Here is a 55536-nt window from a genome sequence, read left to right on the forward strand (position 1 = left end):
CAGCGCACCCAACGCCACATTGGGTGCGCTGGGCGCACCCAACGCCACATTGGGGTGCTTCGGTCAGTGCTTGGTGACGGTTTCCCAGCCCTCGACGTCCTCGGGCTTGCGGGGCTCCGGGCCCACGTACTTCGCCGACGGGCGCACGAGGCGGCCGGTCTGCTTCTGCTCCAGGATGTGCGCCGCCCAGCCGGCGGTGCGCGCGGAGGAGAACATCGCGGGCATCATGTTCGGCGGCACCTGCGCGAAGTCCAGGATCACGGCGGCCCAGAACTCCACGTTGGTCTCGATCGGGTGGTCCGGGCGGCGCTCGCGCAGCTCGGTCAGCGCGGCCTGCTCCAGCGCCGCGGCGACCTCGTAGCGCTCGGAGCCCAGCTCCTGGCAGGTGCGGCGCAGCACCCGGGCACGCGGGTCCTCCGCGCGGTAGACCCGGTGGCCGAAGCCCATCAGGCGCTCCTTGCGGTCGAGGATGCCCTTGACCAGCCCGGCGGCGTCACCGGTCCGCTCGACCTCTTCGATCATCGGCAGCACGCGCGCCGGCGCGCCACCGTGCAGCGGGCCCGACATCGCGCCGATGGCGCCCGAGAGCGCGGCGGCAACGTCGGCACCCGTCGACGCGATCACACGCGCGGTGAAGGTCGACGCGTTCAGGCCGTGCTCGGCGGCGGAGACCCAGTAGGCGTCGAGCGCCTTCACGTGGGCCGGGTCCGGCTCGCCGCGCCAGCGCACCATGAAGCGTTCGGTGATGGTCGAGGCCTCGTCGACCTTCGACTCCGGCACGGCCGGCTGCGAAATGCCGCGCGCCGACTGCGCGATGTAGGACAGCGCCATCACCGAGGCGCGCGCGAGCTGGTCGCGGGCCTGCTCGTCGGTGATGTCGAGCAGCGGTTCGTAACCCCAGATCGGCGCGAGCATCGGCAGCGCCGCCTGCACGTCCACGCGTACGTCGCCCGTGTGCACCGGAAGCGGGAACGGCTCGGCGGGCGGGAGCCCGTTGCCGAAGCGGCCGTCGACGAGCAGGCCCCACACGTCCCCGAAGCTCACCTTGCCGGCGAGGTCCTCGATGTCGACACCGCGGTACCGCAGCGCGCCGCCGTCCCGGTCGGGTTCGGCGATTTCGGTGCGGAACGCCACCACGCCTTCGAGGCCGGGGCGGAAGCCGTCGTCGGCTTGGTCGGAGTTCGGCTGCTTGATGGTGGAGGTAGTCACTTCGCGAACCTTTCGATGCGCATTTCCCCGGCTTTTGTCTGACCACTCGCGCTGACGGGATACACGCAACCTCGGCGCGCCTCATCGCACGTTTGGACAAACCTTGCTCCTCCGCCGAGCCGTGGGCAATGAAAGATGTGGTGGTTTCGGTCACGATTCCGAGAACGATTCAGTCCAGGAAGGCGTGTCGCGGCAAGTTCTTCGGCAACGGGCTGTGACCGTGCCCGGGGACGCGCGGTGTACCGGAGGTAAATCCTGTGTTTCCGAACCCGGCGACGCGGCGGGCCCGGTGATACAACCTGTCGCATGCACCTGAGCCCGCAGGAACGCGACAAGCTGCTGGTCCACGTCGCCGCCGACGTCGCGCGCCGCCGTCTCGAGCGCGGCGTGCTGCTCAACTACCCCGAGGCCGTCGCGCTGATCACCGACCACGTGCTCGAAGGCGCGCGTGACGGGCTTTCCGTGAGCGAGCTCGCAGCGAGCGGCCGCAGCGTGCTCTCGCGTGCGCAGGTGCTCTCCGGAGTGCCTGAAATGGTCGACTCCGTGCAGGTGGAGGCCACTTTCCCGGACGGGACGAAACTCGTCACCGTGCACGACCCGATCGTCTAGGAGAACCGAGTGCGGCCAGGCGAGATCATCCCCGGCGACGAGCCCGTGGAGCTGAACCCCGGGCGGGAGCGGGTGCGGTTGCGCGTGCGCAACCTCGGCGACCGGCCCGTGCAGGTCGGTTCGCACTACCACTTCGCGGCGGCGAACCCGGGTCTGGAGTTCGACCGCGAGGCCGCGCGCGGGCGCCGGCTCGATGTGCCGGCGGGGACGTCGGTGCGGTTCGAGCCGGGTGTCGAGCGTGAAGTCGATCTTGTTCCGCTGCGAGGAAACCGGCGTGTGCCGGGGTTGCGCACCGAATACGCCGGAGAGTTCTGAGAATGCCGCAGATCGATCGTGAGCGTTATGCGGAATTGTTCGGCCCCACCACCGGTGATCGGATCCGGCTGGCCGACACGGACCTGCTCATCGAGGTGACCGAAGACCGGTCGATGGGCCCGTCGGGTTCCGGCGACGAGGTGCTCTTCGGCGGCGGCAAGGTCATCCGCGAGTCGATGGGCCAGGGTATGGCCACGCGTGCGGAAGGCGCCCCCGACCTGGTCATCACCGGTGTCGTGATCCTCGACCACTGGGGTGTGGTGAAGGCCGACGTCGGCGTGCGCGACGGGCGGATCGTCGGCATCGGCAAGGCCGGCAACCCCGACACGATGGACGGCGTCGACCCGGCGCTCGTGATCGGCCCGGCCACGGAAGTCCTGTCGGGCAACGGGAAGATCCTCACCGCGGGCGGCATCGACTGCCACGTGCACTTCGTCTGCCCCCAGCTCGTGGACACCGCGCTCGCCGCGGGCCTGACCACGCTCGTCGGCGGCGGCACCGGGCCGAACGAGGGCACCAAGGCCACCACCGTCACGCCCGGCGCGTGGAACCTCGGCCGCATGCTGTCCGCAATGGACGGTTACCCGGTCAACGTCCTGCTGCTGGGCAAGGGGAACACCGTGCGGCACGAGGCCCTGCGCGAGCAGCTGGCCGCCGGAGCCGGCGGGTTCAAGCTCCACGAGGACTGGGGCACCACGCCGGCCGCCATCGACGCATGCCTCACCGTGGCCGACGAGTCCGGCGTGCAGGTGGCCATCCACACCGACACGCTCAACGAGGCCGGCTTCCTCGAGTCCACTGTGGAGGCGATCCGCGGCCGCTCGATCAACGCGTACCACACCGAGGGCGCCGGCGGTGGCCACGCGCCGGACATCATCCAGGTCGTCGGGCTGCCGCACATCCTGCCGTCCTCGACCAATCCGACGCGTCCGCACACCGTCAACACGCTCGACGAGCACCTCGACATGCTGGTGGTCTGCCACCACCTCAATCCGTCGGTGCCCGAGGATCTGGCCTTCGCCGAGAGCCGGATCCGGCCGAGCACCATTGCCGCCGAGGACGTGCTGCACGACCTCGGCGCCATCTCGATGATGAGCTCCGACTCGCAGGCCATGGGCCGCATCGGCGAGGTGATCATCCGCACCTGGCAGACCGCGCACGTGATGAAACGCCGCCGCGGCGCCCTGCCCGGCGACGGCGCGGCCGACAACTTGCGCGCGCGTCGTTATGTCGCCAAGTACACGATCAACCCCGCCATCGCCCACGGCATGGACGCCGAGATCGGCTCGGTGGAGGTCGGCAAGCTCGCGGACCTCGTGCTGTGGGAACCGAAGTTCTTCGGCGTGCGACCGCACGTGGTGCTCAAGGGCGGCTTCCCCGCGTGGGCGGCGATGGGGGACGCGAACGCGTCGATCCCGACGCCGCAGCCGGTGCTGGCCCGGCCGATGTTCGGCGCCGCGCCGCGGGTGGCCGCCGCGTCGAGCCTGCACTTCGTGGCTCCGGAGGCCCTCGAATCGGGGCTGGCGGAGACGTTCGGTATCAACCGGCCGCTGGTCGCCGTCGCGAACACGCGGGCGCGGACCAAGGCGGACATGGTGCTGAACGACGCGACCCCGGACGTGCGCGTGGAGCCCGACAGCTTCGCGGTGCGCGTGGACGGTGAGCTCATCGAGCCGATGCCGGTGACGGAGCTGCCGATGGCCCAGCGGTACTTCTTGTTCTGATGGACCTCGCCGCGCTGATCCTCGCCGACTCCCGCTTCCCCGGGGGCGGCCACGTGCACTCCGGCGGCCTGGAAGAGGCCGTGAGCCGCCGGCTCGTGACGACCGAGGCCGACCTGCCCGGCTTCCTGCTCAGCCGCCTGCGCACGGCCGGCGCGCTGTCGGCCGCGTTCGCCGCGGCCTCGGCTCATGCCGCCGGCCGTCGCGTCCATAGTGGACACTGGCGGCGGCTCGACGAGGAACTCGACGCGCGCACGCCCTCGCCGGCCCAACGCGTGGCGTCGCGCGCCCAAGGCCGGGGCACCGCGCGGGCCGGGGCGGTCGCGTGGCCGTCGCCGGTGCTGACCGCGCTGCTGGCCGAGACGCCGCGGCCGCACCACCCGATCGTCTGCGGCGCGCTGGTGGGCATCGCCGGCGGCGAGCCGGCCGAGGCCGCGGCGGCCGTGGCCTACCTGGCTGTGAGCGGGCCCGCGAGCGCGGCCGTGCGGCTGCTGGGGCTCGACCCGTTCGCCGTCAACGCCGTGGTGGCCCGGCTCGGCGCCGAGGTGCGCGTCGTGGCCGGGGCCGCCGCCGACGTCGCCGGGCTGGACCCGGCGGACCTGCCCGCGCCGGGCTCACCGGCGCTGGACCTGTTCGCCGAGGCCCACGCCCGGCACCACGAGGAAGAGGTGCGTCTCTTTGCCAGCTGAACACGGCCATGAACACGGCCACGGCCACGGTCACTTTCACGCGATCAGCTTCGACCCCACGGAAACCGAACCCGACCACCACGAGCCGGCCCCGACGGCCGGGCGCGCCTACCGCATCGGCATCGGCGGTCCCGTCGGCAGTGGGAAGACGGCGCTCACCGCGGCCCTGTGCCGCGCGCTCGGCGGTGAGCTGAACCTCGCCGTGGTCACCAACGACATCTACACCACCGAAGACGCCGACTTCCTGCGCAAGGCCGGCGTGCTCGCGCCCGAGCGCATCGAGGCGGTGCAGACCGGCGCCTGCCCGCACACGGCGATCCGCGACGACATCACCGCCAACCTCGACGCCGTCGAGCAGCTCGAGGAGCGGTTCCCCGGTCTGGACCTGGTCATCATCGAAAGCGGCGGCGACAACCTCACCGCGGTGTTCAGCCGGGGCCTCGCCGACAGCCAGGTGTTCGTGGTCGACGTCGCGGGCGGCGACAAGGTGCCGCGCAAGGGCGGCCCCGGCGTGACGACGGCCGACCTGCTGGTGATCAACAAGATCGACATCGCCCACCTCGTCGGCGCGGACCTCGGCGTGATGACGTCCGACGCGCACCGCATGCGTGGCGAGCTGCCGGTCATCGCGCAGTCGCTCGTGGATACGCCGGACGCGCCTGATGTCGCGAAGTGGGTGCGGTCGGTGCTGCCGGTGCGCGCGGGGTGAAGGCCCACGCGCGGGTGGTCGCGTGCTTCGAGGACGGCCGGACGGTGCTGCGTGAGCTGCGCTCGATGGCGCCGCTGACGTTGTTCCCGCGCCGGCGCACCGGGGCCGAAGCCGTGGTGCACCTCGTCAGCTCCGCCACCGCGCCGCTGGGTGGCGACGAGCTGCTCCTCGACGTCCGCGTCGGGCCCGGTGCAGCGCTGCGGCTGTCCGGGGTGGCGGCGACGCTCGCGTTGCCGGGGCCCTCCGGTGGCGGCAGTTCGTCCACTGTGGACATCGAGGTGGCCGACGGCGGTTCGCTGGCCTACCTGCCCGAGCCGACGGTCGTCACCGCCCGCGCGGACCACGTGGCCGTGCTGCGTGCGAGGCTGGGGGAAAATTCCCGTTTCCACACCCGGGAAGTCCTGGTACTGGGTCGCGCGGGCGAACGGCCCGGCCGGCTCACCACGTCCACGCACGTGCTGCGCGGCGGAGTTCCCCTGCTGCGCCAGACACAGACGATCGGCGACCCCGCACTGGACGCCGGACTGGCCGTGCTGGCGGGCAAACGAGTGCTCGCGACGGACCTCGACGTGGGTTTTCCCGCGCGCCCCACGGCTTCGGGCGACTGGTGGGCGCGCACCTCGCCGGCCGCCGGGGTCACGCTCACCACGGCGCTGGCCGAAGACGCCGTGGTTGCCTTGGGGTTGTTGCCTTGAACCGCTGGGGCTGCTAAAACTTCGTGCCCAGCCAGCGCACGTCGACCGGGAACGCCGAAACGGTGTTCCAGCGAGGGGAAGCCCTGCCAGTCCACGTCGGTACCGAACGCGCGGCGAGGGCCGCGCGGTGTCGCGCACGCCGGACCGCGGATCGGCGCGTGCCGCCGTGACGCATCCGGGCAGAACAGCGTTCAAGCGCGAGGTGCAGGGACGATTCCCAGGCGTGGCAACGACTTAGCGTTCGGTGATCGCCTGTGATGGGGCCTGCGCGAGCCGGTGTTCCGCTGCTCGATACCGTGATCGCCGCGGGTTCGACGGTGTGAAAGGCCATCGGACCGTGCGCGTGGGCCATGTTTGGTGAGTGCTCGACGGAGTGGCCACCGCGATTACCGGAATCAATTTTCGAGCGCTCCCGCGTCCGTTTGATCGGTAATTGGGATTTTCACAAGATGGACGCCGGTGCCGCCCTGGGCGGCGCGCGGCGGGAAGGAGGGCCGGTGGCCCGTACCTACGGTGGCGTCCCGCCGGAGCAGAGACGCGCCGAGCGCCGGGAGCGGCTGCTGACGGCCGCACTGGAGCTGTTCACCTCGACGGGCTTCCGGCAGGCGAAGATCACCCAGTTGTGTACTCGTGCCGGGGTGTCCACCCGGAACTTCTACGAGGAGTTCGGCAGCAAGGAAGAGGTGCTGCGGACGCTGCACGACCGGATCAACTCGCTCGCGCTCACGCACGTCTCGGCCGCGCTGGAGGAGGTCAAGGACGCCGACGCGATGACGCGCATCGCGAAGCTGCTCGACGTCTTCGTCGCCACGGTGACCATCGACCCGCGCATGCCGCGGCTGAACTACGTCGAGGCCGTGGGCGTGAGCCCGGAGCTCGAGGAGCAGCACCAGGTGTGGGTGGACCGCTGGGCCACGTTCATCGAGACGGAGGCGCGCCGCGCGGCCGAAGCCGGCGTGGCGCCGGACCGCGACTACCGGCTCACCGCGATCGCGCTTGTCGGTGCCGCCACGGGCTTGCTGCGCGAATGGCAGGCGCACGAGCCGCCGTTGCCGGTGGAGGACGTCGGGGCCGAGCTGCGCGGCCTGATGCTGGCGGCGATCACCCGGTCCTGACGTCCTCGGTCACCGCGTGGTTCAGGCCGGCCTGGGAGTGGGCAGCGGCAGGTCGACCGGGCCCGCGGTGCGGCACAGGTCGTGGCAGGTGCTGTCGAGCGTGCAGCACAGCGAGCAGATCGCCCCGTCCTGCTTGGCGCAGTCGGCGATGTCGGGCAGCTCGTAGGCGTCGCCGCACACCGAGCACGTGTGCGTGGCGCGCAGGTCGGCCTCGACGCCGGGGCCGGACACGGTGTTGGGCCGCGCCAGGTAGTACTTCCCCTTCGTCGCCAAGGCCAGCGTCGGCACCAGCACCACGGCGATCACCAGCGCCAGCAGCGGGCTGAAGGCCGCGAGCACCGGACCGAACGCGCCGAAGTAGGCCACGATCGACGCGGCCGAGGCGACGAGCATCGAACCGAAGCCCACGGGGTTGACCTTGTGCAGGTACGCGCGCTTGAACTCGATGTAGCGCGGCGAGAGGCCCAGCGGTTTCGCGATCACCAGGTCCGCGCACACCGCGCCGATCCACGCGATGGCGACGTTCGAGTAGAAGCCCAGGATCTTGTTGAGGAACGCGAACGCGCCGAACTCCATGAGCGCCAGCGCGATCCCGCAGTTGACCAGCACGTACCAGGCGCGGCCGGGGTGCTTGTGCAGCACGCGCGAGAAGAAGTTGGCGAACGACAGCGAGCCCGAGTAGGCGTTGGTGGTGTTGATCTTGATCTGCGACACGACCACGAACAGCGCCGCGAACGTCAGCGCCACCGGCCCGAGCGCGGGTTTCACCGCCGCCAGGTACGGCGCGATCGGCTCGAGTGCGGCCGCCTTGCCCACCGCGCCGAGCGCGAGGAACGCGAGCAGCGCGCCGCCGATCTGCTTCGCCGCACCGAGGACGACCCAGCCGGGGCCGGCGGCGAGCACGGCGGCCCACCAGGAACGCTTGTTCTCCACCGTCTTCTCCGGCATGAACCGCAGGTAGTCGGCCTGCTCGCCAATCTGCCCGATCAACGACAGCGCCACGCCCATGCCGAAGCCGAACCCGACGGCCGAGAAACCGGCGCCCGCGCCTTCGGTGCCGCCGAAGGACGCGAAGTCGGCGAAGCGGCCCGGCTCGCGCACCAGCACCACCACGAACGGCAGCACCAGGCCCGCGATCCACAACGGCTGCGTCCACGTCTGCATCTTCGCGACCGCGCCCATGCCGTACAGGGCGAAGGGCAGCACGATCAGCGTCGCGAGCAGGTAGCCGATCGGCAACGGAATCCCGAGCGCGAGCTCGAACGCCTGGCCCATGATCGAGCCTTCGAGCGAGAAGAAGATGACGGTGAAGCTGGCGTAGACCAGCGACGTGAGCGTCGACCCGAAGTAGCCGAAGCCCGCTCCGCGGGTGAGCAGGTCCATGTCCACGCCGTACGTCGCGCAGGCACGCGCGATCGGGACGCCCGTCACGAAGATCACGACGGCCGCCGCGAGGATCGCCAGCACACCGGACGTGAAGCCGTAGGAGAGCACGATGCTGGCACCGATCGCGAAGTCGGCGAGGTAGGCGATGCCGCCGAGCGCGGTGGTGGCGACCACGAGCGGGGACCAGCGGCGGAACGAGTGGGCGGCGAACCGGAGCGAGTAGTCCTCGCGGTTCTCGTTGGCGGCGAGAGCGGCGTACGTCCGCTGCGGCTTCGTGGTGTCTTCGCCGGTTTCGGACAGGGTGTCGGTCAAGGGCCTGCCTCCAGACGGTGGGGAGGCCAGACGCTAGGCCGCGCCTTTATCGATCAGGGTCCGCGAGGTAACCCGGGGGTTACGGTTCGGGGTCCTGCGGTTACAGCTCGGTGAGCACCAGAGGGTGGCAGGAGTCACCGTTCGGTGGGTTTCGCCGCAGCTGGGGACCCAATACCGTCTCCGGATACCGATGAGTCGACACCCTCACCAGGGGGTACGGAGGTTGGGGCCCATGATGCCGGAGACCGACGAGGTGACCGAGGTAGCCGACGCGGTGGTCCGGCTGCCCGGGATGCGGGTGGCCTACGACGGCGCCCCGTTCGACGAGACGGCGCTCGCGGCCACCTGGACCGAGCAGCTGCAGAACTGGCTGGGCCAGGCGATCTCCGAAGGCGTCGCCGAACCCAACGCGATGGTCCTCGCCACGGCGGACCAAGAGGGTCACCCGTCGTCGCGCACGGTCCTGTGCAAGGGGCTGGACGAGCGGGGCGTGGTGTTCTACACGAACTACACCTCGGCGAAGAGCCACGACCTCACCGCCACGCGGTACGCGTCGGCGACGTTCCCCTGGTACGCCCTGCAGCGGCAGGTGACGGTGCGGGGTGAAGTGGAGAAGGTGGGCTCCGCGGAGACGGCTGCGTATTGGGCGCAGCGGCCGAGGGGTTCGCAGTTGGGGGCTTGGGCTTCGCCGCAGTCGCGGATCGTCGACGGGCGGCGGGCGTTGGAGAACGCGTTGCGGGGGATCGAGCGGCGGTTCGGGGACGTGGAGGAGATTCCGGCGCCGCCGCACTGGGGTGGGTGGCGGATCCGGCCTGATTTCGTGGAGTTCTGGCAGGGGCGGGAAGACCGGATGCATGACCGGTTGAGGTTCAAGCGGACGGATGATGGGTGGGTTGTGGAGCGGTTGGCTCCCTGATCCCTGGTCCGGTTGGGGGCGTGGCTGCTGAGTGCGTGTCCGCTGGTTGCTGTTTGCGGTTTGCTCGCGGTTTGAGCTTGGTGGGGGCGCACCCCGATCTTTGATTGTTTCTGTGAAGGGCGCGAGGATCGAGGTGCAGGGCCGGGTCTGGGTGCGCTGTGGGGTGCGTTGTCGGCCGGCCGTTGCGTGGTGGGAAAAAGACAAAACGGGTGGTTGGGGCGCGGCGGCGATCAAAATCACCCGCGGTGAGTTAGTTAGCGCGGCTAAGGTAGTGAGTCGTGAGTTCTGATCCGGGGTCGTCGCGCCCTCGTCGGGGGGCGCGTGGAGTCCTCGGGCGCATTGTGGTCGATACGCGGCCGTTGAAGATTCCGGCGTTTCGGCGGTTGTGGGTGTCGACGGCGGTGACCGCGGTGGGGTCGCAGCTGACGGCTGTGGCGGTGCCGAAGCAGGTGTTCGACCTGACGGGGTCGTCCGGGTACGTGGGGCTGACCGGGGCCGTCGCGTTGGTGCCGCTGCTGGTGTTCGGGTTGTGGGGCGGGGCGATCGCCGATGCGGTCGACCGGCGGAAGCTGCTGCTGGTCACGAACGTCGGGGTGGCGGCCTCCTCGGCGCTGCTGTGGCTGCAGGCCTTCGCGGACTTCCACTCCGTGACGCTGGTGCTGGTGTTGCTGGCGGCCAACCAGGCGTTCTTCGCGATCAACATGCCGACGCGTGGTGCGGTCGTCGCGCGGCTGGTGCCGCCGGAGCTGCTGCCGTCGGCCAATGCGCTGAACACGACGATGTCGACGTTCGGTGCGGTGTTCGGGCCGCTGTTCGGTGGGGCGCTGATTCCCGTGATCGGGCTGTCGACGCTGTATCTCGTCGACGTGTGCGCGTTGATGATCACGCTCATCGCCGTGTGGCGGTTGCCGTCGATTCCGCCGCTGAACGGGCCGTCGCGGCGGGCGGGGTTCGGCGATGTGGTCGACGGGTTCCGCTACCTGGCCACGCAGAAGGTGCTGCTGGCGTCGTTCGTCGCGGACATCATCGCGATGGTCGCGGGTATGCCGCGCGCGCTGATCCCGGAGATGGCCGAGCGCACCTTCGGCGACCCGCCGGGCGGTGGTCCCGCGCTGGGTCTGCTCTACGCGGCGCTCCCGGCCGGCGCGATGCTGATCGGCCTGTTCTCCGGCTGGCTGCACCGCGTTTCGCGCCAGGGTGTGGCCGTCGTGGTCTCGATCTGCCTGTGGGGCGCGGCCGTCGCGGCGTTCGGGCTCGCGCACTCACTGTGGCTCGCGGTGATCTTCATGGCGCTGGCCGGCGCCGCCGACATGGTCAGCTCCGTCTACCGCCAGGCCATCCTGCAGACCGCCACCACCGACGAGATGCGCGGCCGCCTCCAGGGCGTGTTCACGGTCGTCGTCGCGGGCGGTCCGCGGCTGGCCGACCTCACGCACGGCTGGGCCGGCGCCGCGTGGGGCACCGAGGCCGCCGCGACGGGCGGTGGGCTGCTGGTGATCGTGCTGGTGCTCGCGGCGATGCTGGTGCTGCCCGCGTTCTGGCGCTACCGCGCGCCCACGGGAAAGGCCGAGCCGGAGCCGGTCGCGGCGAAGGGTGTCGAACCGGTCGCGGGAGAATAGTCCAAACGGCCTAACATGCCGGGCATGCGTGTTTACCCGGTCGCCCTGTTGCTCACCGCCGCCGCGCTCACCGCCTGCTCCTCGGGTGAGCAGCAGGCCGCCCCGCCGAAACCGTCCTCCACGAAGCCCGCGCCGCCGGGGTCGACGTGCTCGCTGCTCTCGGCCAGCGAGGTCGGCAACGCCATCAAGATCCCCGGAGTCACGTCGAAGGTCGGCCCGAACCAGGAGAACGCCAGCAACGGCGGCAAGGCCACGAGCTGCGAATACCTCGTCGGCGACAAGCAGGCCGGCGCGCTGGCCGTGACCCGCTACGAGGGCCGCCAGGCCGATCCGGCCGAAATGGTCGCGGCCATCAAGAAGGCCAAGCCGGGCGCCGTCGACGTGCCGGGCTTCCCCAACGGCGCCGTGTACTACACCGACGAGCAGAAGACCGCGACGCTCGCCACGGCCAAGATCGTCAAGGGCGTGCCCGTGCTCGTCAACTACACCGGCCCGGTGAAGATGACGCAGCAGATGATGATTCCGCTGGTCAAAACGGCTGTCACCGCCGTCTGACTTTCGCGAGGCAGCCGGACAAGGCAGACTATTCGCCCATGACGGACGTTAGGGCGGACGGTCCGCAGGTGGGTGGACCGGGTCTCCGGCGCGTGATGGGGCCGAAGCTCCTGTTGTTCTTCGTGGTCGGCGACATCATCGGTACGGGGATCTACGCGCTGACCGGCCAGGTCGCCGGCCGCGTCGGCGGGGCGCTGTGGCTGCCGTTCCTGCTGGCGTTCGTGGTCGCGTTCATGACCGCGTTCAGCTACCTGGAGCTGGTCGGCAAGTACCCGCGGGCGGCGGGTGCCGCGCTGTACACGAACAAGGCGTTCGGGGTGCCGTTCCTGACGTTCATGGTCGCGTTCGCGGTGATGTGCTCGGGGATCACGTCGGCGTCGTCGGCCGCGGTCGCGTTCGGCGCGACGTACCTGGCGGCGTTCGTGAAGCTGCCGATGGTGCTGGTCGGCATCGTGTTCGTGATCGCGCTGGGACTGATCAACTTCCGCGGCGTGGGCGAATCGGTGAAGGCCAACGCGGTGCTCACCTGCATCGAACTGTCCGGCCTGCTGATCATCATCGGCGTCGGGGTGTGGGCCGTGATCAACGGCAACGGCGAACCGTCGCGGCTGGTCGAGATCAACACGGCCGACAAGACGTGGCTGGTGGCGATCACGTCGGCCACCTCGCTGGCGTTCTTCGCCATGGTCGGCTTCGAGGACTCCGTGAACATGGCCGAGGAATGCCACGACCCGGTGCGTATCTTCCCGAAGGCCATGCTCTGGGGCATGGTCGTCGCCGCGACGATCTACGTGCTGGTCTCCATCACGTCCTCCCTGCTCGTCCCGGCCGACGACCTGGCCGCGGCCAAGAGCAGCGCACTGCTCACCGTGCTCGACGTCGGCGCCCCCGGCTTCCCGCGCGAAGTCTTCTCGGCCATCGGCCTGTTCGCGGTCATCAACTCGGCGCTGATCAACATGCTCATGGCCAGCCGCCTGCTCTACGGCCTGGCCAACGAGCGCGTCCTGCCGTCGGTCTTCGGCCGCGTCCACCCCACGCGCCGCACGCCGTGGGTGTCGATCATCTTCACCAGCGCCATCGCGATCCTTCTGGTGTCCTTTGTGGACATCAGCGCACTCGGCGGCACCACGGCGCTGCTGCTGCTCGTGGTGTTCGCCATCGTCAACGTCGCCCTGCTCGTGCTGCGCAAGGACAAGGTGGCGCACAAACACTTCCGCGCACCCACCGCGATCCCCGTGCTGGCCGCGATCTTCTGCCTCTACCTCGTGAGCCCGCTGTCGGGCCGCCCGGCGAGCGACTACACCGTGGGCGCCGTCCTGCTGGGCGTGGGTGTGGTGCTGTGGTTCGTGAACTGGCTGGTCAAGCGGGGTTTGGACCGTCGGTCCGAGCGTGTGGGGTAGGCGGGTGGTGCCACCAGTGGGTGCAGTAACCATCGCAGTGTCGTCGACGGCGCTCGTCCGCGACGCTGAGGAGGCCGACCAGAAGGCGGAACGCACTGCGCTGCTGGTCGGGCGGGTGCAGCTCGGTGAGCTTGCGTAGCTGGACCGCCATCGGTTCGGGGCTCCGTCCGGTTGAGGCGACCACAACCGCGGTGTTGCCTGGCTTCAGCCCCACCTGAGTGGCGGCCTCCGCCACGTCGTCGGAGACCGCACGGGCTTGAACGCAGTATTCCTGCGGCCGGGTCAATGCGGCGCGGCGGCCATCCTGGTCGAGGGATTCGAACCAGGCCATGCCTTCGTCCAGCGTGCGCAAGCCCTGGGCGAGCTCGTTCAGCAATGCGGCGATCATGCCCGGGTCCGCCGGCTGAGGCGTTCGAAGTCGGTGAGGTCGTGGGCGGCGAAGATCTCCACGTCGGTCGTCTGCCGCAGTTCGCGTAGGCGGTGCTGGTTCGCGCGGCGCTGTTCGGGCAGTGTCTGCACGAAACGTTCGAACATCGCCAGGCCCGGGGGGATGGAGGCGGGTTCGTCGATCTCGGAGTGGAAGAAGTAGGCGTCGCCGGCGTTGAGGAGCCAGCCGGTGGCCGTGTGGACGGCGATGCCGGCGTGGCCGGCGGTGTGGCCGTGCAGGGGGATCAGGGCGACGTCGGGCAGGCCGTCGAGTTCGCGGACGGCGGAGAAGCCGAACCAGTTGTCGCCGGCGTCTTCGTATGGCGTCCACTGTGGACCGTGGGCGAACTGCACGCGCCGGTAACGCGGGTTGCCCGCGTGGTAGGCCGCCAGTTCGGCCGCGTAGACGTGCACGCGGGCCTGCGGGAAGTCGACGAGACCGCCGGCGTGGTCGAGGTCGAGGTGGGTCAGCACGATGTCGCGCACGTCCGCCGGGTCGAAGCCGAGGGCGCGGATCTGGGCCACGGCGGTTTCCTCGGTGCGCGACACGGGCTTCGACAGGGTGAGGAACCGGCGGCCCAGCCAGCGTTGCGGGTCGGCGACGGCGGGGGTGCCCATGCCGGTCTCGATCAGCGCCAGCCCGGTGTCGGTTTCGAGCAGCAGGCAGTGGCACACGAGCGTGGCGTGCCGGAACAGGCCGGGTCGGCCGTCGACGAGCCGGCCACCGATCGGGGTCATGGTGCCGCAGTTCAGGTGGTGCACGCGCATCAGGCGAACTCCCTCTCGACGGTGGTGTGCAGGTGGGCGGCGATGTCACGCAGGGGCGTGACGTCGCGGCGGGTCTTGGCGAACAGCAGCGCGCCCTCGATCGACGCGAGCACCACCGTCGCCAGGGAAGACGCGCGGTCCGCCGCCAGGCCGGAGCGGGTGAAGTACTCGGCCAGCCGTGAGTGCCAGCCGGCGTAACCGTCCTGGCAGGCCTCGCGGATCGGCTCGCTCTCGGCGGCGGCCTCCAGCGCGACTGTCGCAAGTGGACACCCACGGCGGAAGCCGGATTCGGTGAGCGAAGCGGCGAGGGCGTCGACCACCGCGTCGATCGCCGACGCCGGGTCCGGCGCGGCGGTGACCACGGCGGTCAGCACGTCGGCCACCCGTTCGCTCGACAGCCGCACGGCCTCGGCCGCCAGCTGTTCTTTGCCGCCGGGGAAGTGGAAGTACAGCGAGCCCTTCGGGGCGCCCCCCGCGGCGACGAGCTGCGTGAGGCCGGTGGCGTGGTAGCCCTGCGCCTGGAACAGCTCGGCGGCGGAGTCGAGCATGCGGCGGCGGGAGTCGGTGCGGCGGACCATGCGGCTCACCGTAGCCCAAACTAAGACGACCGGTCTAGTTAGTTTAACCGTGCGCAACAGAGCCTCGCCCGCCGGTAATGTCTGCGGCATGGCCAACCCCACCGGAGAGCAGTTCGAAATCACCCGCGGCAACGCGCGCGCCATCGTCACCGAGATCGGTGCCGGCCTGCGTGCGTTCGAGGTCGGCGGCGTGCCCTACGTCGAGGAGTTCGCGGCCGACGAGAAGCCGCCGAAGGGCCTTGGCCAGGTGCTGCTCCCGTGGCCGAACCGCACGAAGGGCGGCCGGTGGGAGTTCCAGGGCGAGGAGCAGCAGCTGGAGATCACGGAAGCCGCGCGCGGCAACGCGATCCACGGCCTCACCCGCCACAAGGAGTGGGAGCTGCTGGAACACGCGGAATCGTCGATCACGCTCGCGGTCGACGTCGAGGTGCAGCCCGGCTGGCCGGTGCCGTTGCGCGCCACCATCACCTACGACCTGCAGCCGCGCGAGCTCACGATCACGCACGAGATCCGCAACGAGGGTGAGCAGCCCATCGGAGTCGGCGTAGGCACGCACCCGTACTTCCGCATCGGCGACGTCCCGACGGACGAGCTCACGCTCACGCTGCCGGCTTCGCGCGTGCGCCCGTACGTCGGCGACCAGCAGATGCCGTACGCGGACGAGCAGGATGTCGAGGGCACGGAGTACGACTTCCGCGGCGGGCGGGTGCTCGCCGGCGTCGACCTCGACACGGCGTTCGGCTCGCTTTCCCTGGCCGACGACGGCACCCACCACCACGTGCTCTCCCACGAAGACCAGCGCCTGGTGGTCTGGACCGGCCCCGACTTCCGCTGGGTGCAGGTGTTCACGCCCGACGACCTGACCGGCCGCGGCCGCGCCGTCGCGCTCGAGCCGATGACCTGCCCGGCCGACGCGCTCAACACCGGCACCGACCTGATCGAGCTGGAGCCCGCGACGTCGTGGTCGGGCAGCTGGGGCATCCGCGTCCTGTGAGCGGGCCGCCCGAGCTGCTGACCGAGGCCGACGCCGGTGAGCTGCTCACGCTGCAGCGCGCCGCGTACCTCAGTGAGGCCCGCGCCCACGACAACTTCGCGCTCCCGCCGCTGGTGGAGCCGTTGGAGAGCGTGCGCGCGGCGCTCGCCGACCCGGCGCTGCCGGTGTGGGGCGTACGCGCCGGCTCGCGGCTGATCGCGACGGTGCGGGTGCGGGTGAACGGTGACGTCGGCGAGATCGGGCGGCTGGCCGTGGTCCCGGACCGGCAGGGCGAGGGGCTCGGCACGGCGTTGCTGCTCGCGGCGGAGGAGCTGGCCCCCTCGGAGGTGACGCGGTTCCGGCTGTTCACCGGCGAACGTTCCGCCGGGCCGCTGCGGCTGTACGCGAAGCTGGGCTACCGCGAGACCCACCGCAGCCCGGAGGCGGACTACCAGCTCATCCACCTGGAGAAACCCCGCGAGCGAGCACCCGCGGCAATTCGTTAGCGTGTCAAACTATGGCTTCTAAGGCGATTGTGGGGGGCTACGTCGTCCCCGTCGGTGCGGCTCCCATCGAAGACGGCACCGTGCTCATCGAAGACGGCCGGATCGTCCAGGTCGGCGCCGCCGCCGACGTGGACGTGCCGGAGGACGCCGAGCTCGTCGACGCGTCCGGCAGCTGGGTCCTGCCGGGCTTCATCGACGCGCACGCGCACCTCGGTGTCCACGAAGACGGTGAAGGCTGGGCCGGCAACGACACCAACGAGATGACCGACCCGAACGGCGCCCGCTTCCGCGCGGTCGACGGCATCGACCCGTACGAGCCGGGCTTCGACGACGCGCTCGCCGGCGGCGTCACGAGCGTGGTGATCAAGCCGGGGTCGGGCAACCCGATCGGCGGCCAGACCATCGGCGTGAAGACGTGGGGCCGCAGCATCCTGGACATGACGTTCGCCGAGCAGGTGAGCGTGAAGAGCGCCCTGGGCGAGAACCCGAAGCGCGTGTACGGCGACAAGAAGCAGACGCCGTCGACCCGCTTGGGCGTGGCCGCGATCCTGCGCGAGGCGTTCACGAAGGCCCGCAACTACCAGGCCAAACGCGAGCACGCCCTCACCGAAGGCAAGCCGCACGAGGTCGACCTGACGAACGAGACGCTGTCGAAGGTCCTCGACGGCGAGCTGTACTGGGACCAGCACGTGCACCGCGCCGACGACATGGTCACGGCCATCCGCCTGGCCGACGAGTTCGGCTACAAGCTCGTGATCAACCACGGCACCGAGGGCCACCTCATCGCCGACCTGCTCGCCGAGCGCGGCGTGCCCGTCATCCTGGGCCCCCTGTTCACCACGAAGTCCAAGGTCGAGCTGCGCAACCGCTCCCTGCGCTCGGCCGGCATCCTGGCGCGCGCGGGCGTGAAGATCGCCATCACCACCGACCACCCCGTGGTGCCGATCAACTTCCTCGTCTACCAGGCGGCCCTCGCCGTGAAGGACGGCCTGGACCCCGAGACGGCGCTGCGCTCGCTCACCGTGCACCCGGCCGAGATGCTCGGCCTGGACGACCGCATCGGCTCCCTGGCCCCCGGCCTGGACGCCGACGTCGTCCTCTGGTCCGGCGACCCGCTGGACGTCATGAACCGCGCCCTGCGCGTCTTCGTCCGGGGCCGCGAGGTCTACCACTACGACGAGTCCACGGGCGAAGGCGTCGCGGCGGACCGCCGGTACCGCGAAACCCGCTGACCTGCGCGTGGGTGCTGCCCGCTTCGGCCGGCAGTACCCACGAAGCGCGGCCTAGGAAGCCTTCAGCGCCCTCGCGATCACCACGCGCTGGATCTGGTTCGTCCCCTCGAAGATCTGGGGGACCTTCGCCTCCCGCATGTAGCGCTCGACCGGGAAGTCGCGCGTGTAGCCGGCGCCGCCGAGGACCTGGACGGCGTCGGTGGTCACCTTCATGGCGCCGTCGGTGGCGACGAGCTTCGCGATGGACGACTGGCGCTGGAAGTCGAGGCCGCGGTCGCGGCGGCGGGCGGCGTCGAGGTAGGTCGCGCGGGCGGATTCGACGCTGGCGGCCATGTCGGCGAGCAGGAACTCCAGGCCCTGGAACTCGATGATGGGCTTGCCGAACTGGGTGCGGCCCTTCGCGTAGGCGACGGCCTCGTCCAGGGCGGCCTGGGCCAGGCCCACGGCGCAGGCGGCGATGCCGAGGCGGCCCGAGCTCAGGGACGACAGGGCGATCTTCAGGCCCGACCCCTCGTCGCCGATCAAGCGCGACGACGAAACCCGGGCGTTGTCGAAGATCATCTGGGCCGTCGGGGAGCCGGTCAGGCCCATCTTGCGTTCGCGAGGCGCCGCCGACAGGCCAGGGGTGGCGCCGTCGACGAGCAGGCACGAGATGCCGTGGCCGCCGTCGTCGCTCGTGCGGACCATGGTGGTGTAGAAGTCGGCGGCGCCCGCGTGGGTGATCCAGGCCTTGGTGCCGTTGACCACGTAGTCGTCGCCGTCGCGGCGGGCCCGGGTCGACAAAGCGGCCGCGTCGGAGCCGGCCTGGGTCTCGGACAGGGCGTACGCGCCCAGCAGCGAGCCGCCGAGCATGTCCGGCAGCCACTGTTCGCGCTGCTCGTCGGTGCCGTAGTGGGCCAGCGCGTAGCAGGACATCGTGTGCACCGACAGCCCCACGCCGACGGTCATCCACGCGGCGGCGATCTCCTCCAGCGCCTGCAGGTACACCTCGTACGGCAGGTCGGCGCCACCCCAGCGCTCCGCGTACGGCAGCCCCAGCAGCCCGGACTTGCCCAGCAGGGTGAACGCGTCGCGCGGGAACTCCTCGGCCTCCTCGGCCGCCGAAGCGCGCGGTTTCAGCTCGTCGCGCGCGATCTCCCTGACCAGCGCGAGCAGGTCCTCGGCCTCGGGCGTGGGCAGCAAACGTTCCGCCGGCATGGCTCCTCCAGTGGCAGGAGTACTGAAAACAGTACTGGGGGCCGTTTGAGAGTACCGTATAGAGGTCGGAGCTGTCCCGCACGAATAGGGGATAGTGACTGGATCACGAAAGCTGGTGGCCCAGAAATGACCGAACCCGAAGCCCGTCGTCGCCCGACGGCGCGGCAGCAGGCGCTGCTCGCCGAGCTCGAGGCACTGTTCCTCGCGGAGGGTTTCGCCGGCTTCACGCTCGACGACCTGGCCGCCCGCCTGCGCTGCTCGAAGTCGACCCTCTACGCGCTCGCCCCCAGCAAGGAGCAGCTCGCCGTCAAGGTCGTCGCCCACTTCTTCCGGGGCGCCGCGAAGCGCATCGAGACCCGCATCGAGGGCATCGACGACGCGCGCAAGCTGATCGGGGAGTACCTCGCCGGCGTCTCGGAGCACCTGAACCGCGCGTCGCCCGCGTTCATGACCGACATCGCGCAGTTCGAGCCGGCCCGCGACACCTACCAGCTCAACAGCCGCGCCGCCGCCCGCCGCATCCGCGCGTTCATCGACAAGGGCGTGGCCGACGGCGTGTTCCGCGACGTGCACGCGCGCCTCGTCGCCGAGATGACGGGCCTGATCGTCGAGGGCATCCAGACCGGCGTGCTCGGGCGCCGCACCGACGTGTCCGACGCCGAGGCGTTCACCGCCCTCGGGGAGCTGCTCCTCGGTGGGTTGAACAAGGACTGAGGACAGGATTTGTCAAGAACAGGTCCTCTACACTCGCGCTCGTGATCGTGGTGGGTGGAGAGGCGCTGGTCGACCTCGTTCCGGGTGAACCGTTGGACTCCAATGTGGACGGTGGGCTGCGCGCCCTGCTGCCCCGGCTGGGTGGCGGGCCCTACAACGTCGCGCTGGCCGCTGCGCGGCTCGGGGTGCCTTCGTCGTTCCTGTCCCGCGTGTCCACCGACCGCTTCGGCGTCGCGCTCGTCGACCGGCTCGTCGACTCCGGCGTGGACACCTCGCTGCTGCAGCGCGGCGACGAGCCGACCACGCTCGCCGTGGTGGCACTGGACCAAACGGGTGCCGCTCGTTACACCTTCTACGTCGAGGGCACAGCCGACCGGCTCGTGCGCGACCCGGGCACGCTGCCCGACGACGCCACCGCCCTTTCGCTCGGCACGCTCGGCCTGGTGCTGGAGCCCGGCGCCAGCGCCTATGAAGCGATGCTGCGCCGCGAGGCCGCACGCGGCACGCTCACCGCGCTCGACCCGAACATCCGCGAGGCGCTCATCGCCGACCCGGCCGCCTACCGCGCACGGTTCGCGTCGTGGCTTCCCGATGTCCGGTTGCTGAAGATCTCCGACGACGATGCGGCGTGGCTCACGGAAGGCGCCGATCCGGTGGCGGCCGCGAAGACCTGGGTCGAGTCCGGTGTGGACGCGGTTGTCCTGACCCGCGGCGCCGAAGGCCTGTCCGTGATCACCGCCGCAGGTGAGCTGGCCCACGTGCCTTCGCGGCGGGTACCGGTGGTCGACACGATCGGGGCAGGCGACACCGTTCAGGGTGCGTTGCTGGCGTGGTTGCACACCCGCGAGGTCCGTGACCTGGCCGCACTCGACGCCGACGCGTGGCGCGAGGCGCTCGGCTACGCCGCGAAAGCGGCCTCGATCACCGTCTCGCGCAGCGGCGCGGAGCCGCCGACGGCGCGGGAAATGGCTTCCACCGTGTGAACCTGGTCCCAAAGGGGCTATTGAGGGCAACGCAGCGGCTGCGCGCACACCCTTATTTCGACTAGCGTAGGGGGGAATTCATACCCCAGCGGGGCGGTGTGCAGCGAGGCGCGTGTTTCCTCGCGTGAACACGTGGCTACCTGTGGAACGTACAGGCGCCGCCGGCCCGTGCCAACGTGAGAGGGACCTGCATGTCCGACGCGACGAATGCGGGGCAGTCCGGCGGCGAAACCGCGACGCTGCGCCTGCCGAGTGGCGAGCACGAATTCAAGGTCGTCCAGCCGGTGGAGGGCGCACCCGGGATCGAGCTGGGGAAGCTGCTCGCGCAGACGGGGTACATCACTTACGACCCCGGGTTCGTGAACACCGGTGCCGCGTCGTCGGCCATCACCTACATCGACGGTGATGCGGGCATCCTGCGCTACCGCGGATACCCGATCGAGCAGCTCGCCGAGAAGTCCAGCTTCATCGAGGTGTCCTACCTGCTCATCTACGGTGAGCTGCCCACCGAGGCCCAGCTCGCCGACTTCACCGAGAAGATCCAGCGGCACACGCTGCTGCACGAAGACCTGAAGGCCTTCTTCTCGGGCTTCCCGCGCGACGCGCACCCGATGCCCGTGCTGTCGAGCGCGGTCTCGGCGCTGTCGACCTTCTACCAGGACTCGCTGAACCCGTTCGACGAGCCCAACGTGGAGCTGTCCACCATCCGCCTGCTCGCGAAGGTGCCGACCCTGGCTGCCTACGCGTACAAGAAGTCCGTGGGCCAGCCGCTGCTGTACCCGGACAACTCGCTGGGCCTGGTGGAGAACTTCCTGCGGATGACCTTCGGCTTCCCCGCGGAGCCGTACGAGGTGGACCCGGCCGTCGCCAAGGCGCTCGACCTGCTGTTCATCCTGCACGCCGACCACGAGCAGAACTGCTCGACGTCGACGGTGCGTCTGGTCGGCTCGTCGGAGGCGAACCTGTTCGCCAGCATCTCGGCGGGCATCAACGCCCTGTTCGGCCCGCTCCACGGCGGTGCCAACGCGGCCGTTCTCGACATGCTCGAGGGCATTCGCGACGAGGGCGGCGACGTCGCCTCGTTCGTGAACCGCGTGAAGAACAAGGAAAAGGGTGTCAAGCTCATGGGCTTCGGGCACCGGGTCTACAAGAACTACGACCCGCGCGCGAAGATCATCAAGAACACCGCCGACGAGATCCTCGGCAAGATCGCGGGCGGCGACCAGCTGCTCGACATCGCCAAGAAGCTCGAGGAGACGGCGCTTTCCGACGACTACTTCGTCGAGCGCAAGCTGTACCCGAACGTGGACTTCTACACCGGCCTGATCTACCGGGCGCTCGGGTTCCCGACGAAGTTCTTCACCGTGCTGTTCGCGCTCGGCCGGCTCCCCGGCTGGATCGCGCACTGGCGCGAGATGATCAACGACCCGCAGACCAAGATCGGGCGCCCGCGCCAGATCTACACCGGTCACGCGTCGCGCGACTACAAGTCGATCTCGGAGCGCTGAGTTCCCGCTCTGAATTGTTCTGAACGCCCCGCCGTGCAGCCGCACGGCGGGGCGTTTAGCGTTGGTGGGTATGACGAGCGTGCTGTGGTTCCGGCGAGACCTGCGGCTCGGCGACCACGCGGCGCTGCTGGCGGCCGCGGAGGCCGGCGAGCCGGTGCTGGCGTTGTACGTGCTCGACGAGAAGCTGCTGAAGCCTTCGGGCGCGCCGCGGCGGGCGTTTCTGTTGGGGTGTCTGGAATCGCTGGACGCCGCACTGGACGGCCGGCTGATGGTGGTCCACGGCGATCCGGTGACCGAAGTCGTGCGGGTGGCGCGGTCGGTGGACGCGTCGGCGGTGCACGTGAGCGCCGACTTCGGGCCGTATGGCCGCCGTCGTGATGACGCCGTGGCGAAAGCCTTGGCAGAGCACGACATTTCGTGGGTCGTCACCGGGTCGCCGTACGCGGTGGCGCCGGGGCGGGTGACCAAACCGGACGGCGATCCGTACCGGGTGTTCACGCCGTTCCACCGCGCGTGGACGCGACACGGCTGGCGGCGGCCGGCGGACACGGGTGCGTCCCTTGTGGACTGGATTTCGCCTTCCGGGTCGCGGAAGCTCCCCGCGCTTCCGGACCTCGGCGACATGGCGTTGCCTGCGCCGGGTGAAACGGCGGCACTCTCGGCTTGGCACGATTTCCTGGACTCGGGTGTGCGGTCCTACGCCACCGACCGCGACCGTCCCGACCGGGCCGGCACCACGCGAATGTCGCCGTACCTGCGCTGGGGTGCCATCCACCCGCGCACGATGCTCGCCGACTTGTCGGGTGACTCCAGCGACGGCGCCCAGGCGTTGCGCTCGGAGCTGTGCTGGCGCGAGTTCCACGCGGACGTTCTGTGGCACCGGCCGGAAACCGCCCGGGAGAACTACGACTCGCGTTTCGACCGCATGGACCACGACTCCGATTCGGCCGCGTTCGATGCGTGGTGCGCCGGCCGCACCGGCTACCCGATCGTCGACGCCGGCATGCGTCAGCTCCTCGCGGAAGGCTGGATGCACAACCGCGTCCGGATGGTCGTGGCGAGTTTCCTCGTGAAGGACCTGCACCTGCCGTGGTGGTGGGGCGCCCGGCATTTCATGCGGCACCTCGTGGACGGTGACCTCGCCTCCAACCAGCTGAACTGGCAGTGGGTCGCGGGCTCGGGTACCGATGCCGCGCCCTACTTCCGTGTCTTCAACCCGACCACGCAGGGGGAGAAGTTCGATCCGGACGGCGACTACGTGCGCCGTTATGTGCCGGAACTCCGTGACGTGGCGGGGAAAGCGGTGCACAAGCTCAAGGAGCGGCCGTCGGGTTATCCGGCGCCGTTGGTGGATCACGCGCACGAACGCCAGGTCGCGTTGCAACGATACGGAGCGATCACCGGGTCCTGAGTGGACGGCCCGAACCCCCGGGGCCGGGCCGTCCGTGGCCTCAGAGACCGCCGATGGCGAGCGCGAGCTTCTGCACGATCTCGGGCTGGCCGTCGAAGTCCTTGTCCGTGGTGTTGATCGAGTAGACCGCACGGCGCTGCAGGTCGCGGGTGGCCCAGATGCCGTTGGTGTAGCCGTAGCGGCTGCCGGTCTTGCCCCACACGGTGACGCCGTTGACGGTCGAGGTCATCAGGCCCTGGCTGTAGATCGCGGGGTCGTCGGTGCCGAAGGTGCTCACGTTCGGCACCGTGAACATGCGCTGCAGCACCGGTTTCGGCACGAGCCGGCCCTGGAAGAGGGCGACCAGGAACTTGTCGAGGTCGGCGGTGGTGGAGATCATCTCGCCCGCGGCCCACGGGATCGACTGGTTCATGCGGGTCAGGTCCACGAGCTGCCCGTTCACGACCTGGTAGCCGTGGGCGTACGGCGCGGGCAGGTTCGGGTCGTTGCCGGGCACGGACGTGTCGCGCAGGCCGAGCGGGCGCAGGACGCGGTCGCGCACCTCGTCGCCGTACGACCGGTGGGTGAGCTTCTCGATCAGCAGCCCGGCGACGAGGTAGTTGGTGTTCGTGTACTGCTGGCTCGTGCCGGGTGCGAACACCAGGTCGTGCTGGAACGCCGTGGCCAGCACCTGCTGCGGGGTGAAAACGGTGTAGCGGTGGTCGACGATCCACTGTGGATCCTCGGGCAGGTCGACGCCGGGCAGGCCGCTGGTGTGGTTGAGCAGCTGCGCGACGGTGATCCGCGGGTAGTTCGCGGGCAGCAGGCCCGGCAGGTAGCGCTGCACCGGCGCGTCGAGGTCGAGGCGGTGCTCGGCCGCGAGCTGGAGCACGACGACGGCGGTGAACGTCTTGGTGATGCTGCCGATGCGGAAGTGCGCGTTCGCCGGGACGGGTGCCCCGGTGGTCAGGTCGGCTGTCCCGGACACGCCGCTCCACGCACCGGCCGAGCCGCGGACCTGCACGAGCGCGCCGGTGGCCTGGGCGTTGGGCAGGCCCGCGATGGCGCCCGCCAGCGAGGCCGGGTTCATCGGCGGCAGCGTGTTCTTCGAGGGCACAGCGGAGCCCGAGTACGACGTGGGCTCGGCGAGCGCGGCGGGGGTCACGGCGGCGGTGAGCAGGAGGGCGGCGCTCGCGGCCGCGGCGATGCGGATCAGCGGGTTTCTCTTCATGACAGCGAGTCTTTCGACTTGCGAACGACCTGCCATCGGGGAGAAACCCGGGCTCGGCTACCTAAGGGTCAGCCCCGCAGAGCTTGGAGAAGCTTCACCCGGCTGCCGACTCGCAGCACGCCGTTGCGGTAGATCCGCGCCCCGACCCACGTCACGAGCGCGATCAGTGCCGCGGTCAGCACCAGCGACAGCACGATCTCCCACGGCGCGGCCGAACCCGTGGCGATGCGCGCCGGCATCAGCACCGGTGACAGCAGCGGGATGAGCGAGAGGATCTTGGTCGCCGCGCCGTCGGGCGACTGCGTGAGGAGGTTGATGCCCGCGACGAATCCGATGACCAGCGCGATGTTCACCGGCGCCACCACCGACTGCGTGTCCTCCTGGCGCGAGACGAGCGAGCCGGCCGCGCCGTAGATCATGGCGTAGAGCAGGAAACCGAGCAGGTACCAGACGACACCCCACACCACGGCGCCGACGGCGATGCCCGAGATCGACCCCAGCACGCCGGTGCCCAGCGCGGCGAGGAGCCCGACCACGGCGAGGATCCCGAGCTGCGCCAGCCCGACGAGCCCGAGCCCGATCACCTTGCCCAGCAACAGGTGCCACGGCCGCACAGCGGACAGCAGGATCTCCACGACCCGGCTCGACTTCTCCTCGACGACGCCCTGCGCCACGAGCATTCCGTAGGTGATGATGCTCAGGTACAGCAACACCGCCACGACGACGCCGACCACGAGCTTCTGCCCGGCCCGCGGATCGCGGTTCTCCAGCGGCAGCACGTCGACGTGGGCCGCGGACACGGCCTGGTGCACCGCGACCGGGTCGAGGTGCGCGGCCGAGAGCTGCGCGTCGAGCACTTGCTGCTGCACGATCCCGTCGAGCGTGTGCTGCAAAGTCGGGTCCACAGTGGACTTCACGGTGACTCGAAGCCGCGAGGCGCTGCCGGACACGAGCGCGTCGACGTCACCGCTGCGCACCTGCGCGAGTCCGTCCGCTTCGGACGCGACAGTGACCACCTCGATCGTCTCCCCACCGGCCTTGCCGGCGAGCTGCAGCTGCTGGGCAATCCCTTGCGCTTGACCCGTGAGCGCGACCTTCGTCGTGGTGCCGGACCCGATGAGAAACGCCTGCAGCGCCACATATCCGACAAGCAGCAGCAACAACACCGCCGTGCTGACCACGAACGCGCGGGTGCGCAGCCGGGTGTTGACCTCGCGTTTCGCCACGAGCCGCACGGCCCGCGCGGCGCTGATGCGGCTCACGCCGGGCCCCGCTGGGCGACGGCGTCGCGGAACAGCTCCGTGAGCGAACGCCGCTGCCGGCTGAACTCCGTGACCGGCCCGGTGGCCAGCGCGGCGGCGAGCACGGCCTGGTCGTCGGCGCTCGAAGCCAGCTCCAGCACCGTCGTGGCGCCGGAAGACTCGACCACGCGCGCGCCGGGCACCGTCGACGCCCAGTCGGGCCGCGCGCCCGGCGCCGTGACGACGAGCCGGCTGCCGGCCCCGCGTGTGAGGTCCTCGACCGTGCCGACGGCGACCATGTGCCCGTCGCGGATGATGCCGACGCGGTCGCACAGGCGCTCGACCAGGTCGAGCTGGTGGCTGGAGAACACCACGGGCACGCCGGTGGCCGCCTTCTCGCGCAGCACCACGCTCATCACGTCGACGGCGATCGGGTCGAGGCCGGAGAACGGCTCGTCGAGCACCAGCACGTCGGGATCGTGCACGAGCGCGGCCGCGAGCTGCACGCGCTGCTGGTTGCCGAGGCTGAGCTTCTGCACCTCGTCCTTGCGGCGCTCGCCCAGCCCCAGCCGCGCGAGCCACAGCTCGGTGGCGCGGTGGGCGTCGTTGGTGCTCAGGCCGTGGAGCTCCGCGAGGAACACGAGCTGGTCGAGCACCTTCATCTTCGGGTACAACCCGCGCTCCTCGGGCATGTACCCGATGCGCGTGCGGGTTTCGTGGGTCACCGGCTCGCCCGCGAAGCGGACCTGGCCGGAGTCGGCGGCGAGCACACCGAGCGCGATGCGCATGGTGGTGGTCTTGCCGGCGCCGTTGCTGCCGACGAAGCCGAACAGCTCACCCGGCCGCACGTCGAACGTCACGCCGTCGAGGGCGACCTTGCGGCCGTAGCGCTTGGAGATCGCGTCGATCTCGAGTGCTCCTCCGGGCAAAACCGCCCCCTCTCCGAGCACCTGTGTGGACAGTGGTGAGTCCCGCGCCGCCAACTCTAGCGAACGGCGCGGGCCCTCTCCCGCTGTTCAGGACAGTCCGGCCAGGGCCTTCTCCACGAGCTCCGCCACGCGGGCGCGGGCGGCCTCGGCCTCGGCGGGCACGAGCGACAGGCGGGTGCGGCGTTCGAGCACGTCTTCGACGTCCAAGGCGCCTTCGTGACGGACGGCCCAGACGACCTCCGCCGCGGTGATCTGCGTGCCGTCGAAAAGCGGAGCGGCGAACGCCCGGTCGACCTCGCCCAGGGCGGCGACGCGGGGAGCTTCCGTGCCGTACTTGGCGACCAGGCGGGCCGGGGCGTCCACAAGGGACAGTCTTGCGCGCGGGGCCGCGCCGAGCAACGGCAGCCGCGCGGTGCGCGACGGACCGGCGTGCAGGCCCGAGTGCGCCAGTGCCGCGTCGACGGCGTCCTCGGCCATGCGGCGGTAGGTGGTGAGCTTGCCGCCGACCACGGTGAGCACGCCGTCGGTGCCGGTGACCACGGCGTGTTTGCGCGAGAGGTCGGCGCTGCTGCCTGCGGAACCGGCGACCAGGGGACGCAGGCCGGCGTAGGAGCCGATCACGTCGGCGCGGGTCAGCGGCCGGGCGAGCACCGAGGACGCCACGGACAGCAGGAAGTCCACATCGGACTCCGGAACCTCGGGCACCGGCGGGATCTCACCCTCGATGGGCTCGTCGGTGAGTCCCAAGTAGACGCGGGCGTCGACCTGCGGCAGCAGGAAGACGAACCGGTTGCTTTCCCCGGGCACGGCGACGTTCACCGACGTCCCGCCCACCGAGGCGGTGCCCGAGGCGAGGACCAGGTGCGAACCGCGCGACGGCCGCAGCCGCACGGCGTCGGTGAGCGTGCCCGCCCAGACGCCGGTCGCGTTGACGACCTGGCGTGCGTGGAGGTCGTACTCCGCCGAGCCTTCGCGCACGCGCACGCCGGTGCCCGAAAGCGACACGGCCTCCAGGTGCGTGAGGATCCGGGCGCCCAGCAGTGCGGCCGTGCGGGCGAGGTTCACGACCAGGCGCGCGTCGTCGACCAGGGCGCCGTCGTAGGCGAGCAGGGCACCGCGCAGGCCGGCGGGCGCGAGGCCCGGGGCCAGCGCGACGGCCTCGGCCACCGGGATCTGCCGGGGTCGCGGCAGCACCGACGACGGCGTGCGCGCGGCCCGCCGCAGCGCGTCACCCGCGCGCAGACCGGTGGCGATCACGGTCTGCTGCGCGCGGGAAGTGCTGGGGTACAAGGGGAACAGCTGCGGCATGGCGCGCGTGAGGTGCGGCGCGGTCCGCGTCATCAGGATCCCGCGCTCGACGGCGCTCTCGTGCGCGAGCCCGAACTCGCCCTTCGCGAGGTAGCGCAGGCCGCCGTGCACGAGCTTGCTCGACCAGCGGGAGGTGCCGAACGCCAGGTCGTGGGCCTCGATCAGCGCGACCGACAGCCCGCGAGCCGCCGCGTCGAGCGCGATGCCCGCGCCGGTGACGCCGCCGCCGACGACTATGACGTCGACTCGCTCACCGTTCGTGAGCCGGTCGAGCTCACGTTCGCGGCGGCGTGCGTTCAGTGAACCTGTACTCATGGCTTGAGCGCTGCGTCGACGAGGTACCGGAACTCGTCGAGCAACGCCTGCTCGTCGAGGTCCGCGGTGGCGGGCCGCAGGGAGAACGCGAAGGACTGCACGACCAGCAGGATCGAGCGCGCCTGCGCGGTGACCTCGGCCTTGCGCACGGAACCGTCGCGGTGCCCGGCCTCCAGCAGCGAGCGCAGCACCTGTTCGGCGAAGATCTGCGTGGCCCCGAGCCGCTCCACGATGTAGGGCAGCACGAGCTCCGGGTCGACGTCCAGCAGCGTGCGGAACAGCGGGTCGGCCGCCAAAGCGCTGACGCCGGCCGCCGCGATGAGCACGAGGCGCTCACGGGTGCTGGTCGCGTCGTCGCCCGCGTGGCTGGCGTGTTTGAGCAGGCCGCTGAACTCGCGCGTCATCAGCGCGGCGAGCACACTGCGCACGTCGGGGAACCGGCGGTACACGGTCATGCGGCTCACGCGCGCGGTGCGCGCGATCTCGGCGAGCGTGGTGCGCCGGACGCCGACCGCGAGCACGCACTCGCGCGCGGCGTCGAGCAGCACGTCGTCGGCAACGCGCGCCGAAGTCTGCCGGCTGCGGGCCCCCGCGAGGGCCGAGGGAGTCTCTCCCGGTGGGGAGTGACGTTTGACGTCCATATGTCACACTGTAGTCGTGAGTGATCTCATAAACCACCGCATCCGGCAGTCGTGGACCGGCGACGGCGCTGGCGCCGCCTCGCTGCCCGATCGGGCGGTCCGGTGGCTCGGCCAGCGTATCGGCCCGGTGGGTGCTGATCGAGGGCGAAAGCCGGATTCCGTCCCGAACCTGACCGGTTCGGTCCTTCCCGGCCAGGCCCGCGAGGACCTCGCGGCCGTGGTCGGTGCGGAGAACGTGCTGGTCGACGCCGGCTCGCGGCTCGAGCGCGCGGGTGGTCTGTCCTATCTGGACCTGCTGCACCGTCGACTTGGCGACTCGGTGCCCGCGCCCGACGCCGTGGTGCTGCCCGCTTCGCCCGAGCAGGTGCAGGCCGTGCTCGAGGTCTGTGTGCGCCACGACGTGGGGGTCGTGCCGTTCGGCGGGGGCACGTCGGTGGTCGGCGGCGTCGCGGCGCTGCGCGGCGACAAGGCGGCGGTGATCGCGCTCGACCTGGTGCGGCTCGACGCGCTGGTGTCGGTGGACGAGCAGTCGCACCTCGCCGTGCTGCAGGCCGGCGTGCGCGGGCCCGAGGCCGAGCGGCTGCTGGGTGAGCACGGGTTCACGCTGGGCCACGTGCCGCAGTCGTTCGAGCGCGCGACCATCGGCGGCTTCGCGGCGACGCGCTCGGCCGGGCAGGCGTCGGCGGGCTACGGCCGCTTCGAGGACATGGTCGCCGGCGTCCGCGTGGCGACGCCGCAGGGCGAGTGGCGGCTCGGGGTCGCGCCCGCGTCGGCGGCGGGGCCGGACCTGCGGCAGCTCGCAGTGGGCAGCGAGGGCGCACTCGGCGTGATCACCGAGGTTGCGCTGCGCGTGCGGCCGGTGCCCGACTCGCGCCGGTACGAGGGCTGGGTGGTCGACGGCTGGGAGCGTGGTTCCGAGGCCATGCGCGCCCTCGCCCAGAACCACGCGACCGCCGACGTCACGCGTCTGTCCGATGTGGACGAGACGGCGGTGTCGTTCGCGCTGAACGCCGGCCTGAAGACTTCCGCACTGCGGGCGTACCTGGCCGCTCGGGGTGTGAAGCACCCGTGTCTGCTGATCGTCGGCTGGGAACGCGATGTCCAGGCCCGCCGGCGCCGCACGGCACGGTTCCTGCGCCGCGCGGGCGCCGTGCGGATCGGCACGGCGCTCGGCGAGTCGTGGCGCCACGGCCGCTTCTCGGGCCCGCGCCAGCGTGACGCGTTGATGGACCTGGGGGTGTGCGTCGAGACCCTGGAGACCGCCGCGTACTGGTCCCGGCTCGACGACCTGCACGACGCCGTCCGCGCGGCCTTGGTCGCCTCGCTCGGCCGCGCCATCGTGATGTGCCACGTCTCGCACGTCTACGAGACCGGCGCCTCTCTCTACTTCACCGTCCTGACCTCCCGCGACGACACCGACCCGGTCGGCCAGTGGCAGCGCGCCAAGCATGCGGCCTCGGAGGCGATCGTCGGTCTCGGCACGATCACGCACCACCACGCCGTGGGCGTCGACCACGCGCCCTACCTGGAGCCGGAGATCGGCGCGCTGGGGCTGTCCGTGCTGTGCGCCGCGAAATCCGCGGTCGACCCGACGGGGATCCTGAACCCGGGAAAACTGCTCGGCTGAGCCGGCTCGACCGGCCATGGAGCTCGCGTGGCCGGCGTCGCCGTGAGCCCCCGCCTGGCGGACCCGGCACGGGACGAGCGGCTTTCCCGCGAGCCGACGGGGTTCCGCACCGTCCGGGCGATCCCGACCCGCGGCTCGGCTGGAGCACAACCCCCGTTTGCCGAGAGTGAAAACAATCCCGTGCACTTCGTCGCCGAGATGCGACACCCACGCATCGTGGTATGGCCACGTGTGCATGTTCCGTGATTAGCTGCCCCGGCAAAGCAATGGTGCAGGGAAGGATGAGCGCATGCCGTACGAGGTCCAGGGGATCGTGTCCCGCGCGAAGGGCGAGCCGGTGGCGCTCGAGACCGTGGTGGTGCCGGACCCGGGTCCGGGCGAGGCGGTCGTGTCGGTGCAGGCCTGCGGGGTCTGCCACACCGACCTGCACTACCGCGAGGGCGGGATCAACGACGACTTCCCGTTCCTGCTCGGCCACGAGGCCGCGGGCCGGGTCGACAAGGTCGGCGCCGGGGTCACGGACATCGCGCCCGGCGACTACGTGATCCTCAACTGGCGCGCCGTCTGCGGCACGTGCCGGGCGTGCAAGCGCGGCAAGCCGTGGTACTGCTTCTCCACGTTCAACGCCGAGCAGCCGATGACGCTCACCGACGGCACGAAGCTGTCGCCCGCGCTGGGCATCGGGGCGTTCCTCGAGAAGACGCTCGTCCACAGTGGACAGTGCACGAAGGTGGACGAACGGGCCGAACCCGCGGTGGCGGGCCTGCTCGGCTGCGGCGTGATGGCGGGCCTCGGCGCGGCCATCAACACCGGCGCGGTGACGCGCGGTGACTCCGTGGCCGTGATCGGCTGCGGCGGCGTGGGCGACGCGGCCATCGCGGGCGCTCAGCTGGCCGGCGCGACCACGATCATCGCCATCGACACCGACGACCGGAAGCTCGAATGGGCCAAGGGCTTCGGCGCCACGCACACCGTGAACAGCAAGGGCCTCAGCCAGGACGCGGTGGTGGCGGCCATGCAGGACGCCACGCACTCGTTCGGCCCCGACGTGGTCATCGACGCCGTCGGCCGGCCCGAGACGTGGAAGCAGGCGTTCTACGGCCGTGACCTCGCGGGCACCGTCGTGCTGGTCGGCGTGCCGACGCCGGACATGCGCCTCAACGACCTGCCCCTCATCGACTTCTTCGGCCGCGGCGGCTCGCTGAAGTCCTCCTGGTACGGCGACTGCCTGCCCTCGCGCGACTTCCCCATGCTCGTCGACCTGTACCTGCAGGGCCGGCTGCCGCTGGACAAGTTCGTGACCGAGCGCATCGGCGTCGGCGACGTGGAGCAGGCCTTCGAGCGCATGCACCACGGCGACGTCCTCCGCAGCGTGGTGGAGTTCTGAGGCTTTTCATCGACGCCGACTACCCGGCCGTCCCCTACCCCGGGGCACGGCCGGGTACGTCGTTCGTCCACGTCGACGGCGCCGGTTATCCCCTTTCGTCCGCGCCGGCCGGCTGGCGCGACCGCCTGCCCGTCTTGGCGTACGGCTCCAACGCGTGCCCGTCGAAGATCACCTGGCTGCGTGACGAGCTCGGCCTGACCGGTCCTGTCGTGGCCGTCCGTGTGCGGTGCACCGGGCTGGCCGCGGTGTGGGCCTCCGGGCTACGCAAGGTCGACGACCAGCGCCCCGCCACCCTCACCGCACTGCCGGGCGCCGAGCACCACTTCCTGTGGTTCGTCACGCCGGAGCAACGCGCGGTCCTCGACGTCTGCGAAGGCCGCGGCACCCGCTACCACCTCGCCCACCTGGACGGCTACTCCGTCGAGACCTCCGACGGCGCGCGCGTCGAGGGTGTCCACGCCTACGTCGGCGCGTCGGCCGTCCGCTACCCGCTCCTCGTCGACGGCCACCCGGTCCGCGTCGCCGACGTCCCCCAGGCCGAGGCCGCCCTGCTCCTCGGCGAGCCCGCGGGCGAGCACGGCCTGAAGTGCACGGTGGTGGAACCGGAGCAGATCTTCAGCTGAGCAGCTTGCGCCGTTCGATCCGCCCGGGTCCCGCCGTCGGTGTCTGCGCGGCTCAGGCCGGCGTCACGATGTAGACCACTCCGCCCGGCCCACCGGCCACGCTGCCGTCCGCCGTGTAGCGCTTCGTGCGCTGCCAGATCTTCTCGAACTGGTCGCGCTTGTACACGTTGCGCACGCGGGCGTCGGTGCTGGAGGCTGGGTCGTTGACGATCACGTCGCCGGCCTGGGTGAAGCCGACGACGACCATGATGTGGCCGGACGTGCCGTAGCCGGCGCCGTCGAGCTCGTCGGAGAGGAACGACTGCGAGGTGATCACGGGGATGCCGCGGGCGATGTAGTCCTCGAGCTCGTTGAGGTCGTGCAGGCGCGTGATGTGACCGCGCAGGCCGAGTGAAGCGGCGTACGCGGTGTTGAACGGCCAGTTGCCGGTGCCGTCGTAGGCGTAGTCGTAGGTGTTTCGCGCGGCGTAGACGACGGACGGGTCGAGGTAGTCCGACGGGATCCAGCTCATCTGCTGCGCGGTCGGCTTCTTGCCCCAGTACTCGGCGACCATTTCGGTGGACGTCGGGCTGCACCAGGCCTCGCCGCCGCCACCGTACTGCGGGAACTGTCCTTTGTGGATGTTTTGCGCGTACGCCGGCACCTTCAGCTCGATGCCCCGCGCGCGGCCCGGCTTGGTGGTCGCCACGTCGAAGCGGTCCGGGACGTTCGAGGTCACGGCGCCGAGCGTGGACACCGTCGGGGTCACCCGCGTGCCCGCTTCGCGGTAGAGGCTCACGCGCAGCTGGTACGAGCGCAGCGTGACCCCCGTCTTCGTGGCCAGCGTGTCGACGTCCACCGACGCGTTGTCGTCACTCTGGCCGTCGACGCTCGTGCGCTGGATGTCGGCGTCGCCGCTGGCCCAGCGGCCCATCACGTACCAGGTCGTCTCCACGCCCGCCGACGTGCGGCCCTTCGCCTCGACCTCCAGCCACGTCTTCGCCGGCGTCAGCGCGTTCCACGACGCGATGAGCTGCGTCGCGTCGAACCCCTGCCGGAACAGCGGCGACGTCCACGAGCCGTACTCGTAGGTCTTCGTCGTGCCCAGCCCCGGCTCGGAGTGCTCGACGGTGCCCGCGGGCCGCGTGATGCGCAGCCCGTCGCGCCCCAGCCCCAGCCCGTCGAGGCGGCCCGCGGCGAACGCCCCGCCGGACCACTCGTGGTAGTTGATCGCCTCGTCGTTCGCCGGACGCACCGGCGCCGCGTCGGCGACCTGCGTCGCTCCTGCCGTCACCATGGCGATGGACAATAGCGTGATCAAGCTCCGCACCCGCATGCCGTGCTCCGTCCCCGAGACCCCAGTCGTAGCGAGAGATTTTCGCCGGTCGAGGCGGGTTCGTAAAGAGCCGACCAGAGCAAGGCGGCGAAATCGGTGGTGGTCGCTGGGACGATGAGCGCGTGCTGAACCCGTTCACCGAGCTGTGGTCACCCGCGCCGGCCACCGCCGTCGACTGGCTGCGCGAGCTTTCCGGCGAAGACGGCCTGACCGGATTCATGCCGCCCTCGATGCCGGACGCCGCCTGGGTGCTCAACGCCCTCTACGAGCACGAGCGAGGCCCGGTGGACCTCACCTACCACGAACACCACCAGGCGCAGATCGCCGAAGGTGTCGTCGAACCGCACATGATCGGCGACTTCGACCTCGACGCCGTCTCGGTGACCATGGGCGGTGGGCTGGGCCGCTCGGAGCACCCGGGGCCCGGCCGGCGGCGGCTGCGCTGGGCGGAACTCGCCGAACGTGTCGGTGATCCGATCGTGCCGGACGGGCTGCTGCCCTGTTTCCGGTGCTTCCCCTCGGCCACGAAGGAGGGCAGCTGGCCCCTCGGCATCATTCCGCCCACCGAGGGTGCCCTGGATCGCGAGACCTGGACCCGGCTGATCGGCCTCCTCGTCGAACACAGTGGTCCCGACACCCCGTGCGTTGCCTTCTTCGGCCCGGCAACTCGGCGGTTCGAGGACTACGAAACCGTCCGGGTCCTCACCGGACGCCTCGGCGACGCCGCGGTCCTCTACGACGACCCCGAGACCTGTTTCAGCCCGTCCAATCTCTGGGCCGCGGACCACTCGTGGTGCTTTGCACCGACTACGATCTCTGGGGCACCAAGGTCGCCGGCTCGCCGGAGCTGATCGGGACACTCCTCAACGACACCGAACTCGAAGCCGTCCGGCTCCCGTGGGCGGCCTAGAGCACCGCCTGCGTCTGGGTCACCTTCGCGACCAGTTTCCCCTCGTCGTCGTGGATTTCGGTTTCCACGACGACCACGCGGCGGCCCGCGTGCAGTGGCCGGGATGACGCGACCGCGTGCCCCGCGCGGACCCCACGCAGAAAGTTGGTCTTCGACTCCAGTGTGGTGGTGCCCGAAGCGCCCGGTGGCAGGTTGAGGAACGCGCACACCGCGCCCGTCGAGTCGGCCAGGGACATGAGGACGCCGCCGTGCAGGGTGCCGCCGAGGGTGCACAGGGCGGCGTCCCACGCGAGGCGGGCGCGGACGAGGTCCGGGGCCTGCGAGAGTGCCTCGATGCCCAGCCGCTCGGCGAACGGCATGGTCTGGAACAGCTCGGTCATGCCGAACACCTAACCGCAGCCGGGCGCACAGCGTCGATTACCCGCGAGGTAATCAGCCGAGCGGGTTGGTGAGCAGCAGCTCTGTGTTGTGGTCGCCGTCCGAGCCGACGCGGCCCAGGTCCACGTGGATGTCGTTGTACGAAAGCTCGCGGTAGAGCGAAGCCAGGGCGGAAGGCGTGCGCGCGGAGTAGTCCACGGCGTAAGGCGCGGCAGCTTCGATGAGCGTGGTGAAGATCGACAGGGTGCCGTCGCCGTTGTCGGCCAGCTCGAGGATGCGCGCGTGCTGCGGGAAGTCGACGTGGGAGGCGGTGTTGATCTCCCAGAAGCTCTGCGCGGGCGTCTTGCCGACGTGCGGGGTGATCTTGTTGAGGTGCGTGTGGCCGTTGACCCACGCCACCACGTTAGGGAAGCGGTTGAGCAGCCCCACGAACGCGTCGCCGTTCAGGCGCGGCTCCAGCAGGTGGCGCGAGTCGGGCAGGAGGTTGCCCATGGTGTCGCTCGTGTGGTGGCTGAACAGCACGAACAGCTCGTCGGTCACCGACTGCTTGACCTTGCGGCCGAAGAAGTCGTAGTACGTCGAACAGTTGCGCTTGAGCGTCGACTCCACCCAGTTGAACTGGCCGAGCCCGATCGAGCCGTCGGCGAAACCGCCCAGCGTCGTGGTGTCGAGGCTGATGCCGGTGACGCCCGGGGCGATGCGGAACGTGTAGTAGACGTCGCGGCCGTCGGCGTTGTTCTCCGAGAAACCGTGGCCGACCGGGCCGGGGCCGGTGTTGCCGGACTCCAGGTGCGCGGTCACGAACTCCGCCGTGGTGAACGGCCGCCGGCGCGCGTCGGGTGTGACCTCGCGGATCGTGCCGGTGCCGCCGAACAGCTCGGTCAGCGGCACGCTCTTGCCGCCGTTGATGGCCGCCCCGAGCTTCTTCGCGGTGCTCTCGTCCTTGCCGATCACCTTGTACCGGCTCGTGTACCAGGCCTCGATGCCCGGGATGCCTTCCGGCAGGGTGCCGACCACGCTGTCGTCGTGGTTGCCGAACGTGCAGAACCACGGCACGTCCAGCCCGGGCGCGGTGAACGGCGCGATCCCCGCTTCGAGCAGGCCCGGCAGCTGTGGGAAGCCCTTCTTCGAGTAGTCGTCGTCGAGCGGGGTCGACGGGTTCCAGAACGCGTCGTTGCCCGACGCCTGCACCCCCTCGTACCGGCTGGGGTCACCGGAGTTCGGGGTGATCGCGCCGCCGTTGAGGCTGGTCAGGAACCAGTCGAGCTCCAGCAGTTCGTGGTTGTCGGTGTTGTCGCCGGTGGTCACGAGGAAGTCGAACGGCCGGCCGGTGAACGGTCCCTTCGCGACGCTGTTCACCCGCTGCACCAGCGCGCTCGTCGCGGCCGCGCCGAGGGCTTCCTGCGGCCGGTGCGCCGAGCTGACGTACGGGTGCAGGTACTCGAACCGCGCCGGCGACTCGGTGTCGGTGATGTGCAGGTCGGTGAACTGCACGAACGCGCCCAGCGCCGTCCGGCGGTCGTCGCGGCCGTCCTTCGGGGCGGCGAGTTCGCCGCGGACGACGAGCGGCCAGCCGGGGCCGCCGGTGAGGCGCGAGTACGTGGCCGTGCCGGGGGAGACGGCGGTGGCGACCTGCTCCAGGGTGGTGCCGGCGGTGCTGACGGTGCGCGAGGCCGTGCGCTTGAGCGCCCGGTCCAGCGCGTTGGCGGTCGGGGTGCACAGCAGCAACCCCACGCCTGCGGCACCTGCCGCGGTGAACGTCCGCCTGGTCAGCTGGGCCATCTTCGCTCCCCGGTGTCGGCTGCCCAGCACGCTGCCGGACGGCGGTGGAACTCCGGTGAACGCAATATGAATCTCGCTCACATTCACCGTGACAGTGCGGCTGACACTGTCACATCCACCGCGGTTCGGCTACCCGACGAAGGTGTGGCTTCAGCAGTAGAACGCGCACGACGTGCTCGTCGCCGCGATCGCCACGAAGAACAGCACCAGGAAGATCACCGCCGGGATCGCGGCGATGATCCCGCACACGAGCCCGGCGATCCCCATGCCCTGACCCGTGTAACCGGGCTTCTGCGCCTGCACCATGCCGGCCCACGACAGCCCGATCGCCGTGAACGCCGCCACGACGTCCCAGAACGGCACCCAGAATGTGATCAGCGCGAGGATCCCGATGATCATCCCCGCGATCGCCATGCCACTCGTCCGCAGCGGCACGTAGCCGGGGAACGGCCCGTACGGCATTTGCTGCGGTCCCGAGTACGGCCCTGAATACGGCGCGGGATACGGCCCCGAAACCGGCGCGGAGTACGGCACGGGCAGCGGCGCCGAGGGCTGCTGCTGGGGCTGCTGGGGCGTCGGGTAACCGTCGGCGCCGTAGAACTGGCCCTCTTGGTGGGGCTGCTGCTGGTACGGATCGGTCATCGGGCGCTCCAGGTTCCGGACGTCGGGTACAAAGAGCTTATGGGGGATGGGGTGGTCGTCGGGGGCGGAATCGGCGGATTGACCACCGCGATCGGGTTGTCCCGGATCGGGTGGCCCGACCCGGTGCTCGGCCGCGCGGCTCAGCCCTTCAGCCCCGACTCCGTGACCCCGCGCACGAGGTAACGCTGCAGGAACGCGAACAGCAGCACGATCGGCAGGATCGACACCGCCGCGGCGAGGAAGAGCAGGTTCAGCTGCGGGTTCTGCGACGTCAGCAGCCCGGAGAGCGCCACCTGGACCGTCCAGGAGTCCGGCGACTGCGCGATGATCAGCGGCCACAGGAACGCGTTCCAGCTGCCGATCACCGAGATCACGGCGATCGCGGCGAAGAAGCCGCGCGAGTTCGGCACCACGATGCGCCGGAACACACCCCAGCGCGTGAGCCCGTCGACGCGGCCGGCTTCCTCCAGCTCACGCGGGAAGTCCAGGAAGTACTGGCGGAACAGGAACACGCTGAACGCGCTGAACAACCCCGGGATCACCAGGCCCCGCAGGTCCGAGAGCCAGCCCAGCGTGGACACCACGACGAAGCTCGGCACGAACGTGACCGACGTCGGGATCATCAGCGTCGCGAGCACCGCGTAGAACACGGTTTTCGAGTGCCGGTAAGGGATCCGCGCGAACCCGTAGCCGGCGAGCGAGCAGATCACCAGCAGCCCCACCGTCTGCAGCGTCGCCACGACCGCCGAGTTCAGCAGGCTCCGCGCGAACGGCACGTCCTCCAGCGAGAACAACCGCGAGAAGTTCTCCCAGTGCACCTGCCGGGGCCACAGCGTCCAGTTCGGCGCGGTGATCTCCGCGCGTGAGGCGAGCCCGTTGCGCAGCAGCAGGTAGAACGGCAGCAGGAACAGCACCGCCGCCACGATCAGCGCGGTCCAGCGCAGCACGGCCCGCACCACAGCGCCGTTCACGAGAGGGCACCGCGATCGAAGCGGAACAGCCGACCCTGCAGCAACGTCACGAGCGCGATGAGCAACGCCAGCAGCACCGCGCCCGCGCTGCCGCGGCCCAGGTCCTGGCCGCCCGAACCCAGCGACGTGTAGTAGAGGTACACCAGCGGCGGCCGCGCGAACGGCGGATAACCGCGGGAGTCGCCCATGATGTTGTAGAACTCGTCGAACGCCTGGTACGCGTTGATCAGGTTCAGCAGCAGCACGGCCACGGACGTCGCTCGCAGCTGCGGCAGCGTGATGTGGCGGAACACCTGCCAGCCCGGCTTCGCGCCGTCGAGCCAGGCCGCTTCGTAGAGCTGGCCTGGAATCCGTTGCAGCGCGGCGAGGAACAGGATCAGGTAGAAGCCCAGCTGCAGCCACAGCCGAGCGGTCACCAGCACGATCCAGTACAGCGGCGGGTCGACCGTGCCCGTCCACGCCACCGGGTCGGCGCCGAACAGGCCGAGCACGGTGTTCGCGAGCCCGTAGCGCACGCCGGAGAACAGCGACGTCTTCCAGATCAGCGAAGCCACCACGTACGAGCACGCGAACGGCAGGAAGAACACCGACCGGAAGAACGCGCGCGCGAACCTCAGCTGGTGCACGCCCACGGCGAGCGCGAGCGACAGCACGAACGTGAGCGGCACGATCACGACCGCGAACACACTGAACGTGCCGAGGCTGGCCAGGAACGGCCCGTCGGTGAGCATGTGCGCGTAGTTGTCCAGCCCCACGAACACACTCGGCGTCACGGTGTTGCGCGCGTCGAAGAAGGACAGGTACACGCTCCAGCCGATCGGCAGGTACGCGAAAACGGCCAGCCCGATCAGGAACGGGCCGACGAATCCCCAGAACGCCAGCGTGTCCCGGGTCCTCCGGGACAGCTTCATCCGAACAAGCGCTTCAGCTCGGACTGCGCGACCGTCACCGCCGCCTTGGTCTGCGCCACCGGGTCGGCGCCCTCCTTGGCGATCTTCGCGACGGCGTCGGACAACGCCGTGTTCGCCTGCTGGGTCCACACGGGACCGCCGACGAGGTGGCTGTTCTCCTTCACGAACCGCGCGACGTCGGCGGCCGGGCCCGAGCGCAGCGTGTCGGCCTTGTCGATGAGGCTCTGGCGCGCGGGCACGTGGAAGCCGAAACGCGTGGCGAACTCCAGCTGGTCGGCCGTCTGGTCGATCCAGAGCCACTTCACGAACGCCTTGGCCTCGGCCACGTGCTTGCTCTTCGCGTTGACCATCGCGCCGTACGCGCCCACCGGCACCGAAGGTGCGCCGCTGTTGTCCAGCTTGGGGAAGGGCAGCACGGCGAAGTCGTCGTTGAACGCGTCGCGGATCTTCGGCATGTTCCACAGCCCGGTCCACTGCATCGCGCACAGCCCGTCGATGAAGGCGCCCGGGTCGGACCAGTCGGTGGGCGCGCCGAGCAGCAGGGAGCTGTTGGCGTTCAGCGTGCGCAGCTTGCCCAACGCGGTGGCCGCGCGCGGGTCGTCGAAGCCGACCTCGCGGCCGCCGGGCTTGAGGTAGTCGAGCCCGGACGACCACAGCAGCGGGCCGGTGAGCGTGGCGACGCCGCCGTCGTTGCCCGCGAACAGGCCCTTCACGCCGTCGCGCGAGAGCTTGCCGGCGGCGTCCACCAGCTCGTCGACGGTCTGCGGCGGCTGCACGCCCGCGGCCTGCAGCAGGCTCGGGCGGTAGAAGAGCACCTGGGTGTCGGTGGCCTGCGGGATGCCGTAGACCTTGCCCTCCACGGTCTGCGCGGCCAGCACGGCGGGGCTGAAGTCGTTCTTCACCGGGCCGATGAGGTCGTCGAGCGCCACGACCTGGTTCTGGCGCACCCAGTCGATCTTCACCTGGGCCTCGAACACGTCGGGCACGGCGCTGTTCTGCAGCGCGGTCACGATCTTCGAGTCGTAGTCGCCCGGGTTCCACTGCACCTTCACGGTCGCGCCCGGGTACGACGCCGCGTAGCCGCGCACGGCGTCCTGCACGCCGTCTTCGCCGTACGCGTGGTACCACTGCTGCAGCGTCACCTTCGCGGGTGCTTGCGAGGGCGGTGGTCCGGCCGACATCGCCGTGGACGGCGGCGGGTCGCCCGGGCGCCCGGTGTTCGAACCGCACGCGGCCGCGACCGCGCCCACTGCCGCCGTTCCCGCCAGGGCGAGGAACGACCTCCTGCTGCGTGACTGCATCCCCGTACTTCCTCCGACGTGCTCCGACGCCTGTCTTGAGAGCGTCAGACTCCCTCAAGACAGGCGCCGGATGATCCGCGACTCGCCGGAGAATTACCCGTTAGAGCTGTGAGATGTCGAGCTTTCCCTCTGAGTAGGACGCGCGGATCCGCTTCTTGTCGAACTTGCCGACGCTGGTCTTGGGCACTTCGTCCACGAAGGTCCAGTTCTCGGGCAGCTGCCACTTCGCGACCTTGTCGGTCAGGTAGTCGCGCAGCTCCTCCGCCGTCACCTTCTGGCCTTCCTTCACCACGACGGCCACCAGCGGGCGCTCGTCCCACTTCTCGTCGGGGATGCCGACCACGGCCGCCTCGGCGACGGCCGGGTGCCCCATGACCTGGTTCTCCAGGTCGACCGACGAGATCCACTCGCCGCCGGACTTGATCACGTCCTTGGCGCGGTCGGTGAGGGTGAGGTAGCCGTCGGGGCTGATCTTGCCGACGTCACCCGTGCGCAGCCAGCCGTCGTGGAACTTCTCCGGGTCGATGGCGTCGCCGCCGTAGTAGGCACCGGCGATCCACGGGCCCTGCACCTCGAGCTCGCCCACGGCCTCGTTGTCCCACGGCAGCTCTTCGCCGTCGTCGCCGATGAGCCGCGCGGCCACCGACGCCGGGAACCGGCCCTGCGTGTAGCGGTAGGCCCAGCGCTCCTCGCCGGTCGCGCTGCCCGGCGGACGCGCGACGCTGCCCAGCGGCGACGTCTCGGTCATGCCCCACGCGTGCAGGATCGGCACGTCGTAGCGCTCCTCGAACGCGTGCATCAGCGAAGGCGGCGCCGCCGACCCGCCGACCACGACCTCGCGCACGTGGGAGATGTCCTGCGGGTTCGCGTCGAGGTGGGCGAGCAGGCCCTGCCAGATCGTCGGCACAGCCGCCGCGAAGGTCGGCTTCTCGGCCGCCAGCATCGCCGAGATCGGCGCCGGCTGCAGGAAGCGGTCGGGCATGAGCAGCGACGCGCCGACCATCATCGCCGCGTACGGCAGGCCCCACGACATCGCGTGGAACATCGGCACGATCGCCAGCGCGGTGTCCTCCTGGGCCAGCCGCATGCTGTCGGTCATGCAGACCTGCATCGAGTGCAGCCAGATCGAGCGGTGCGAGTAAACGACGCCCTTCGGGTCGCCCGTCGTGCCGGACGTGTAGCACATCGCGGCGGCCGAGCGCTCGTCGATCTCGGGCCAGTCGAACTCGCTCGGCTGGGCGGCCAGCAGCTCGTCGTAGGAGTGCACGGTGATGCCGTCGGGCGCCTCCAGCGTCGAGGCGTCGCCGTTGGCCACGATCACGTGCTTGACCGTGGTGAAGTGCGGCAGCTGCTTGGCCAGCAGCGGCACGAGGGTGCCGTCGACGATCACCACGTGGTCCTCGGCGTGGTTCGCGACGAAGGTGAGCTGCTCGGGGAACAGGCGGATGTTCAGGGTGTGCAGCACCGCGCCCATGGCCGGCACGGCGAGGTAGGCGGCCAGGTGCTCCGCGTTGTTCCACATGAACGTGCCGACGCGCTGGTCGCCCGTCACGCCGAGGCCGCGCAGCGCGTTGGCCAGGCGGGCGGCGTGCTGCCCGAGCTCGGCATAGGTCTCCCGGCGGGCTTCTGAACCGGTCCAGGTGATGACTTCGCTCCGCGCGTGGACCTTGGTGCCGTGGCGCAGCAGCTTCGCCAGCGAAAGCTGCCCGTCCTGCATCGTGCTCAACATGGGTGAACTCCCGTGGTGCTCGTTCGCCGGTGAACTGGGGTGCCGCCGACTCTAACGGCGGACCGGGCGCCGGGGCATGGTCAACTCGGGCAACCGTTCGGTCACGGCCGTCCCCGTATCGGGTGGCGGCCTCCCGTGGTCATGATCAACTGTCTACCGGCATTTTCCTTGCAGGGCAACAAAAAATGGCGTCGTAACCGTGTTGAAATAGAGCCTCATTCGGGTGAGGGAATGGTGTCGAAAACGAGGGACGTCTGACGTTTCCGCAGGCTGCGAGGGGTCCCTTCGTGACTTGTCCACCGGGTGGTCGGAGGGTGATAAGTGCGTGTCGGTTGCGCGCTCTTCGAGGGTGTGGCGTTTACTGGGGCCGTGGTAAGAGACGGCTGGCCAGCGCTTGCGCTTGCAAGCATCGGAAAAAAGCCGTCGGCCGCGCAAGCGGAGACCTGAGAGGAAAGGACACTACGTTGGCTCTGCCCACGTTGACTCCGGAGCAGCGCGCCGAGGCCCTCGCCAAGGCGGCAGAGGCTCGTAAGGCGCGTTCGGAGCTGCTCGCGTCGATCAAGTCCGGCACCACGAGCATCGAGAAGGTGCTCAAGCAGGCCAAGGAGAACAAGACCATCGGGAAGACGAAGGTCACCCAGCTGCTCAAGGCCGTCCCCGGCCTGGGCGCGGTCAAGGTCGCCGCGCTGCTCGAGCAGGCGGGGATCGACCCCGACCGCCGGGCCGCGGGCCTCGGCGAGCGCCAGCGCGAAGCTCTGATCGACGCGCTGAAGTAGCACTCCGGGACGACCGCGGGGAAAGTGCGCCGAAGGTGTTCTTCTGGCAACACTTTCCCCGCGGAGCTCCCGGATCCTGGGACGCTGGAGCGGTGACGACCAGTACCGCACCGGCGACCCCGGTCGAGACAACCGTCCGCTACCAGCGCGGCGACTTCCTGTTCGCGACGGCCCGGCGAGCACTCCTCGCCCAGGGTTCGGTCGCCGCCGTGACCGACACGGATCCACGGCGGCTGGCCAGGACCGTGGTCGAAGAGCTGACCAGCTCGGGTGTGCCGCTCGCGGTCGGGGTGCTGCCCTTCGACACCGGCCCGGGCACGACCACGCCGGGTCACCTCGTCCTGCCACGCACGGTCCACCGGGCACAGGCCGAGGGCGAAGGCAGTGCTGTCGCCGCGTCCGAAGACCTGCCCGCCCCGGCGGTCACCCGTGAGGTGCCGTCCGAGGAGGGCCACAAGGCCAACGTGCGGGCCGCCGTGGCGGCCCTGCGCGACCGTGGCCTGCGCAAAGCCGTGCTCGCCCGCGCGCTGGAGCTCGAGTTCGCCGCGCCGGTGCCGGTGCCGGTCGAGAAGATCGTGCGCAACCTGGCCCGCGGCAACCCGCGCCACTTCACCTACGCCGCCGAGCTGCCCGGCGGGCGCACGCTCGTGGGCGCCACGCCCGAGCTGCTGCTCTCCCGCGCCGGCGACTCCGTGTACACGACCCCGCACGCCGGGTCCATGCCGCGCTCGGCGGACCCCGTCGCGGACCGCGCCAACGGCGAGGCCCTCCTGGCGTCCGACAAGGACCAGGAAGAGCACGCCGTGGTGATCGACTACGTCGTGGAGGCGCTGCGGCCGTTCTGCCGCAAGCTCGACGTGCCGCCGGCCCCGGAGCTCGTGTCGACACCCGCCATCTGGCACCTGCGCACGGCCATCACCGGCGAGCTCGTCGACCGCTCCGTCACCGCTCTCGACCTCGCCGCGGCCCTGCACCCCACGCCCGCCATCTGCGGCACCCCGACCGGCGCCGCGCGCGACCTGGTCCAGGAGCTGGAGCCCTTCGATCGCGGCTACTACGCCGGCACCGTCGGCTGGGTCGACGCGGCGGGCGACGGCGAGTGGGCCGTGGCGATCCGCTGCGCGGAGGTGGCGGACACGTCGATGCGCCTGTACGCGGGCGGCGGCATCGTGCCGGCCTCGGACCCGCAGGCGGAGTTCGACGAGACGATCGCGAAGTTCCGCACCCTGCTGGGCGCGATGGGCCTCGACTAACCGACCGCCCGCTGTCCCGCCTCGCGCCGCCTCGCGCCGCCTGGCGCGGGTGCGCGGGCCGTCAGGGGAGCCAGTGCTCCTCGGTGACCTCCAGCGTCTCCGTGGTGAGGGCCGCGACGGCCGCGCGGTGGCCCTCGGTCGCCTTGAGGTCCGCCAGGCGGGTGCGGGCGGGGTCCAGGGCCGGGTCGCCGGAGGAGACCAGCTCGGCCGGGGCGTCGTAGGGCGAGAACGTGATGCTCTGCAGCGGGATCTTCAGGCCCTTGCCGGTGGCCTTCATGACGGCCTCCTTGCGGGTCCAGTAGACGAAGAAGGCGGCGGATCGCTCCGTCTCCGCCAACCCGGCCACGGCCTGCTGCTCGGCCGGGCTCAACGCGTACTCGATGAGCGACTTGTCGGCCCGGCGCGAAGAGGTCTCGACGTCCAGGCCCACCGGCACGCCGTCGGTGGCCGCCACGCCGATGAGCTGGCCCGAGTGCGAGATGGACAGCGTCAGGTCCGAGCCAGGCACGCGGGGTCGGCCGTGGGGCTTGCCACAGTCCTCACAGGTGGCGTCGAAGACCACGGACTCCACGGGCACGCCCAGGCGTGCCGCGGTGAGCGTTTTCGCCAGCACGCGGCCGGTCAGGAAACGGCGCTTGTCCAGCTCCAGCCGGTAGGCCTCGAAGCGGCCGCGCTCGAGCTCGTCGAGCAGCCGCAGGAAGCGGTCTTCCGCTGCCAGCGGCTCCGACCACCGGACCACGATCTGCGTCACCTGGCACCCTCCTCGTCCACCCTCGATCTTCCCGGCGCCGAGGCGCGTTGTCACGGTAACCGGCCGGGTACTAGGGGGACCCCGAGACAACGCGGTACCCTCGGGTAAGCAAGCGCTTAGCCGGACGGCTTGGAAAGGGACGACCCGATGGATTTCACCCTGAGCACCGAAGAACGCGAAGTGCGCGACTGGGTGCGCACGTTCGTGCAGCGCGAGCTCGTGCCGCGTGAGCAGGAGGTGCTCCGCCGCGAGCGCGCCGGCCAGCCCGGGGTCACGGCCGAGGAGCTGACCGAGCTGCAGCTCAAGGCCAAGGAATCCGGCTTCTGGGGCGTGCTCACGCCGGAGGAGTACGGCGGCATGGGGCTGTCGGCCGTGATGGCCGCGCTGCTGGAGGCCGAGCTGGGCCGCACCTTCGTGCCGTTCCGCTTCGGCGGCGCCGCGGACAACATCCTGTTCCACGCCAACGAAGAGCAGAAGCAGACCTACCTGCTGCCGACGATCTCCGGCGAACGCAAGTCGTGCTTCGCCATCACCGAACCCGGCGCCGGCTCCGACGCGAAGGCCATCCGCACCACCGCGCGCAAGGACGGCTCCGACTGGATCATCAACGGCGAGAAGACCTTCATCACCGGCGGCAACGAAGCCGACTTCGTGATGGTCTTCGCCATCACCGACCCGGAGAAGGGCGCCAACGGCGGCGTCACCTGCTTCCTCGTCGACCGGGAGATGGGCTGGAAGTCCGAGTACATCGACACGATGGGCGAGTGGGGTCCGGCGGCACTGGTGTTCCAGGACGTGCGCGTGCCCGAAACGCAGATCCTCGGCGAAGAGGGCCGCGGCTTCGAGCTCGCGATGCAGTGGATCGGCCAGGGCCGCTACCTGCTGCCCGCCCGCGCGATCGGTTCGTGCGAGCGCCTGATCTCCATGGCCATCGAGCACGCCAACACGCGCGAGACGTTCGGGCAGAAGATCGCCGAACGCCAGGCGATCCAGTGGATGATCGCCGACTCCGGCGTGGAGCTCGAAGCGTTGCGCTGGCTCGTGCTGCACGCCGCGTGGCAGGTGGACCAGAAGATGGACTCGCGCCACGCGCAGTCGATGGCGAAGCTCTACGGCGGCCAGAAGGCCAACGAGATCGTCGACCGCGTGCTGCAGATCCACGGCGGCATGGGCTACACGCGAGAGCTGCCGGTGGAGCGCTGGTACCGCGAGCTGCGGCTGCTGCGCATCTACGAGGGCACCGACGAGATCCAGCGCCGGACCATCGCGCGCAACCTCCTCAAGGGCCACGTGAAGGTCGGCGGCGCGCTCGGCTGACGCGGTAAGAAACGATGGTGTAAGAAAACCGTGAAGGCCTCGTGGCGGGACGTGTGTCCGGCCACGAGGCCTTCAGTGGGTGAACGGTGTTCTCAGCGAATCACTTGCTGCTGTTGCGGAGGGCGATGGGGACGCCGGCCAGGTCCTCTTCGTTGCAGAGCACCTTCACGTCGTAGTAGGGAGAACCCTGGCGGTCGTCGTAGTCGAGGTGAATCGCCAGCACGTCGAGCGGTTCACCGAGCCACTCCTGAGCTTGACGCAGCCACACGGCACAGCGTTCGAGTGCGGTCGGCAGATCGTCGTCACGGAACTCGACCGGGCGATACGGCACATCCTGTACCTGGTCGCGGGGGTTTGTTGGAGCGGGCAGGCTAGGTGCGAGACCCGAGTCGTCCAGTTCCAGTTGGATCGTTTGCTCAGTCACCCTTCGAGCGTCCCCCACGTTCGCCCAATCAGCAAGGCGTAGGACGCTAAAACCCCGGCTGAACAGGCATGTCCCACACCTGGGCGACCACTTCCAGGCACTGTCGCAGATCGGGAACGGCTACGGCGACGGGGTGACCGAGGGCACCCAGCGCCAGCTCCGCGTAGTGCGTGGCCAGCTCTTCGAGCGGCAACGGCCCCAGCGGCGAGTACCAGCGCGCCACCCCGCTGCACATCTCCAGCAGTGCCAGGCGCGTCACAGCCGGGTGTGCGGTGTGGAACACGCCCGCGGCGACGCCGTCGGAGATCGCCTGCGCCCACAAGTCCTCGTATTCGTCCCGCAGAGCGACGACTCGCGTACGCGCGGCATCCGAAAGCGCGTCGACTTCGTTGTCCACCACGCGGGTTTCGGCGGGCCGCGCGGCGTGCGCGAGCACGTGCAGCGCGACGAGCGAACGCAGGCGCGCCACCGGATCGGCCGCACCGGCGGTGGCCTTGCCCGCCGCGTCGAGCAGCCGCCGCAACGCGGTGGTCATGATCTCGACGAGCAGGTCCTCCTTGGTGCCCATGTAGTGGTACAGGCTCGCTGACGACAGCTCGGCCTCGCTCGCGAGGTCGCGGATGCCCGTGCCGTGGAAACCCTTGGCGGCGAACAGTTTCACGGCCGCCGCGCGCACGCGTTCGCCGCTGCTCACAGCCACGCCCCCGTGGTCCGGTCCCACGAGCCGGCGCGCAGGTCCGCCACCTTCCGCAGCTCGCCCTTCGCGACGCGTTCGGACGGCGTGAGTGGCAGCTCGTCGGCGAAGGTCCAGAAGCGCGGCACCTTGAAGTACGCCAGCTTCCCGGCGCAGAACTCGGCGAGCTCTTCGGGCGTCACCTCGCCTTCGCGGACAACGTAGGCCTTCACCTCTTCGCCGCGCAGCTCGTCGGGCACCGCGAGCACGGCGGCCAGCCGTACGGCGGGGTGCAGCAGCAGTGCGCGTTCCACCTCGTCGGCCGAGACGTTCTCGCCGCTGCGCCGGATCATGTCCTTCGTGCGGCCCACGAAGAACACGCGGCCCTCGGCGTCCATGCGCGCGAGGTCGCCCGTGTGGAACCAGCCGCCGGCGAACGCGCGCGCGGTGGCTTCCGGGTCGTCGTGGTAGCCGTGCATCAGGCCGATGCCGCGGATGAGCAGCTCGCCGGTTTCGCCGCGCGGCAGGGGTTTCCCGTGCTCGTCGGCGATCATCACCTCGCGGTCGCGGCTGGGCCGGCCGATGCAGCCGGTGCCCACGGCGACGTCGTGGTCGGCCTCCGGCACACGGATGTCGCCGCCGGTCTCGGTCATGCCGAACGCCTCGTACCACGGCGCGCCCCACCGCTGTTCCAGCTCGGCGTGCAGGTCGCGCGGGATGGCCGACGCGCAGATCGCGCGCACGCGGTGGTTGCGGTCGTCTTCGTGCGGCGGCTGGCGAAGCAGGAGCGTGGGCATGAGGCCGAGGCAGTAGAACCACGTGACGCCGTGCTCGCGCACCTTGGCCCAGAACGTGGACGGGTGGAAGCGGTCGAGCACCACGAGCGTCGCGCCGCCCGCGAGTCCCAACGCGACATTCCATTGTGGATCGATGTAGTGGAACGGCTGAGCGGTGAGAAGCACGTCTTCTTCGCCCACGGCGGGGAAATCCGTGGCGAGGCTGATCGCCAGCGTGGTCCAGTACCGGTGCGGCAGCACGCAACCCTTCGGGGCACCGGTGGTGCCGGAGGTGTACTGGATGTTCACGGGCTGCTCGGCGACGACGTCCGTGGCCGGCCTGGCTTCGGCTGCGCTCAGGTCCGCCGGCGTCAGCACCCGCTCCACGGCGGTGTCCGGCGCGATCTTCTCCAGCAGCTCCACGAACTCGTCGGCCGCCACGGCGAACCGCGCGCCGGAGTGCCTCAGCACGTGGGCACCGTCGAACTCGCGGTAGTTCGTGTTCACCGGCACCAGCGCCGCACCGAGCTTCGCCAGCGCGAGCCACAGCAGCGGGAACTCCGGCTGGTTGCGCAGCATCACGGCCACGCGGTCGCCGGGCCGCACACCCAGCTCGTGCAACGCGGTGGCGAACCGGCCGCTGCGCTCGTCGACGTCGGCGAAGGTGAACTGCTCGCCCGTCGCGTCGAAGACCCACGCCGTGCGCTCCGGCCACAGCTGCGCGGCTCGGTCGAGCAGCGCCACGAGGGTGTCGGCCTGCTGCAGGGGCTTCACGCACGGCTCCGGAACGCCTCGGTGGACTCGCGCACGGCGGCCGAGTGCTCGGTGATCAGCGCGTGGCTGACCTCCAGCTCCAGCGCGGATTCGAGCGCGTGGTCGATGCCGGAGTCGAGCGCCCGCTTGGCCATGGTGGCGGCCTCGGCGGGGTGGTGCGCGATCTTCTCGGCCCAGCCCAACGCCAGCGTCATGAGCTCCGCGGCGGGCACGGCGGCGTTGACCAGGCCCAGGTCGTGGGCGCGCAGGCCGTCGAAGCGCTCCCCGAGCAGCAGCAGCTCCTTCGCCTTCATCGGTCCGACGAGCAACGGCAGCAGGCGCGAGGCCGCGCCCGTCACGCTCAGCCCGAGCGAGACCTCGGGGAAGCCGAACACGGCGTCGTCGGCGGCCAGCACCAGGTCACACCCGAGCGCGAACTCCGCGCCGGCGCCGAGCGCGTAGCCGTGCACGGCGGCGATCACCGGCTGCGGCAGTGCGCGCAGCCTGCGGGTCACGTCCTGCAGCCGGTCGAGCCGGGCGCGGGAGTCGCCTTCGGGTGCCGGCTCCTTGAGGTCGTGGCCGGCGCAGAAGGCGCGGCCGTTGCCGGACAGCACGACCACCCGCGCGGTGCTGCGCGCGACGTCGTCCAGCGCGGTCAGGAAGTCGTCCACCAGCACGGGCGCCACGGCGTTGAGCCGCTCGGGGCGGTTCAGCCGGATGTGCGCGATGCCGCCCTCGACGGCGAGGTCCACGGTGCTCATGGCAGCGAGCCTAGACGTTCGATCGATCGATCGATAGGGTCGCGTTCATGCGGGTCGACGCGGTGTACGAGAACGCCCGGCTGCTCACCGGGGCCAGCGCCACCGAGGACAGTGCGCTCGCCGTGCTGCACGGCCGGGTGGTGGCGCTGGGTGAAGACGCCTCGGAGCTGTCCGCGCGCCGCCGGATCGACCTCGGCGGCGCGTCCGTCGTGCCCGGGTTCCACGACGCCCACAACCACATGGCGTGGTTCGGCATGGGCCTGGACGACGTTGCGCTGAGTGACTGCCGCAGCGTCGAGGAGGTCTACGACGCCGTGGCGCGGCGGGCCGCCGAGCTGCCCGCCGGCAGCTGGGTCATCGGGAGGGGTTACGACCAGAACAAGCTGGCCGGCGGCACGCACCCCGACCGCCATGGCCTCGACCGCGCCGCGCCCGGGATGCTCGTGCGGCTCAAGCACACGTCCGGGCACATGACCGTGGTCAACTCCGCCGTCCTGCACCAGCTCGACCTCGCGCACGTCCCGGTGGGCGGCGACGTGGTGCTCGACGCCGCCGGGTCGCCGACCGGGTTGTTGCGCGAGCAGGCCCAGCTGCTGCTGCGGCCGCTGACCTACCCGACGCCGATGGAGTCCGTGGTCCGCGGCCTCGACCGCGCGAGTGAGCAGTTCCTGTCCGAGGGCATCACGAGCGTGCAGGAAGCCGGCATCGGCGGTGGGCTCGTCGGGGAGACACCGGCCGAGCTCGCGGCCTACCAGCTGGCGCGCGAACGCGGGGTGCTGCGCGTGCGGAGCACGGTGATGGTGGCCGCGAGCGTGCTCCACGACCTGCCCGACGGCGCCGGGTTCGGCCTCGACCTGGGCCTGCGCACGGGCTTCGGCGACGAGTGGCTGCGCGTCGGCCCGATGAAGCTGTTCGCCGACGGTTCGCTGGTCGGGCGCACCTGCGCGATGCACGAGCCGTTCGCGGGCGAGCCCGGCAACCGCGGCTACTTCCAGGTGCCCGAGGACGAGCTGGCCCGCACCATCCGCCTCGCACACGACGCCGGCTGGCAGATCGCGACGCACGCGATCGGCGACCGGGCCATCACCGTGGTGCTCGACGCGTACGAAGCCGCGTTGGCCGCTTCGCCGCGCGAAGACCACCGGCATCGCATCGAGCACTGCGCCGTGCTGCAGCCGGCGGAGCTGGCGCGGCTGGCTCGGCTGGGCCTGATCGCGTCGCCGCAGGGCCGGTTCGTGAACGAGCTGGGTGACGGCATGCGCGCGGCCCTCGGCGAGGCCCGGGTGCCGTGGTGCTACCGCCTGCGCAGCGTCCTTGACGCCGGCTGCGTGCTGCCCGCGAGCTCCGACCGTCCGGTCGTCGACGGTGCCCCGCTGCTCGGTCTGGCCGACATGGTGCACCGGCGCACTTCGTCGGGCGCGCCGTTCTCGCCCGAGGAAGCGCTCACCCCGCAGGAAGCGCTGCACGCGTACACCTACGGCTCGGCGTACGCGACCTTCGCCGAACACGACCTCGGCACGCTGGAGCCGGGCAAGCTGGCCGACTTCGTGGTGCTTTCGGGTGATCCACTGTCCACTGTGGATGATCTCCGCGTGCTCGCCACGGCCGTGGGCGGCGAACTGCGCTACGAGGCATCGTGACCTATCGCTTGCCGACGAACGCACACGCTTCGCGCGCCAGCGCGGGCCAGTCGAGCGACGACTCCTCGGCGAGCGCGAACCACTCCTTCATCGGCGTGCCCTTGTTCGCGTCGAACCGCACGCCGTGGCCCTCGGCGACCAGCGCGTCGACTCGGGCCTTCGGTAGCTTCACCACGAGGTGCCCGCGGACGAGCATGGCGAAGATGCGGTTGTCCACGCGCAGGGCACTCGAACCGAACCCGCTTCCGGGCCGCGGCGGCTCGACGCCTTCGGCGTCTTCGCCGCCCAGCAGCTCGTCGATCAGGTCCTCGAACCGGTCTTCGGGGCTCATGTCCGCACCGTAACCGCCACCACCGACAAGAACCGACAAGATTGGGGCTCACCGCATGCCCGTCCGCGACGCCGTCTTCGAAGACGCCGAAGAGATCTGCGCGCTCATCGAAGAGCACGCCGTGTACGAGGAGAAGCACGACCTGAAGCTCGACCGCGCCGAGATGAGCGGCTACCTGTTCGGGCCCGAGCCCAAGGCGTGGGTCGTGCTCGCGACGCCGCCGGACCGCCCGGACGTGGTCGCGGGCTTCGCGTTCTGCAGCTGGAACTTCTCCACCTGGGAAGCGCGGCCGGGGATCTGGCTCGACGACCTGTTCATCCGCCCCGAATACCGCCGGCACGGGCTGGGTCGCGAGCTGCTCGACGAGCTGCGGTCGCGCACCACCGGCCGCGTCGAGTGGGACATGCAGGCGGGCAACGAGAAGGGCGAGGCGTTCTACGCGCAGCTGGGTGCGGAGCCTGTGCCGGGCTGGATCCGGTACCGCTGGCGGCCGTGATCGCCGCTGCCCGGATCACGCCGGCCCGGCCCGAGTCGTTCAGCGTTGAACCACATTCGGGCGCCCCCACGGCGTCCGGACGGTGAGGGGTGAGCCCGTATCGTATGCGGTATGGAAGATGGTTCCGTCCGGAGGTCGTCGTCGGTCGAGGACTACGTGCGCGTGATCTACGGGCTCGTCGAACGCGGTGAGTCCGTGACCAACGCGACTCTGGCGGGACGGCTCGAGGTGAGCCCTTCGTCGGCGTCGGGCATGGTCACGAAGCTTTCGCAGCTCGGGCTGGTCGCCCACGTGCCCTACCGGGGCATCGAGCTGACCGCCGAGGGGCGGCTGCTGGCGCGCTCGGTGCTGCGCCGGCACCGGCTGATCGAGACCTACCTCGTCTCCGAGCTGGGCTACACCTGGGACGAGGTCCACTCGGAGGCCGACGCGCTGGAGCACGCCGTGTCCGACCGGCTGGTCGAGCGCATCGCCGCGAAGCTCGGCAACCCCCTGCGCGACCCGCACGGCGACCCCATCCCGGCCCCCGACGGCAGCGTCGAAGAGGTGCCGATGCGCATCCTGGACGACCTGCCGCCCGGCGCCGTCGGCGAGATCGTGCGGGTGTGGGACACGGACCCGGAGCTGCTGCGCTACCTCACCGAACACGCCATCGGCCTGGGCGAGCGCATCGAGGTCGTGGAGCGCCAGCCGTTCGGCGGCCCCATGGTCGTGAAGGTGGGCCAGCCACCGGACGCCGCGACGCACGCGATCGGCAAGGAGATCGCGCAAGCGCTGTCTGTCGCCGTGCGCTGAGCTGTTCCGAGCCGAGCGCCGGGCCGAGGGCAGGGCCCACCCTCCCAGGGGGCCGCCCAAGATCCATTCTACCGGCGTGCACCGACAAAACCCGGTGCTCACCTGAGTTGTCCACAGGCAACTGGGATTGCCGTTTCCGCGCTGAGCGAACCTGCGCCGTGCGAACCAGCGCCGTGCGATCCGGCGCTGAGCGAACTTGCGCCGTGCGAGCCTGCGCGGTGCGGACCTGCGCCGAGCGACCGTGCGCTGATGGGCGTATGTGGCGGTGTCGCTCCTCGGCGGATGTGGGCTACGCCCGCCGGAGCCGACGATGGGCGCCATGACCACCAAACCGTTCCGCTTCGGGATCGTCGCCGGGTACGCGCCCGACCTCAAGGCCTGGACCGACCAGGCCCGCCGGGTCGAGGAGCTCGGCCTCGACACCTTGCTCGCCACCGACCCCGTCGGCGACGCCGACCCGCTCACGCTCGTGCCCGCGGCCGCCGCCGTCACCAGCCGCCTCACGCTGGGCACCTTCGTGCTCGCCGACCCGTTCCGCGACGTCCGCCAGCTCGGCTGGCAGGTGTCCACGTTGCACCGCGTGACGGGCGGCCGTTTCGAGCTCGGCCTGGGCGTCGGCCGGCCCGGCGCCGATGCGTTCGCCCGGCGCCTGGGCCGGGAGTTCGCGGCGCCGGGTGAGCGCATCGCGCGCCTGGCCGACACCATCGCGTTCCTCAAGGAGACGCCCGAGCGGCCGCGCCTGCTGCTCGCCGGCGGCGGCCCGAAGATGCTCGCGCTCGCCGCGCGCGAGGCGGATGTGATCACTCTGTCGTGGGCACCCCGGACGACGGAATCCGAAGCCGACTCTATTGTGGACAACCTCCGCGAAATGGCGGGCACGCGATTCGCCGACATCGAACTTTCCGTGAACTTGATTGCCGTCGGAAATGCGCCGGCACCGCAGATCGCGAAGTACACCGGTGTGGATGTTCCCGACCTCGCCGCCGCCGGCGCAGTCACGGTTCTGCCGGAAAACCCGGCTGTAGCACAGGAAACTCTTCTCCGGTGGCGCGAACGGTGGGGGATTTCCTACGTCACCGTCAATTCGGGCTACGCGGAAACCCTTGCGGAGATCGCTCGTTCTCTCCCCGCAGGCGGGTGAGTGCCCTTCCGATCATGCGGACTCCGGCCTACGCTCCGAGGTTTCGGGAAGCGACATGGTTCGGAGCGTGTGCGATGACCGGTCAGCGAACGTCGACGATGGACAGGGCGGAAACGGCGGAACGGGATCTCGGGCGTTTGCTCGAGGCCGGCCCGTTCGCGGACGCCCTGCGGGCGGCAATCAGGGCGAGGGGGCTAGGACTGGACAGGATCAGATATCGCTTGCGTGGCAGGGGAACTTCCCTGAGTCTCGCGACATTGAGCCACTGGCAGTCGGGGAGGTGCCGCCCGGAGCGGCCGGAATCGTTGCAGGCCCTAAGGAATTTGGAAGACATCTTGGGTGTCCCGCCGAATTCCTTGCGGCGCCTTCTCGGTCCTTCGCGCTCACGCGCTCAGCACCGATAACGCGCTGTGTTGTTTGCCTCGGCTCCGCCGAGGCGTGCGAGATCGCCTTTGGGAGCCGGCTCCTGGATCGAACGGCCGGATCGGCCTGGCAGCCGATCGCGCCGCCCCCTCCGGAAACCGGCGCGATCTCGCGTCGGGGCTGGGTTTTGATGGCTTGGGCAGGGCGGAATCGCGCGGCTGGAGCTACCGAGCAGGCGCGAGCGCGTAGCCGATCGGGGTTGAGCGACTTGGGCGGCGCGTGAGTGCGCGGCTTGGCCAGGTTGGTTGCCTCGGGCAGGGCGGGAAAGCGCTGTCCACCTGGGTTGAGCGGCTTGGGCAAGGCGCGAGTGGGTAGCGGATCCGGGTCGAGGGGCGAGCCGGAACGCCGCGAGTGCGCGGCTTGGCCAAGTTGATTGTCTCGGGCAGGGCGGGAAAGCGCGGTCCACCTGGGCTGAGCGGCTGGGCAGTGTGCGAGTGCGTGGCCCGATCCGGGTTGAGTG

General features: G+C 70.4%; 55 protein-coding genes and 1 pseudogene. 31 read left to right on the plus strand and 25 right to left on the minus strand.

The features are described from left to right. Positions 1-63: 63 nt before the first annotated feature. Complete coding sequence (locus AB0878_RS33565; RefSeq protein WP_366584226.1) at positions 64-1209, minus strand: citrate synthase 2; 1146 nt, start codon at positions 1207-1209, stop codon at positions 64-66. A gap of 306 nt (positions 1210-1515) precedes the next feature. On the opposite strand from AB0878_RS33565, the gene AB0878_RS33570 reads away from it, so the two are divergent. The 7 genes from AB0878_RS33570 to AB0878_RS33600 all read left to right on the plus strand — a co-directional run bounded on the left by AB0878_RS33570 (position 1516) and on the right by AB0878_RS33600 (position 7062). Then, positions 1516-1818 carry an urease subunit gamma gene (locus AB0878_RS33570; protein WP_360593630.1) on the plus strand — a complete coding sequence of 101 codons (303 nt, stop codon included), beginning with the start codon at positions 1516-1518 and terminating at the stop codon, positions 1816-1818. 9 nt (positions 1819-1827) lie between these two features. Continuing rightward, positions 1828-2133 (plus strand): urease subunit beta, encoded by a 306-nt coding sequence (locus AB0878_RS33575; RefSeq protein WP_366584227.1) that lies wholly within the window; start codon positions 1828-1830, stop codon positions 2131-2133. A gap of 2 nt (positions 2134-2135) precedes the next feature. Next, on the plus strand, positions 2136-3857 hold the full coding sequence (locus AB0878_RS33580) for an urease subunit alpha (protein WP_366584228.1): 1722 nt from the start codon (positions 2136-2138) through the stop codon (positions 3855-3857). After that, the gene (locus AB0878_RS33585) at positions 3857-4543 is read left to right on the plus strand and encodes an urease accessory UreF family protein (protein ID WP_366584229.1); all 687 of its coding nucleotides are present in this window, start codon (positions 3857-3859) and stop codon (positions 4541-4543) included. The genes AB0878_RS33580 and AB0878_RS33585 overlap by 1 nt, the downstream gene beginning before the upstream one ends. Then, complete coding sequence (gene ureG, locus AB0878_RS33590; protein WP_366584230.1) at positions 4533-5252, plus strand: urease accessory protein UreG; 720 nt, start codon at positions 4533-4535, stop codon at positions 5250-5252. Before AB0878_RS33585 ends, ureG begins: the two co-directional genes overlap by 11 nt. Further along, positions 5249-5947, plus strand: coding sequence for an urease accessory protein UreD (locus tag AB0878_RS33595; RefSeq protein WP_366584351.1), 699 nt, complete (start codon positions 5249-5251; stop codon positions 5945-5947). Before ureG ends, AB0878_RS33595 begins: the two co-directional genes overlap by 4 nt. A gap of 497 nt (positions 5948-6444) precedes the next feature. Further along, positions 6445-7062 (plus strand): TetR/AcrR family transcriptional regulator, encoded by a 618-nt coding sequence (locus AB0878_RS33600; RefSeq protein WP_366584231.1) that lies wholly within the window; start codon positions 6445-6447, stop codon positions 7060-7062. A gap of 21 nt (positions 7063-7083) precedes the next feature. On the opposite strand, the gene AB0878_RS33605 is transcribed toward AB0878_RS33600, so the two are convergent. Then, complete coding sequence (locus AB0878_RS33605; protein ID WP_366584232.1) at positions 7084-8760, minus strand: hypothetical protein; 1677 nt, start codon at positions 8758-8760, stop codon at positions 7084-7086. 232 nt (positions 8761-8992) lie between these two features. Between AB0878_RS33605 and pdxH the strand changes: the two genes are divergently transcribed. From pdxH to AB0878_RS33625, 4 genes are all read left to right on the plus strand, one after another. Beyond that, positions 8993-9676, plus strand: a complete 684-nt coding sequence (pdxH, locus tag AB0878_RS33610) for a pyridoxamine 5'-phosphate oxidase (RefSeq protein ID WP_366584233.1) — start codon at positions 8993-8995, stop codon at positions 9674-9676. A gap of 278 nt (positions 9677-9954) precedes the next feature. Beyond that, complete coding sequence (locus tag AB0878_RS33615) at positions 9955-11295, plus strand: MFS transporter (protein ID WP_366584234.1); 1341 nt, start codon at positions 9955-9957, stop codon at positions 11293-11295. A gap of 24 nt (positions 11296-11319) precedes the next feature. Beyond that, the gene (locus AB0878_RS33620; RefSeq protein ID WP_366584235.1) at positions 11320-11850 is read left to right on the plus strand and encodes a hypothetical protein; all 531 of its coding nucleotides are present in this window, start codon (positions 11320-11322) and stop codon (positions 11848-11850) included. A gap of 38 nt (positions 11851-11888) precedes the next feature. Continuing rightward, entirely contained in the window at positions 11889-13250 is a 1362-nt protein-coding gene (locus tag AB0878_RS33625; RefSeq protein ID WP_366584236.1) for an APC family permease, read from the plus strand. Here the strand turns inward: AB0878_RS33625 and AB0878_RS33630 are convergent. From AB0878_RS33630 to AB0878_RS33640, 3 genes are read right to left on the minus strand one after another with little or no spacing between them, the layout of a single operon-like run. After that, positions 13210-13638 (minus strand): DUF5958 family protein, encoded by a 429-nt coding sequence (locus AB0878_RS33630; RefSeq protein WP_366584237.1) that lies wholly within the window; start codon positions 13636-13638, stop codon positions 13210-13212. The genes AB0878_RS33625 and AB0878_RS33630 overlap by 41 nt on opposite strands. Next, positions 13635-14444, minus strand: a complete 810-nt coding sequence (locus AB0878_RS33635) for an MBL fold metallo-hydrolase (RefSeq protein WP_366584238.1) — start codon at positions 14442-14444, stop codon at positions 13635-13637. Before AB0878_RS33635 ends, AB0878_RS33630 begins: the two co-directional genes overlap by 4 nt. Further along, entirely contained in the window at positions 14444-15022 is a 579-nt protein-coding gene (locus tag AB0878_RS33640; protein ID WP_366584239.1) for a TetR family transcriptional regulator, read from the minus strand. Before AB0878_RS33640 ends, AB0878_RS33635 begins: the two co-directional genes overlap by 1 nt. 88 nt (positions 15023-15110) lie before the next feature. Between AB0878_RS33640 and AB0878_RS33645 the strand changes: the two genes are divergently transcribed. Genes AB0878_RS33645 through AB0878_RS33655 form a run of 3 tightly spaced genes read left to right on the plus strand, consistent with a single transcriptional unit; the run spans position 15111 to position 17733 of the window. Then, entirely contained in the window at positions 15111-16016 is a 906-nt protein-coding gene (locus AB0878_RS33645; protein ID WP_366584240.1) for an aldose 1-epimerase family protein, read from the plus strand. Then, complete coding sequence (locus AB0878_RS33650) at positions 16013-16501, plus strand: GNAT family N-acetyltransferase (RefSeq protein ID WP_366584241.1); 489 nt, start codon at positions 16013-16015, stop codon at positions 16499-16501. Before AB0878_RS33645 ends, AB0878_RS33650 begins: the two co-directional genes overlap by 4 nt. 11 nt (positions 16502-16512) lie before the next feature. Beyond that, on the plus strand, positions 16513-17733 hold the full coding sequence (locus tag AB0878_RS33655; protein ID WP_366584242.1) for an amidohydrolase: 1221 nt from the start codon (positions 16513-16515) through the stop codon (positions 17731-17733). Between the two features lie 51 nt (positions 17734-17784). Here AB0878_RS33655 and AB0878_RS33660 read toward each other — a convergent pair whose 3' ends face one another. Beyond that, a complete protein-coding gene (locus AB0878_RS33660) occupies positions 17785-18930 on the minus strand; it encodes an acyl-CoA dehydrogenase family protein (RefSeq protein ID WP_366584243.1) in 1146 nt (381 codons plus the stop codon). Between the two features lie 126 nt (positions 18931-19056). Between AB0878_RS33660 and AB0878_RS33665 the strand changes: the two genes are divergently transcribed. From AB0878_RS33665 to AB0878_RS33680, 4 genes are all read left to right on the plus strand, one after another. Continuing rightward, the gene (locus AB0878_RS33665) at positions 19057-19644 is read left to right on the plus strand and encodes a TetR/AcrR family transcriptional regulator (RefSeq protein WP_366584244.1); all 588 of its coding nucleotides are present in this window, start codon (positions 19057-19059) and stop codon (positions 19642-19644) included. A 41-nt stretch (positions 19645-19685) separates the two neighbouring features. Next, positions 19686-20627, plus strand: coding sequence for a carbohydrate kinase (locus tag AB0878_RS33670; RefSeq protein WP_366584245.1), 942 nt, complete (start codon positions 19686-19688; stop codon positions 20625-20627). 191 nt (positions 20628-20818) lie between these two features. Next, positions 20819-22135, plus strand: coding sequence for a citrate synthase (locus AB0878_RS33675; protein WP_364180397.1), 1317 nt, complete (start codon positions 20819-20821; stop codon positions 22133-22135). Between the two features lie 70 nt (positions 22136-22205). After that, a complete protein-coding gene (locus tag AB0878_RS33680; protein WP_366584246.1) occupies positions 22206-23546 on the plus strand; it encodes a deoxyribodipyrimidine photo-lyase in 1341 nt (446 codons plus the stop codon). A 40-nt stretch (positions 23547-23586) separates the two neighbouring features. Here the strand turns inward: AB0878_RS33680 and AB0878_RS33685 are convergent, their stop codons facing one another. The 5 genes from AB0878_RS33685 to AB0878_RS33705 all read right to left on the minus strand — a co-directional run bounded on the left by AB0878_RS33685 (position 23587) and on the right by AB0878_RS33705 (position 29190). After that, the gene (locus tag AB0878_RS33685; protein WP_366584247.1) at positions 23587-24756 is read right to left on the minus strand and encodes a serine hydrolase domain-containing protein; all 1170 of its coding nucleotides are present in this window, start codon (positions 24754-24756) and stop codon (positions 23587-23589) included. A gap of 68 nt (positions 24757-24824) precedes the next feature. Further along, entirely contained in the window at positions 24825-26018 is a 1194-nt protein-coding gene (locus tag AB0878_RS33690) for an ABC transporter permease (protein WP_366584248.1), read from the minus strand. Beyond that, complete coding sequence (locus AB0878_RS33695; RefSeq protein ID WP_366584249.1) at positions 26015-26926, minus strand: ATP-binding cassette domain-containing protein; 912 nt, start codon at positions 26924-26926, stop codon at positions 26015-26017. The genes AB0878_RS33690 and AB0878_RS33695 overlap by 4 nt, the downstream gene beginning before the upstream one ends. 87 nt (positions 26927-27013) lie before the next feature. After that, positions 27014-28549 carry a glycerol-3-phosphate dehydrogenase/oxidase gene (locus tag AB0878_RS33700; RefSeq protein ID WP_366584250.1) on the minus strand — a complete coding sequence of 512 codons (1536 nt, stop codon included), beginning with the start codon at positions 28547-28549 and terminating at the stop codon, positions 27014-27016. After that, positions 28546-29190, minus strand: coding sequence for a TetR/AcrR family transcriptional regulator (locus AB0878_RS33705; protein WP_366584251.1), 645 nt, complete (start codon positions 29188-29190; stop codon positions 28546-28548). Before AB0878_RS33705 ends, AB0878_RS33700 begins: the two co-directional genes overlap by 4 nt. A gap of 16 nt (positions 29191-29206) precedes the next feature. Between AB0878_RS33705 and AB0878_RS33710 the strand changes: the two genes are divergently transcribed. The 3 genes from AB0878_RS33710 (at position 29207) to AB0878_RS33720 (ending at position 32827) form a co-directional block, all read left to right on the plus strand. After that, positions 29207-30817, plus strand: a complete 1611-nt coding sequence (locus tag AB0878_RS33710; RefSeq protein WP_366584252.1) for an FAD-binding oxidoreductase — start codon at positions 29207-29209, stop codon at positions 30815-30817. A 289-nt stretch (positions 30818-31106) separates the two neighbouring features. Then, a complete protein-coding gene (locus AB0878_RS33715; RefSeq protein WP_285972164.1) occupies positions 31107-32204 on the plus strand; it encodes an S-(hydroxymethyl)mycothiol dehydrogenase in 1098 nt (365 codons plus the stop codon). An 8-nt stretch (positions 32205-32212) separates the two neighbouring features. Beyond that, the gene (locus AB0878_RS33720; RefSeq protein WP_366584352.1) at positions 32213-32827 is read left to right on the plus strand and encodes a gamma-glutamylcyclotransferase; all 615 of its coding nucleotides are present in this window, start codon (positions 32213-32215) and stop codon (positions 32825-32827) included. Between the two features lie 52 nt (positions 32828-32879). Here AB0878_RS33720 and AB0878_RS33725 read toward each other — a convergent pair whose 3' ends face one another. Further along, positions 32880-34142 carry a peptidase C39 family protein gene (locus tag AB0878_RS33725; protein WP_366584253.1) on the minus strand — a complete coding sequence of 421 codons (1263 nt, stop codon included), beginning with the start codon at positions 34140-34142 and terminating at the stop codon, positions 32880-32882. 122 nt (positions 34143-34264) lie between these two features. Here AB0878_RS33725 and AB0878_RS33730 point away from each other — a divergent pair, with 122 nt between their 5' ends. Beyond that, the gene (locus AB0878_RS33730) at positions 34265-34993 is read left to right on the plus strand and encodes a hypothetical protein (RefSeq protein ID WP_366584254.1); all 729 of its coding nucleotides are present in this window, start codon (positions 34265-34267) and stop codon (positions 34991-34993) included. A gap of 55 nt (positions 34994-35048) precedes the next feature. Here the strand turns inward: AB0878_RS33730 and AB0878_RS33735 are convergent, their stop codons facing one another. The 7 genes from AB0878_RS33735 to AB0878_RS33765 all read right to left on the minus strand — a co-directional run bounded on the left by AB0878_RS33735 (position 35049) and on the right by AB0878_RS33765 (position 42766). Beyond that, positions 35049-35432 (minus strand): PaaI family thioesterase, encoded by a 384-nt coding sequence (locus AB0878_RS33735; RefSeq protein ID WP_366584255.1) that lies wholly within the window; start codon positions 35430-35432, stop codon positions 35049-35051. 52 nt (positions 35433-35484) lie between these two features. Further along, a complete protein-coding gene (locus tag AB0878_RS33740; RefSeq protein WP_366584256.1) occupies positions 35485-37212 on the minus strand; it encodes a TIGR03767 family metallophosphoesterase in 1728 nt (575 codons plus the stop codon). Positions 37213-37362: 150 nt separating this feature from the next. Beyond that, entirely contained in the window at positions 37363-37854 is a 492-nt protein-coding gene (locus AB0878_RS33745) for a DUF4190 domain-containing protein (RefSeq protein WP_366584257.1), read from the minus strand. 140 nt (positions 37855-37994) lie between these two features. Beyond that, positions 37995-38777, minus strand: coding sequence for a carbohydrate ABC transporter permease (locus AB0878_RS33750; protein ID WP_366584353.1), 783 nt, complete (start codon positions 38775-38777; stop codon positions 37995-37997). Between the two features lie 44 nt (positions 38778-38821). Then, positions 38822-39736, minus strand: a complete 915-nt coding sequence (locus tag AB0878_RS33755; protein ID WP_366584258.1) for a sugar ABC transporter permease — start codon at positions 39734-39736, stop codon at positions 38822-38824. Then, a complete protein-coding gene (locus tag AB0878_RS33760) occupies positions 39733-41037 on the minus strand; it encodes a sugar ABC transporter substrate-binding protein (RefSeq protein WP_366584259.1) in 1305 nt (434 codons plus the stop codon). The genes AB0878_RS33755 and AB0878_RS33760 overlap by 4 nt, the downstream gene beginning before the upstream one ends. A gap of 100 nt (positions 41038-41137) precedes the next feature. Further along, positions 41138-42766, minus strand: coding sequence for a long-chain fatty acid--CoA ligase (locus tag AB0878_RS33765; RefSeq protein WP_366584260.1), 1629 nt, complete (start codon positions 42764-42766; stop codon positions 41138-41140). Between the two features lie 464 nt (positions 42767-43230). Here AB0878_RS33765 and mihF point away from each other — a divergent pair, with 464 nt between their 5' ends. After that, entirely contained in the window at positions 43231-43542 is a 312-nt protein-coding gene (mihF, locus tag AB0878_RS33770; RefSeq protein WP_204093133.1) for an integration host factor, actinobacterial type, read from the plus strand. A gap of 92 nt (positions 43543-43634) precedes the next feature. Then, on the plus strand, positions 43635-44795 hold the full coding sequence (locus AB0878_RS33775; protein WP_366584261.1) for an isochorismate synthase: 1161 nt from the start codon (positions 43635-43637) through the stop codon (positions 44793-44795). A 61-nt stretch (positions 44796-44856) separates the two neighbouring features. On the opposite strand, the gene AB0878_RS33780 is transcribed toward AB0878_RS33775, so the two are convergent. Then, on the minus strand, positions 44857-45546 hold the full coding sequence (locus AB0878_RS33780; protein WP_366584262.1) for a 4'-phosphopantetheinyl transferase superfamily protein: 690 nt from the start codon (positions 45544-45546) through the stop codon (positions 44857-44859). Between the two features lie 147 nt (positions 45547-45693). On the opposite strand from AB0878_RS33780, the gene AB0878_RS33785 reads away from it, so the two are divergent. Continuing rightward, positions 45694-46863 carry an acyl-CoA dehydrogenase family protein gene (locus AB0878_RS33785; RefSeq protein ID WP_366584263.1) on the plus strand — a complete coding sequence of 390 codons (1170 nt, stop codon included), beginning with the start codon at positions 45694-45696 and terminating at the stop codon, positions 46861-46863. 100 nt (positions 46864-46963) lie between these two features. Here AB0878_RS33785 and AB0878_RS33790 read toward each other — a convergent pair whose 3' ends face one another. The 4 genes from AB0878_RS33790 to AB0878_RS33805 are packed head-to-tail and all read right to left on the minus strand — an operon-like array spanning position 46964 to position 50250. Next, the gene (locus tag AB0878_RS33790; protein ID WP_220244539.1) at positions 46964-47287 is read right to left on the minus strand and encodes a hypothetical protein; all 324 of its coding nucleotides are present in this window, start codon (positions 47285-47287) and stop codon (positions 46964-46966) included. A 46-nt stretch (positions 47288-47333) separates the two neighbouring features. Beyond that, entirely contained in the window at positions 47334-47981 is a 648-nt protein-coding gene (locus AB0878_RS33795; RefSeq protein ID WP_366584354.1) for a TetR/AcrR family transcriptional regulator, read from the minus strand. Further along, positions 47978-49510, minus strand: a complete 1533-nt coding sequence (locus tag AB0878_RS33800) for an ATP-dependent acyl-CoA ligase (protein ID WP_366584264.1) — start codon at positions 49508-49510, stop codon at positions 47978-47980. Before AB0878_RS33800 ends, AB0878_RS33795 begins: the two co-directional genes overlap by 4 nt. Beyond that, on the minus strand, positions 49507-50250 hold the full coding sequence (locus AB0878_RS33805; protein WP_366584265.1) for an enoyl-CoA hydratase/isomerase family protein: 744 nt from the start codon (positions 50248-50250) through the stop codon (positions 49507-49509). The genes AB0878_RS33800 and AB0878_RS33805 overlap by 4 nt, the downstream gene beginning before the upstream one ends. Positions 50251-50297: 47 nt before the next feature. On the opposite strand from AB0878_RS33805, the gene AB0878_RS33810 reads away from it, so the two are divergent. Next, a complete protein-coding gene (locus AB0878_RS33810) occupies positions 50298-51890 on the plus strand; it encodes an amidohydrolase (RefSeq protein WP_366584266.1) in 1593 nt (530 codons plus the stop codon). Between the two features lies 1 nt (position 51891). Here the strand turns inward: AB0878_RS33810 and AB0878_RS33815 are convergent, their stop codons facing one another. Continuing rightward, positions 51892-52221: a hypothetical protein gene (locus tag AB0878_RS33815; protein WP_366584267.1), complete on the minus strand. Its 330-nt coding sequence runs from the start codon at positions 52219-52221 to the stop codon at positions 51892-51894. Between the two features lie 55 nt (positions 52222-52276). Between AB0878_RS33815 and AB0878_RS33820 the strand changes: the two genes are divergently transcribed. The 5 genes and pseudogenes from AB0878_RS33820 (at position 52277) to AB0878_RS33840 (ending at position 55057) form a co-directional block, all read left to right on the plus strand. Next, complete coding sequence (locus AB0878_RS33820; RefSeq protein WP_366584268.1) at positions 52277-52717, plus strand: GNAT family N-acetyltransferase; 441 nt, start codon at positions 52277-52279, stop codon at positions 52715-52717. A 111-nt stretch (positions 52718-52828) separates the two neighbouring features. Further along, complete coding sequence (locus AB0878_RS33825) at positions 52829-53512, plus strand: metal-dependent transcriptional regulator (RefSeq protein WP_366584269.1); 684 nt, start codon at positions 52829-52831, stop codon at positions 53510-53512. Between the two features lie 190 nt (positions 53513-53702). Next, a pseudogene (locus AB0878_RS33830) lies at positions 53703-53762 on the plus strand (pentapeptide repeat-containing protein); the annotation flags it as partial. Positions 53763-53831: 69 nt separating this feature from the next. Further along, entirely contained in the window at positions 53832-54653 is an 822-nt protein-coding gene (locus tag AB0878_RS33835) for an LLM class flavin-dependent oxidoreductase (RefSeq protein WP_366584270.1), read from the plus strand. 74 nt (positions 54654-54727) lie between these two features. Then, positions 54728-55057 (plus strand): transcriptional regulator, encoded by a 330-nt coding sequence (locus AB0878_RS33840; protein ID WP_354874815.1) that lies wholly within the window; start codon positions 54728-54730, stop codon positions 55055-55057. Positions 55058-55536 lie beyond the last annotated feature (479 nt).

It is taken from the genome of Amycolatopsis sp. NPDC047767 (assembly GCF_040704195.1).
Lineage (GTDB): Bacteria > Actinomycetota > Actinomycetes > Mycobacteriales > Pseudonocardiaceae > Amycolatopsis.

Coding starts and splice junctions, on each gene's coding strand:
- AB0878_RS33570 (WP_360593630.1), top strand. CDS start 1,516: ATGCACCTGAGCCCGCAGGAACGCGACAAGCTGCTGGTCCACGTCGCC.
- AB0878_RS33580 (WP_366584228.1), top strand. CDS start 2,136: ATGCCGCAGATCGATCGTGAGCGTTATGCGGAATTGTTCGGCCCCACC.
- AB0878_RS33585 (WP_366584229.1), top strand. CDS start 3,857: ATGGACCTCGCCGCGCTGATCCTCGCCGACTCCCGCTTCCCCGGGGGC.
- pdxH (WP_366584233.1), top strand. CDS start 8,993: ATGATGCCGGAGACCGACGAGGTGACCGAGGTAGCCGACGCGGTGGTC.
- AB0878_RS33620 (WP_366584235.1), top strand. CDS start 11,320: ATGCGTGTTTACCCGGTCGCCCTGTTGCTCACCGCCGCCGCGCTCACC.
- AB0878_RS33625 (WP_366584236.1), top strand. CDS start 11,889: ATGACGGACGTTAGGGCGGACGGTCCGCAGGTGGGTGGACCGGGTCTC.
- AB0878_RS33630 (WP_366584237.1), bottom strand. CDS start 13,638: ATGATCGCCGCATTGCTGAACGAGCTCGCCCAGGGCTTGCGCACGCTG.
- AB0878_RS33635 (WP_366584238.1), bottom strand. CDS start 14,444: ATGCGCGTGCACCACCTGAACTGCGGCACCATGACCCCGATCGGTGGC.
- AB0878_RS33640 (WP_366584239.1), bottom strand. CDS start 15,022: ATGGTCCGCCGCACCGACTCCCGCCGCCGCATGCTCGACTCCGCCGCC.
- AB0878_RS33645 (WP_366584240.1), top strand. CDS start 15,111: ATGGCCAACCCCACCGGAGAGCAGTTCGAAATCACCCGCGGCAACGCG.
- AB0878_RS33655 (WP_366584242.1), top strand. CDS start 16,513: ATGGCTTCTAAGGCGATTGTGGGGGGCTACGTCGTCCCCGTCGGTGCG.
- AB0878_RS33660 (WP_366584243.1), bottom strand. CDS start 18,930: ATGCCGGCGGAACGTTTGCTGCCCACGCCCGAGGCCGAGGACCTGCTC.
- AB0878_RS33665 (WP_366584244.1), top strand. CDS start 19,057: ATGACCGAACCCGAAGCCCGTCGTCGCCCGACGGCGCGGCAGCAGGCG.
- AB0878_RS33675 (WP_364180397.1), top strand. CDS start 20,819: ATGTCCGACGCGACGAATGCGGGGCAGTCCGGCGGCGAAACCGCGACG.
- AB0878_RS33680 (WP_366584246.1), top strand. CDS start 22,206: ATGACGAGCGTGCTGTGGTTCCGGCGAGACCTGCGGCTCGGCGACCAC.
- AB0878_RS33685 (WP_366584247.1), bottom strand. CDS start 24,756: ATGAAGAGAAACCCGCTGATCCGCATCGCCGCGGCCGCGAGCGCCGCC.
- AB0878_RS33700 (WP_366584250.1), bottom strand. CDS start 28,549: ATGAGTACAGGTTCACTGAACGCACGCCGCCGCGAACGTGAGCTCGAC.
- AB0878_RS33705 (WP_366584251.1), bottom strand. CDS start 29,190: ATGGACGTCAAACGTCACTCCCCACCGGGAGAGACTCCCTCGGCCCTC.
- AB0878_RS33715 (WP_285972164.1), top strand. CDS start 31,107: ATGCCGTACGAGGTCCAGGGGATCGTGTCCCGCGCGAAGGGCGAGCCG.
- AB0878_RS33725 (WP_366584253.1), bottom strand. CDS start 34,142: ATGCGGGTGCGGAGCTTGATCACGCTATTGTCCATCGCCATGGTGACG.
- AB0878_RS33735 (WP_366584255.1), bottom strand. CDS start 35,432: ATGACCGAGCTGTTCCAGACCATGCCGTTCGCCGAGCGGCTGGGCATC.
- AB0878_RS33740 (WP_366584256.1), bottom strand. CDS start 37,212: ATGGCCCAGCTGACCAGGCGGACGTTCACCGCGGCAGGTGCCGCAGGC.
- AB0878_RS33745 (WP_366584257.1), bottom strand. CDS start 37,854: ATGACCGATCCGTACCAGCAGCAGCCCCACCAAGAGGGCCAGTTCTAC.
- AB0878_RS33755 (WP_366584258.1), bottom strand. CDS start 39,736: ATGAAGCTGTCCCGGAGGACCCGGGACACGCTGGCGTTCTGGGGATTC.
- AB0878_RS33760 (WP_366584259.1), bottom strand. CDS start 41,037: ATGCAGTCACGCAGCAGGAGGTCGTTCCTCGCCCTGGCGGGAACGGCG.
- AB0878_RS33765 (WP_366584260.1), bottom strand. CDS start 42,766: ATGTTGAGCACGATGCAGGACGGGCAGCTTTCGCTGGCGAAGCTGCTG.
- AB0878_RS33785 (WP_366584263.1), top strand. CDS start 45,694: ATGGATTTCACCCTGAGCACCGAAGAACGCGAAGTGCGCGACTGGGTG.
- AB0878_RS33805 (WP_366584265.1), bottom strand. CDS start 50,250: ATGAGCACCGTGGACCTCGCCGTCGAGGGCGGCATCGCGCACATCCGG.
- AB0878_RS33810 (WP_366584266.1), top strand. CDS start 50,298: ATGCGGGTCGACGCGGTGTACGAGAACGCCCGGCTGCTCACCGGGGCC.
- AB0878_RS33815 (WP_366584267.1), bottom strand. CDS start 52,221: ATGAGCCCCGAAGACCGGTTCGAGGACCTGATCGACGAGCTGCTGGGC.
- AB0878_RS33820 (WP_366584268.1), top strand. CDS start 52,277: ATGCCCGTCCGCGACGCCGTCTTCGAAGACGCCGAAGAGATCTGCGCG.
- AB0878_RS33825 (WP_366584269.1), top strand. CDS start 52,829: ATGGAAGATGGTTCCGTCCGGAGGTCGTCGTCGGTCGAGGACTACGTG.
- AB0878_RS33835 (WP_366584270.1), top strand. CDS start 53,832: ATGACCACCAAACCGTTCCGCTTCGGGATCGTCGCCGGGTACGCGCCC.
- AB0878_RS33840 (WP_354874815.1), top strand. CDS start 54,728: ATGACCGGTCAGCGAACGTCGACGATGGACAGGGCGGAAACGGCGGAA.